The following is a 57,671-nucleotide window of genomic DNA, read 5'->3' as shown; positions in this document are numbered from 1 at the left end:
CTGGGCCGGCGCATGATGACCGCGCAGCACAGCCGGGACTGGCTGGCCACCGTGCTCGGCACGGGGTCGAGGAAGCACGACGGGGGAACGAACGTGAGCAAGCCGACCGAGTCCGGCGCGGACGCGGTGCGCTACGCCGACGGTGCCGAGGACGAGGTCCTGGCCGTGCTGCGGGCCGCAAGCGACACCCGCGCGGGCTGCGACGAGTTGGCCACGCACGCCGGGCAGAGCTGGGAACTGGCCTACCACTTCTCCCCGCAACGGCTGGGTCTGCTCGCCCCGTTGCGGCTGCACGCCGGCATGCGTATCGCTGATCTGGGCTGCGGTTCCGGGGTGATGGCGCGGGCAATGGGCGAGAGCGGCGCGTCGGTGCTGGGGGTGGAGGGCGTGCGCAGCCGCGCGGCCGCGGCCCGGGTTCGTTGCGCGGACCTGCCCAACGTGCAGATCGTCGACGGTCGCGCCGAGGAGGGCATCGCGGACGTCCGCGACCTGGATCTGGTGCTGATCTGCGGACTGCTGGAGTACACCGCCAAGGACGACCCCGCCGGTCCCGCGCGACTGCTGAGCGCGGCCACGGACGCGCTGGCGCCGGGCGGCGTGCTGGTGGTGGCCATCGAGAACCAGTTGGGATTGGGCTATCTCGTCGGCCGGCACGAGGACCACCACAACACCCCGTGGGTGGGCATGGCCGACTATCCGCTGCAGCGGCGCGGGCCGCGCACCTGGACCGCCCGCCGGCTGACCGCGATGTTCGCCGAGCAGGGCCTCACCGCCACCCGGTGGTTCGCCCCGTACCCGGACTACAAGTTGCCGCGAGTGGTGCTCGACGCCGCGGTGTACGACCGTCCGGATGCCGTGGACGTGGTGGACAAGCTCGTGCGCTACCCGCTGGACGGAGCATTCCGGGGCAGCGAGGCTGTGGTCTCCGGCCGCCGCTTCCAGCGCGTGCTGATCGAGGAGGGCATGGGACTGTCCACCGCGCCGTGCTTCCTGGTGGTGTGCGCCCGCACATCCGAGGCGATTGCTGCGCACACCGAGGATGCATTGGCCTGGATGATCAACAACTCTCGGCTGACCGAGTTCCGACGGACCCGGGCGCTTGGTCTCGACGATCAGTTCCGCACCCGCGGCGACGCGCACACCCACACCATGGACTGGTTGACCCAGCGGCTCGAGGCAACCTCGTCGCTGATCCCCGGCCGTCCGATGGACGCCCTACTGCTGGACGCGCTGCACGACGGCGATGAGGCCGAACTGCACCGGCAGCTGCATCGGTGGTACGACGCGGCCGCGGTCGGGCAGAGCGTGGTGCCGGACGACGCCGAACCACACCCGTTGCTGCCCCGGACCGGCGTGCCGATGTGGCAACCGGACCGGTTGGACGCGCACCCCGGCAATTGGATCCTCACCCCCGACGACGAGTTGGTCGCGGTGGACGACGAATGGCGGGCCCGCACCGGGGTGGACGCCGAACTCGCCGCGCTGCGTGCACTGTTCCTGTTCGCGGGTGAAGTGGTGGTCAACCGCTGCGCGCACCCATGGGGTGCCGGAACGACGATCCGTCAGATACTGGGGCGGCTGGCCGAACCGTTGGGCCTGGCCGAGGCCGCCGAGGCGCGGTGGCACGAGCTGGTCGCGGCCGAGGCGGGCCTGCAGCACGTGGTCGGCGACGCCGATACCGCGAAGCTGATCTCGATGATCGAACCCCGCGGTGACATCGCCACCGCAGCAAGATTGTGGGATACCCCCGGCGGCCTGGGTGCCCGCGAGGAACAGTTGGCCGCGGCGGTCGCCGAGACGCAGTCGTTACGTGGGCAGCTCGCCTGGGAGCGGCGCGCCGGGCGGCGCGCGCAACGGCGGCAGGCGCAGGCTGAGGCCGCACTCGCCACCTCCCGGGCCAAAACACAACGCGCCGAGAAGCGACTGGCGAGCAGCCGCGCGAAGGTCGCGCAACTGGAGGCATCCGCACCGGTGCGGCTCCGCAAGGCGCTGCGCACCCCGGCCCGCAGATTACGTGTCCTTCGTCGCCGGGCCGGCCGGCTGCGCCGCAGGGCAATCGCTTTGCGGCGTTGACGGGAGGTCAGCCCCGCCCTGACGGAGTGTTAGACAGGCCGGAACCGGTTAGCGATACTCGTTCGACCTGACCGTCGGGGTGGAGGCACGCATGATCACCGCACTGCGCACCGCGCGGGCGACGTTGCGCGCCGGCGGGGTACCCGCAGTGCTGCGTGGTGCGCGGCGCCGGCTGGCCAGGAAACTCGACCCGGCCCCGCGCCCGGTACCGAAGTCGACACGTCCCAAGAACGCGGCTGCAAAGCGCCCCGCCGGTCCGCCCGCCGTCTTGGACGCCTACGTGCACACCGCCCCCTCCGCCCAATGTGCGGTGGACATCTTTCAGGGCGAGTGGTCCTCCCGACTGCCCGCTGCGGTGGGCGCAAGCGCTGGCCGGGTCGGGCTGTTCGATGACGCCCGGATCCATTGGGCGATCGAGCAGTTCGGCGGTGTGGACGGGTACCGGGTGCTGGAACTGGGCCCGTTGGAGGGCGGTCACAGTCACCTGCTGTCCACCGCCGGCGCCGATGTGCTCGCCGTGGAGGGCAACACCCGGGCCTACCTGAAATGCCTGGTGGCCAAGGAACTCACCGGCTCCCGCGCCCGGTTCCTGCTCGGCGACTTCATGGCCTACCTGCGCGAACCCGATGGGCACTTTGATCTGTGTCTGGCCAGCGGCGTGCTCTACCACATGCGCGAGCCGATGGAGACGCTCGCGCTGACCGCTGCGATCGCCGACCGGCTATTCCTGTGGACCCATTACTGGGACGCCGAGGTGACGGCGGCCAAGCCCCCGTTGGCCGCCAAGTTCGAGGACACCACAACCGCCGAGGTGGACGGCTTCGAGTACACCCTGCACCGCTACGTCTACGGCGACGCGTTGGAGTCCTCCGCTTTCTGTGGCGGCAATGCCGCGTACAGCAACTGGTTGAGCCGGGCGGATCTGTTGGCCGGGCTGGCCCGGGTGGGTTGGTCGGTGGACGCGATCGCGTTCGATGACCCCGGCCACCTGAACGGCCCGGCGTTGGCCCTGGTGGCTACTCGACAGCGCTGAGCTCGGCTACCGCCACGGGTGCGGCATCGGGTCAAGTTGCGGCGGCGGGGCGAAGCCGGGCAGCTTGACCGCGTCGGTGTCCAGCCACCGGGTGTCACCCTCGGCTGGGATCCAGGTGTGGTCGCGACCGCGGAAGTAACAGAACCCGAGGTCGTGGATGCCGTAGATGGCACCGCCCGCGGTGCGCACCGCGGTCAACAGCACGGCATCCTCGCCCACCGGCACCGCGGCGAATCCGCCCAACGCACGCAGCGCGGCGCGTTCGAGCAGGATCGTGCCGCCGTGCACCCAAGTAGTGGCGGCTTCGGTGGGCACGTGCGTCCAGCGGATGGTGACGTCCGGGCCGGCCAGGTAGACGTAATAGCCACCACAGCCGACCAGCAGTGCGCCGCTGTGTTCGTGTGCCTGCACCAGATCGGTGATGTGCGCCGGGCCGTACCAGTCGTCGTCGTCGAACTTGGTGACCAGGTCCCCGGCGCAGTGATCGAGGCCGATATTCAGGGCCCGACCGAACACCACGTCCGCGCCGACCTCGACGATCTGCAGCGGGCGGGGAAACCCGACAGTGGCGTCGGCCACCACGGGATCGGCCGCGGTTGGCCCGTGCAGGACCAGCACCACCTGCAGATCTGCCCAGTCCTGTCGGGCTATCTGGGCCAGGGCGAAGGGCAGCAGCGCGGTGCGTCGGGTGGCCACCAGCACGCTGACCGTGGGCTTCGGGCGGGTCGGCACGCCGAGTGCCGCAGCGGTGGCGGCCCAGCGGGCGGCCGGGGCGAACCGGGCGAGCGCGAGCCGCCGGGTATCGATCGACCAGGACTCCCGGTCGATGGGGTCGGCGAGCGCGTCCGGGTCCAGGGTGCGCAGCCGAGCAGTCAGCTCCAAGCCCAGCGCCGCGTCCAGTCCGGGATCCTTGGCGCACACCGGGATGCCCGCACAGCACAGCTGCGCGACCACCCGCGGATCGAGACCGTCCGCCACCCGGACCGCGCGCACCGCACGCAGCGCCGCGATGTCGTTCTCGGTGAGGCCGGTCCACGACTCGATCCGGCGTTCGGCATCGGCCCAGCGCAGCGTGCCGTCCCTGTCGAGCAGCGCGACCTCGGGCCCGGCTGCGCAGAACCCGCGCGGTGCACACAACACGGTGTCCACCGGCGGCAGTCCGCCGCTCACCCGGGGCACCCGCGGATCCACATGCAAGGTGTTCGGGCCGACCAGCACGTCGTGAGCGGCCGGCAGGGCCGGGTCCACCGGGCCGAGAGCCGCCCCGACCGTCGGATCACCGACGGCCCAGACCAATGCCTCGGGCCCGGTCAACCCGACGCGCAGTCCCGCAGTACGCGAGAACGCCGGCAATCCGGCGTCCAGCACCGCACGGGCGATCATCGCGACCTCGGTGTGCTTGGCCAACTCGACGCCGATGTGCAGGCCGGTTTCGGCGCGGCTCAGTTCCGCGGTGGTGGGCACCCGACGGCCCACCGCGGCGGGCACCCGCAGCAACTCCGGGCGGTCGGTCGCCGCCACCCGGACCACCAGACGTCGGGTACGTCCGGCCAGGCCCAACCAGGGCAGCGCCTGGCGTAGCGCGGCCAGCGAGGGCGCGTGCACCTCGACCTCGTCCCAGCGCTGCTTTGCCTGAGCCGGCGTCAGTTCGCTGAGAGAACTCACATGCGCGCTCGACCCGGGGACCGCCCGGGCACCCGGTAGCAAGATGTCCAGCCGGCGCGGTCCCCCCGCGGGCGGTTCGTCGGCTTTGGCCGGCGATGGGGTGTCCGGCCCCGACCGGGCCTGCCACGTCCGGCCGGCCGGCCCCCGTCTGGTGGTCATGATCTCCGCAGCGTAGTCGGGTAACGCGCGGGTCGCGGAAGCCGGAAGAACGCAACGCGACAGGTCTGCACCCGTACCCTGGCGGAGGTTTTTGTGATCACGGGGAGGACACTTGAACGTCAAATTGGTGGGCGCAGCCACGGCGGCGGCGACGGCGCTGGGGGCGGTTGCCGTGATGGCTCACGGCAGCGACGGCGCGCAGGCTGCCTCGAGCAGTTACCAGCCGGCCTGGGCCGATGAGTTCAACGGCTCCTCCTTGTCCTCGCAGTGGAAGGTGTTGCCCACCGGGGCCAACGCCGGTCGCACCTGCGCGGTCGCCACGAAGAAAATGTCCACGGTGTCCGGCGGCGAGGCCAAAATCGGCGCCGCGGTGGACACGTCGAAGAAGAAGACCTCGACCTGCCCGACCCACTACTTGAACAGCCAGATCGAGACCACCAAGAGCTTCCTCTACGGCAAGTTCGAAGCCCGGATCAAGTTCCAGGGCGACCGCGGCATGCACGCGGCGTTCTGGATGCTGCCCTCCGCGGCAGCCCCTGTGGTCGGCACCTCCAGCGCGGACCTCCCCGGCTACCGGGGCGTCGAGGTCGACGCGGCGGAGTACTTCGGGGACGCCTTCGGCAACCCGAAGGCGGGCATCTACAGCTACGTCTACTCGCCACAGCCGGACGGCTCCGCGAAAAAGATCGGCGGCCGGGCGGCGAAAGCGACCTCGGTCATCGGCAGCAAAAAGCCGTCCGGCGGATACCACACCTACGCGGTGGAGTGGACGCCCACGGCGTACATCTTCTCGGTGGACGGCAAGGTGACCCAGCGGATCACCGAAGGCATCTCCCACCGCCCGGAGAGCGTGCTGCTGAGCCTGCTCACCTCCGACTGGGAGGTGCCCAAGATGAACAACAAGAAGCTGCCCGAGGCGATGAGCGTGGACTGGGTCCACGTGTCCCAGAAGTAGTGGCCACCCGACCGGCCCGGCTGCGGGTCCGCATGCTCGGCACCTTCGGCGCGCTGGCCCTGGCCGCGGTTGGGGTCAGCGCGTGCGGCGCGGCCGGCGGTAACCACGCCGCATCGGCGCCGCCCGTAGTCACCGCGGCGAGTCCGGCAGCCTCGGCCGCGCCGGCCACGAGCCCTCCCACGATGGTCAATGACCCCGCGCAACTGGTGCTGCGACCCCCGATCGGGCAGGACGCCGGCGGCCACCAGCTCATGCCCGGGGTGGCGTCGTTCCAGCCGGCAAAGCCCGGCGCCAAGGTCACCGTCGAGCGCAGCAGTGACGGCGAGAAGTGGACCCCGGCGGCCACCGGTGAGCAAGACAAGGACGGCGAGTTCGTCTTCCAGGTGTCCGCGTCCTCCGACACCAACGCGCCGAGCTACCGGGCCACCAGCGACAGCGGCAACGGCCCCATCACCACCGGCTCGGTGAGCTCCTCACCGTGGAAGCTGGTATGGGGCGACGATTTCGACGGCACGTCGTTGGGCTCGGACTGGACCGTGCTGCCCACCGGGGCGTACGCGGGGCGCACCTGCGCCAGCGCGACCGCGGACATGGGCACCGTGCACGACGGCTATGCGGTGATCGGGGTGGCGCACGACCCGTCGACCACGCCGGCGGTGAGCGGGAAAATCTGCCCGAGCGGCAAGTACTTCAACGCCCAGTTCGGCACGCAGAACTCCCACACGTTCACCTACGGGGTGCTCGCCGCGCGGCTGAAGTACGAGCACGCCGAGGGCATGCATGCCTCGTTCTGGATGTTGCCCGGCGGGACGGGCCCGGCCAACCCGGCGCCGGACAACCCGGCGCAGACCGGGGTCGAGGTGGACATCACCGAATACTTCGGCGACGACTTCGGTGCCGGCGTGGGCAACGGCGATTACCACGCCTACGTGTACTGGCCACAGCGGCAGGCCAACGGTGCCATCACCAGCGTGAAGACCGGCGGCGCCCAGGACTTCAAGAAGTACTACCCCGGCAGCATGCCGTCGGACGGATACCACGTGTACTCGGTGGAGTGGACGCCAACGCAGTACATCTTCCGACTGGACGGTGTGGAGACCTCGCGGTTGACCGTCGGCGTGTCGCAACGCCCGGAATACCTGCTGCTCAGCCTGCTCACCTCCGACTGGGAGGTACCCAAGCTGACGGCCGGGCAGGTCCCTGCGTCCATGTCGGTGGACTGGGTGCGGGCCTGGCAGCAGTAACCACCCAATAGGCTCGTCCGGTGCAGGCGTTGCGGGAGTGGGTGCGACGCATCCCGCCGGTCGCGGCGCTGCTCGCGGAGCGGGACCGGTTGCGCCGGGAGAATCGTGAGCTGCAAAGGGCCAACCGGAATCTGCGGGCCCGCAAGCCTGCGGCCGGACCGGCCGTGCACCCCGGCGCCGAGGTGCTGCAGGTCGTGCCGCCCGGGCATTTCTACTCTCCGATCCCGGACCTGACCGACGTGCGCGCCCGGGCAGCGCAGATCTTCGACCGGAACCGGGCCGACCTGCCGGGCATCGAGGTACACGCCGCGGACCAACTCGCGCTGCTTGAACCGTTCGCCGCGTTGTACGCCGAGCAACCGTTCGCGGCTCGACCGCACGACGGACTGCGCTACGGCTTCGCCAACGACTACTTCGCCCACGGCGACGGGCTCGCCCTGTACTCGATGCTGCGTCACCTTCGTCCGGGGAACGTGGTCGAGGTCGGATCGGGCTGGTCCTCGGCGTTGATGCTGGACGTCAACGAACGATTCCTCAACGGAGCGCTGCACCTCACGTTCATCGAGCCCTACCCGGATCGGCTGAACGCACTGCTGCGCCCGGAGGATCGCGCGCGGGCCACTGTGCTCGACAAACCCTTGCACGCGGTGGCCGATTCGGTGTTCGGTGACCTCGGCACTGGGGACCTGCTGTTCATCGACTCCACCCACGTCAGCCGGATCGGCAGCGATGTGAACCGGTTGCTGCTCGAGGTGGTGCCGGCGCTGCCCGCGGGCGTGCACGTGCACATACACGACATCTTCTGGCCGTTCGAGTACCCGGAGGACTGGGTCTATCGGGGGCACGCGTGGAACGAGGCGTATCTGCTGCGGGCGCTGCTGATCGGGCAGCCGCAGCTACGCATCACCTGGTTCAATCACTACCTTCAGTGCCGGCACTCGGACGCGGTGGCCGCAGCGATGCCGATGTGGGCGAACAATCCCGGCGGCAGCATCTGGTTGCGTACCACCTAAGGCTCGGGACCGTCGTCCGGGTGCGGGATCAGCTCCACCTCGGGCACCCGACCGGTAATCCCTGATGCAGCGTCAGCCACAGCCCGGTGCACGATCGCCTCGAACGTGGCCGACCAATCCGGAGCGTCGCGCGCGACCCGCCCCCGCCAGGCGTCGAGGAACGCAGTGTTCCAGTCAGCCAGCACCGCGGCCGGATCGGCATCGAAGTACCGCTGGGCGAAACGCAACCGGTTCCGCGTCATGTAGTAGATGTAGTAGACCGTCGGAAGGCCCGGACGGGACCGGTTGTGGTGCACCACCCGGGCCCGTTGATCGACCAGGCAGGTCCAACCGGCCGCGATCACCTCGCGGCAGTAGGCCGTCTCCTCGAAGTACAGGAAGTAGTCCTCGGGCAGCAGGCCCACGCTGCGCAGCACGTCGGCCCGGATCAACATCGACGCGCCGTTGACGTAATCGACCGCGATCGGTTCCGCGGCGGGCGGAGTCTCCTTGGCCCGCAGCCCGTAGTTCAGGTGGCTGGGCGCGCCGAAGCGGGCGGCATCCACGGTGCCACCATCGAACTGGATACGCCGGTTGGGGAACAGGATCCGCGGACCCAGCACGCCTGCGTCCGGTCGCGCCACCGCGGTGCGCAGCAGGCGACGCAGCGCGCTGGGCTCGGCCTCGGTGTCCGGGTTGAGGATCCAGACGAACTCCGCACCCGCGTCCAGCGCGCGTCGGATGCCGATGTTGTTGCCGGCCGCGTAGCCCAAATTCTCCCCCGACGCCAGGCAGTCCACGTCCGGGCCGAGCCGGGCGAGCAGGTCCCGGTACGCGTCATCGGCCGGGCCGTTGTCCACCACGATCAGCCGCGGCACCACACTGCCCGCGCGCACCGCCTCGACCGCGCGGAGCGTGTCCTCGGCAGCGCGATAGTTCAGCACCACCGCGGCAGTGGCCGGCAGCGACTCGGTCGGGCCGACCGGGCGGGCGGGCGCCGCGGTGGGACGACGGCGCAGTTTCGCCAGTCGGTCAGCCCACACGCTGCCACGCCTCCCATGCGCTGGCGATCATGTCGCGCAGGTCCCGTTCGGCCCGCCAACCGAGTTCGGCGGCGATGCGCTCCACCGCACCGACCACGGCGGCCGGGTCGCCGGGCCGACGGGCAACCACCTCCCGCTCCATCTGATGCCCCGTCACCTCGGCCACAGTGTCGAGGACCTCCTGCACGGTGACCCCTACTCCCCGCCCGACGTGGAAGATCCGGCCGTAGGGCTGGGAGTCGGTCAGCCGTTGCACCGCGGCCACGTGGGCCCGGGCCAGGTCCACCACGTGGATGTAATCGCGCACGCAGGTGCCGTCCCGGGTCGGCCAGTCCCCACCGAAGACCTGCGCGCGTTCCCCGGCGCTCAGCGCGGCGAACACCGCGGGGATCAGGTTGGTGACACCGCGATCGCCGAGCTCCGGCGCTCCCGCCCCGGCGACGTTGAAATACCGCAGCGCGATCCAGTGCCACGGACCCGCCGACGCGGCGTCGGCCAGCATCCACTCGCAGATCAGCTTCGAGCGCCCGTACGGATTCTCCGGCAACGTCGGGGACTCCTCATCCACCGAATCGGTACCCGGAGTGCCGAACACCGAGGCGCTGGAGGACAACACCAGGCGGCGCACGTGGGCGGCCCGCATCGCGGACAGTAGTGCGCCGAAGCCGCCGACGTTCTCCCGGTAGTAGTACAGCGGTCGGGCCACCGATTCCGGCACCGACTTCTTGGCCGCCAGGTGCACCACACCCTGCACGTCGTGGTCGGTGAGCAGGTGCTCGACCGCGTCCACGTCCGCGATATCGCCCTGCAGGAACGGCACGTCCGGGGGCAGCCGGTCGCGCCGGCCGGTGGAGAGATCGTCGAGCACCGCCACCGGCTGACCGGCGTCCCGCAACGCACGTACCACGTGCGCCCCGATGTAGCCCGCGCCGCCGGTGACCAGCCAGGTCATCACGGCACCCTAAGGTGTCGTGCGGAGGCCGGGACGGGCAGGGGGAGCAGTCACATGCCGAACCAACGCAGCGTGTCGGACACCGTCGCCGGGCTGCGCCGACAGGCCCGGAGGCTGGCCACCTCGGCGACCGCGAACCCGGTACCCGCTCCGAGCCGGCCCTCCGGTGACCGCACGGCGCATCGACTGCTGGTGCTGGTCTCGGTGGTGGAGGCCGAGGCTCGCGCGCTGGTCGAGGCCTCCGGGCCGGACTGGACGAGTACCCGGGTCGGGCAACTGCGCGGCGACGACGGGCGCAAGCAGTGGGCCGAAGTCGCGGTGGTCGCCGGTTCGCTGGCCGAACTGCGTCGCATCCTGCCCTGGTTGGTGCGCGCCGGGCAGGCACGCCGGGTCACCTTCGCCGTGCTGCACACCGATCGGCTGCAGGCCGTCGCCGTCCCGACCTCGCTACTGCGCAACGAGATCACCGAGATCGCCGTGCGCCGACCGGCCGACGGCGCCCCCGGGCCGCTGGTGCTCACCCTGGGCGTGGCCGATCCGATCGCCGTACAAGCGTTGGGCCGCGTGGTGCTGCGCGCGCCCGGCGCCGCGGGCGGCATTGTGCCCGCCGCCGGACTGCGCCTGGGGCTGACCTCGGCCGATGCCCTGATATGGGCGGCCGGGGACAGCGCCGCGCTGCTGGTGGGACCCAAGACCAAGATCCGCCACCCGGTGGAGGGCACCCTGGTCGACCTGCTCATCGGCCCGGACCTCGAGGAACCGAACGACGACATCCCCCACCTCTACCTCGACGAGGGGCTGCGGCTGCCCCCGGTGGACACCGTGGTGGTCTCCCCGTCCGGGTTCGAGCGGGAACCTTCTGCCACCATCGGCCGGCTGACCGTGGACAACGGCGCGGGCAGCTTCACCATCGGCACCGCCGGTGCACCGCTGCAGGGAGAGGTCCGCATTGGGCTGACGGAGAATCACATTGCAGCGCTGCGCGACCTGCGCGCCCTCCAGGTACCCGACGCGGCCTCCGCCGACCGTTGGGGACTGGCCCGGCTGCTCAGCCAACTGGCCTGCGCGGGGGTGCCCACCTCGGCGCCGGGCCTACCCGCAGAGGTCGCCGACGCGCTCGGCCCGACGCTTACCAGCCGGCTGAACTGCGAGGGCGCCGACTGGTCGGACGCGATCGCCCGCGAGGACTGGTCGGTGACCACCCGCCGGGCGGCGCTGTCCCGCTTCGCGCCCGCCACGTTCTGGGCCACGCAGGGTGCGCGTCTCGGTCGGCCGATCACTCCCGCGCCGGGCGTCAGCGCGCTGCTCACCACCCGCCGCGCAGCGAACCTGCCGTTCGCGCTGGCCCAGGTGGCCCGCCAGGATTGGCCGGAGTTGGAGACCGTCCTGGTGTTGCACGGCATCAGCCGGGACACCCCCGGCGTGGCCGAGGCCCTGGCCGGCTTCGAGCGACCGCTCACCGTGGTCGAGGTCGACGGCGGGGTGCTGTTCGGCATCGCCCTGGACCGGGGCCTGCGCCAGTGCACCGGGCGGTTGGTCACCAAGATCGACGACGACGACTGGTACGGACCTCATCACGTCACCGATCAGGTGCAGGCACATGCCTATTCCGGCGCCACCATGATCGGGACCTCGGGCTTCTTCGCTTACCTGCACAACAGCGACGTCACCATCCGTTGGACGAACATGCCGCCCCAGCGACGGGTGAAGTTCGTGCACGGCGGCACGATCCTGATGAGTCGGGACGACACGCTGGCCTTCGGCGGCTGGAAGGCGACCGCCCGCGGGGTCGACGCCCACATGATCAAGATGATCCAGGCCAATGGCGCGCTCATGTACTCGATGCACGACCTCGGCTTTCTGTACTACCGCGGCCAGGACCACACCTGGATGCCCGAGCAGGGCGACCAGCGCTGGCTCGCCAAGGAGCCCCAGCAATGGGCCGGCTTCCACCCACCGCCGCAACTCGACCCGCTACCGCACCCGAACCTCTAGGGGCGGCGGAATAGCTGCTTGTGGGAGAGCTGCCGGGTCAGGCCGCATACCGCTGCATAGGACCGTTCGCAGCACCCGGTGCCGCGCTCGCCGAAGACCTCGGCCGCGCGCTGCGCATGGCCGGCCTCCGGCACCCCGCCGCGATCCAGCGCGGCGTGCACCGCGGCCATCGCCGCGTTCGCGTCGGTGGTCACCGGACCCAGACCGAGATCACGGAAGGCCCAGCCGGCCGCGGAGGGCTCACCGGGCTGCAGGTGCACCACCGCGCGACCCAACCAGGCCGCGTCCAGGGTCAGCGGGGCCTCGTCGGTGAGCACCACAGTGGCCCGGGCCAACAGCGCGGCCGTATCCGAGCGGTGCAGGTCGTACATCTCGATCCCGCCCGGCACCGTGCCCCCGCTCAGCGCCCCGGCCCGCTCGACATCGGTGAGCAGCACGGTGCGCAGGTCCGCACCGCGGACGTCCTCGCGGGCCAGCAGCGCCCGCCACTCCGCCGGCCCGGACTCCCCGACCGGGACCACCAACATGGTCGGCCCGCCCGGTGGCAGCCCCCGGCCGGCCTCCAGGAGTCGATCGAAGCGCGGCGCGCCGGCGACCCGGACCTCCCGGTCGGTGAGCAGGGATGAGGATCCGTCAGAAACCAGCGCCAGCTGCTCGGCCAGGGTCGGGGTGAGCACCAGATCCAGGCTCTCCAGGGCGCGGGCAGGGACCGCGGTGGCTGGACCCGGCGCCAGGTAGGTACGCCGCGCACCGGCGGGCAACTCGACGGAGACCGGGCAGAAGGCCGCCACCTCCGGGGTGGAGGCGATCAGGTGCCGAGCATGCGACAGCGCCATGTCGTGGTCCCGGCTGCCGTACGCGATCAGCCGGAAGTCCTCGGCGGACAGCCGCTCCCAATCGCCGCTCTCCCGGCCGAGCAGGAACCAGGCGTTCACCCCGGCCTGGCGCGTGCGCAGGTAGCGGTACAGGTGTTCGGCGTCGCCCCGCGCGGCCGCCCGGCCGTCGGTGAGCAGCCAGGCATCTGCGTAGCGACGCCGCGACCAGCCGCTGCGCGCGGCCACCCGTCCCAAGGCGTTGTCGACCAGCTCTTTCGGCGCCGGACGCTCCCACTGAATGGCCTCGCGCAGCACGGCGAACGTGCCGGTGTCGCCGACCGGACCGGGCGTCTGCTCATCGGCCGGGGGCTCGCGGTCGGCCAGCCCGCGCCAGATCGCGCCGGCCCCCAACGAGTATCGACGTCCGGCGGGCGGGCCGACGATCGCCTGGCACGGTTCACCGTCCACCCACACCGACACCGTGCCGACCGCGGGCAGCCAGGCGATCCGTTCGGTGACCAACGGCCGGCCGAACCAGGACCGCTCGCGGACCTTGCCGAAAACCGGCTGCACCGCCTTGCCCCGCACCCGGAATTCCTCGCCCTTGACGTCGCGGAAGTGCCGCACCCGCACCAGCCGACGGTCGATGTCCAACTGGTCGAACCAACATTGCGACACCGGCGGGCCCGGCGCCTTCAGCCCGTGGAGCAGCGCCCGGCGCAGGTCCGCCGACACCGGGGTGATCTTGTACTCCTCGATGGTCCGGGCATCGATCAGCGTGAGCACCTCGCGGAACAACGCGAGAAACTCGTCCTTCCACTCCTGCGGGATCCGCGATGTGGGCGAACCGCGACGACGTTCCCGACGGAAGTACCGCAGCGCGTCGTAGAGCACCACGTTCTGTGTCCAGACCGGCACCCTGCCGCGTTGCTCGGCCACCCGGCGCAGCAGCTCCAGCCAGCCATAGCGCGGGACATCGCAGTACTTCCCCCGCATACTCCACCCGGACTGCACCGCGGAGCTTTCGTCGGCCCGCTTGCGATACAGGTAGACCGCGTCCTCCAATAACGCCAGCCGCGGGTGCTCATAGGCCGCCAAGTGAAGCGCCGTCAGATAAGCGTCCTCGAACGTGGGCCGGACACGTGGGTCGACGCTCAGCTCCTGCGCCTGCAGCTCGGCGCGGCGGAAGCAGGCGGTCGGCGCGGACAGGTGCACGAACCGGGGTTGGGTCGCCAAATCCACTACGCGATGGTGGGCGTCGGCGAACTTGAACCGCAGCGGATGGGTGTCGGAACGCTCCCCGGTTGCCTCGTGCCAGAACACCAGGTTGGTGGTCACCAAGTGCACGTCCGCACACTGCGGCGAGTGCAGGAACTCGCGCACCACCTGCAGGTAACTCGGCGTCAGGATGTCGTCGGGATCCGGGAAGGTGACCCACGCGCCGGTCACCTCGGCCAGGCCGGCGAGGCGGGCGGCAGCCGGTCCGCCGTTCTCCAGGGTCAATAGCTGCCCACGCACGCCCGGACGCGCGGCCAACCACGCAGCGGCGATCTGCCCGGATCCATCGGTGGAGCCGTCGTCGACGAACACCAACTCGATGTCGTGCAGGCCGCCGTCGGCGGCATCCAACGAGGCGAGGAAGTCAGCCAGGTAGCCCGCCACCCCGTACATCGGGACGACCAGCGACAACAGCACGTCAGGCACCGAGCCCTCCCCGCTTCCCCGAGATTGCGCGCACACTACTCGCCTGCAGCACAGCGTTTGGCAAGGACGCGACCGGCGGGCGAACTGCGGGTGGCAGGCTCAGCGGGCGCGGACCAACTCCGCGCCCTCGATGTGCGGCAGCGTGGGCAGTGCGATCGGGTCCGGCACCCAGACGTCGCCCTGCGCCGGCGCGGTGTCATCGGCGTCGGAGATCGTCGGCCCGGCCGACAGTCCGCCGCCCACCGACGCGTGGCGGACCGCGTGCGAGTGCGCGATGGAGCCGTCGGACAACACCGCGGAGCCGACGGTCAGCGCGGCCACCCCGGCCACCCCGGCGGCCAGCAGGTGCGCACCGGGCAGTCGGCGGCGATGCGCCGGGGTGTGTACCGGGAAGCCCTTGTCCGCGCCTGCCAACACTGACGGCCCGTCAGCGGATGGGATGGACAACAGCGAGCTCATCAGCGAGTCCGACGGGGCGGGCGCACCGTGCTCACGTAGCCCCGCCTTGGTGTGCGAATCCTTGACCGCGGCCACCCGACAGGTCGAGCACAACGACAGATGCGCGGAGACCAGTTGCCGGGTCCCGCGCGGCAACTCACCGTCCAGGTAACCGCTCAGGCGGTGACCCAGGTGGTGACGTGGCTGCTCGGTCACGCCTCTACCTCACGCTGTGCGGGCACCTCGTGGCGCCGCGCGCGGTGCTCCAGCGACGCCCGCAACCGGGTGCGGCCGCGGTGCACCCGGCTGCGCACGGTGCCGAGCTTGATGTCCAGGGTGGCCGCGATCTCCTCGTAGGACAGGCCCTCGATGTCGCACAGCACGACCGCAACGCGGAACTCCAGCGGCAGGTCGTCCAGGGCACGCTGAACGTCGGCGTCCAGATGACGATCGTCGAAGACCTGCGCCGGGCTGGGCTCGCGACCGGGCAGGCGCTCGTGCGCGTCGTCCGCCAAGCCCTCGAAACGGATTCGGCGCTTGCGGCGGACCTGGTCGAGGAACAGGTTCGTGGTGATCCGGTGCAACCAGCCCTCGAACGTGCCGGGCGTATAGCTGGACAGCGACCGGAACACACGGACGAAGACCTCCTGGGTGAGGTCCTCGGCGTCGTGCTGATCGCCCGTCAAGCGGTAGGCGAGTCGGTAGACCCGGGCGGAGTGGGTGCGGACAATTTCCTCCCACGAGGGGGGCGTCCATTCAGCGGCGGCCGGCAGCGGGACCTGGTCCACCTGCAGTGTCCTCATGTATCCCAACCTTGTGCCGCTCCCTGTGCAACGGCTATGGCCTCTGTCTCAACCTGCTGTGGGAAACGCGCGGCGGGTCGGCAAAGTTCCCGGTGTCGCGCCAATAGGCTGCTGCTCGGAGGCGACAGATGACCGTGTCCGAGATCCTTGTGCAGATGCAGACCACCGACAGCGACGGCTTCGTCCCCGAGGACGAGGTGCTGCGCGCTGCCCGCGCCCGGGCCGACGCGCTGGGCGTGACCGTGCCCAGCCCCAGCACCGGGGCGGCACTGCGGTTCCTGGCCGCCCTGCTCGATGCGCACTCGGTGATCGAGATCGGCACCGGTGCCGGGGTGTCCGCGTTATGGATGTTGCGCGGCATGCGCCCGGACGGGGTGCTGACGTCGGTGGATGCCGATCCGGAGCACCAGCGAGCGGCCAAGCAGGCCTTCGCGGACGCGGGCCTGCCCGGCAACCGCACCCGGTTGATCGCCGGTCACGCCGCCGACGTGCTGCCCCGGCTGACCGATGGCGGTTACGACCTGATGTGGGTCAGCGGCGATCCGACCGAGTACGCCGAGCACCTACGCGAGGCCCCGCGCCTGCTGCGCGTGGGCGGTGTGGTGGCCTTCGCCGACGGCCAGCGCGCCGTGCTGCGGGAGTCCGACCCGCGCTCGGCCGCCGTTCGCGACCTGGGTCGGGCGCTTTTGGACAGCGAGCAGTTCGCCGCGGTGCTGCTGCCCATCGGCAACGGCATCCTGGCCGGCGCCAAGCGCCCCGCCCGCTGACTAGCGGCGGTAGGACTCCAGCCAGCGCAGCAGCAGGCGGACGCCGTAACCGGTGCCGCCCTTGGTGTTCTCGTGCTCGTCGGCGTCGATCTTGCCCGGGCCCGCCATGTCGATGTGCGCCCAGCGGCGGGCGCCGGCGAACTCGCGCAGGAACAACGCGGCGGTGATCGCGCCGCCCTGCACCTTGCGGTCGCGCGGCACGTGCGCGAGGTCGGCCACCGGCGAGTCCAGCGCCCGGCGGTAGTCCTCGGTCAACGGCAACCGCCACAGTCGATCACCGGAGGTCTCCGCAGCTGCCAACAGCGCACCGGCCAGCCGCTCGTCGTTGCTGAACAGTGCCCCGATGCGTCGGGTCAGCGCGAGCGTGGCGGCCCCGGTCAACGTGGCGAGATCCACCACCAGGTCCGGGTCCAGCTTCGCGTCCGCATAGGCCAGCGCGTCGGCCAGCACCAACCGCCCCTCGGCGTCGGTGTTGAGCACCTCCACGGTGCGCCCGCCGTAGTGCCGGATCACGTCGCCCGGACGATAGGCCGATCCGGACGGCATGTTCTCCGCGGCGGCCACCAGGCCGGTCACCCGGACCGGGATGTCCAGCGCGCGCAGCGCGCTCATCGCCCCGATCACCGCGGCCCCACCGGCCATGTCGGCCTTCATCGCCACCATGCCGTCATTGGGCTTGAGCGACAGGCCGCCGGAGTCAAACGTGATGCCCTTGCCGACCAACACGATGTGCGGCGTCTTCGCGGCGCCGTCCGGAACATAAGTCAGCTGGACAAACCGCGGCCCCCGGCGAGCCGCGGCCCCGGCGCCCACCGCCAGCAATCCACCGAAGCCCTGTTTCGCCAGCTGCTCGGGCTGGAAGATCTGCACGCCCAGCCCGGCCTTCTTGGCCATCGTGGCGGCCTGCTCGGCCAGCCAGGCCGGGGTCTTCTTTGCCGAGGGGGTGTTCGCCAGGTCCCTGGCCAGGCACACCGCGGTTGCGGTCACCTGTCCGCGGTCCAGCGCCTCGCCGGCCGCGGTGACCGCCTTGTCGTTGCCCTTGACGTGCAGGGTGACCGCACCGACCGCCTCTTGCTTGGCCGGCCCGCTGCGCAGCCCGTAGCTGTACGACCCCAGCGCGAGGCCCTCCACCAGCGCTCGCAAACCGTCCGGGGTCACCGACATGCCCAGCGTGGTGGACAGCTTCTTGCGGGTGCGGACGCGCCGGGCCACGGCGGCGCCCGCCCGACGCAGCTCGGTGACCCCGCCCGCGCCCACGCCGACCAGCAGCAGCTGTTCTGGGCCGGACCCGGCCGGGATCGGTATTGACACGACGTCACCGACCGCGCCGGTGGCCTTTTCGCGGGCCGCCAACGCGGTCAGGTCCAGCCCCAGCGCCTTGCCCACCTCGGCGACACCCGGACCGGCCTGCGGGCCGTCGGCACCGAGGGCGATGGGCAGGGCGAATACCTCGGCACCGTCACCGAGCAGGGGCCGGCCGGTGGCCAGCGTCATCGAGGTCACGATCCCAGCCTCACGATGTTTCTGGCCGCCGCTGGTCAGGCGACCACGCCCTGGAGGGCCTCCCCGAGAGCACCTGCCTCGTCGGCGGAGAGCTCGACCACCAGTCGGCCGCCACCCTCCAACGGAACCCGCATGACGATGCCGCGACCTTCCTTGGTGACCTCGAGCGGTCCGTCACCGGTCCGCGGCTTCATGGCCGCCATGCTCAGCTCCTCTCCTGTGCCTGTGCGCGCGGAACCATTATCGGGGATCGCCCCGTCGACCGCGCGCGGCGGACCCCCCTTCGGCGCGCCCGAGGCTGCCGATTCATGAACGCCGGCCGGCCGCAACCTGAGAATCAATCCCCCGAATGGAGTCATCCGGGCGTGGTTGCTGTGCGCTTCACGTCCAGCTAATTACGCTGAGCACACATTGTGCCACTTGGTGTAACTACCGCTCGGGGGGGCAGTAGTGCGCAACACACGTCGGTTGACGGGCATGGCGCTGGCCGCGGCGGTTCTCGCCGCGTTGAGCATCGTGGTCCGTCCGCCGGTTTCTGCCGCCGCTGCGCAGACCGACCCGCAGCCGCCCGCGTCCGTGCCGCGCACGGGGGCGCCGCTCACCGTGCCCGCGCTGGCAGTGCCGTTCGCCGCCCCGCCGCCCACCCGCGCCCAGTGGACGCCGCTGCCCTGCGCGACCCAGACCGTGACGCAGAACGGCCCGTTCTATCCGGGCCCGTCCGCGTCCTACGTCTACGACCAGACGTTCAGCAAGTCCTACCCGATCCCCTACCTGCCCGACCTCACCCCGCAGGGCATGACGCTGTGGCCGAAGTGGTTCAGCGACGGCACGCCCCTGCTGGTGATCGGCATGTACTCCGACGGCGACTCCTACCTGGTCGGGGTCGACCCAACCACCGGCGGGGTGTTCGGCACCGTGCGCACCGAGGCGGCCCACTTCGGTGGCATCGCCATCGTCGGTAACTGGCTGATCGCCCAGCACGAGGCCCAGGACGGCGGGGAGCAGGTCCGCAAGTACCGCCTGCAGGACCTGGCGGCGGCCTTCGAGCAGTCCCGGGCCGACGGCAGCAAGCCGTTCGTACAGCGCTTCGGCGCACTGCAGCGGGTCTACTTCGCCAGCTTCATGGCCTCCTACGACGGCCACCTCTGGGCCGGGCACCACGGCGCCGGAATCGACCAAATGTACGAGTACTCGGTCGCCGAGGACGGCACCCTGACCCAACTCGGTGACCCCTGGGAGGTGCCGCCGAAGATCGACGGTCTGGTGGTCACCGCGGACCGCTTCATCTTCAGCAGCGCCTCGGGTACCCAGCAGTCGGACATGACGGTGACCATGAAGACCCACCACCTGGCCGACGGACATGGCCGGTGCTTCCGCACGCCGAGCATGACCGAGGGCATGGTGCTCAACGGGGACCAGGTCTTCGTCACGTTCGAGAGCGGCTCGGCCCGCTACCCGGACGCGGTGAACCGGGTGGCCAACCTGCACATCGCGCCGTACGCCAAACTCGCCGCGTTGCTGAATCCGCCGCCGCGCTGATCGGGTCAAGACGTCTCAAAGGCCGCTGACCTGGGTAAATGCCGCGGTGGGAAAAATTGCTCTCAACCCGGGGCACCCATGTCACCAAGAACGACGACATTGGCCGATCGAGACTTACTCTGAGTCCCTTGCAATACACATGTGGTGACATGTGCTCAAAGGGGCGGAATGAGCGCAATGCGACGTTTGGGAATGGCGGTGGTGGCCACAGCGGCCGTCACCGGCTTTGGCATGGCCTTGCATCCGATGGGGTCCGCGCAGGCCGTGGCGCCGGTCGCGCAGATCAGCGTCCCGCTGTCCGCCGGCCCGACCGCCGGCGGCCCGAGCGGGGCTCAGGCCAACCCGTCCACCGTCGATTCCGAGCCGCAGCCGGCCGCGGCCGATCAGAATCGTCCGGCCAACCTCCCGCTGCCCACCGAGCGCATCTGTGACATCACCGGACAGGGCCTCAAGACCTTCTACCCCGGCCCCTCCGGGTCGGCGCTGTACGACTCGCTGTTCAAGGCGACCTTCGCGGTCCCCTACCTGTCGGAGGACTACACCCCGCAGGGCATGGCGGTCTGGCCGCGCTGGTTCAACGACGGCGCCAGCCTCGTGGTCATCGGCATGTACCAGAAGAACCACGACTCCTACCTGGTCGGCTTGGACCCGTCCAACGGTTCGGTCTACGGCACCATCCGGGTGCTGGAGGCCCACCTCGGCGGCATCGCGGTGGTCGGCGACTGGCTGTTCGCCCAGGACCAGGCCCAGTGGGGCGGGGAGAGCGTGCGCAAGTACCGCCTGGTCGACCTGGCTGCGGCCTTCGAGCAGTCGCACACCGACGGCAGCAAGCCATACGTGAAGCGCTGGGGTGGCACGCAGCCGGTCTACAACGCCAGCTTCATGTCCTCCTACGACGGCTACCTGTGGGCCGGGCACCACGGGGGGACCGTCGACAGGATGTACCAGTACTCGGTCTCCAGCGACGGCGTGCTCACCCAGGTCGGCGACGCGTGGCAGGTGCCGGCGTTCACCGACGGCTTGGTGGTCACCGCGGACCGGTTCATCTTCATGAGCCACAACGTGAACGGTGACGAGCCCGGTTTCGTGACCGTCACCGCCCAGAACCACTACTTGTCCGGCGCACCCGGCCTGTGCTTCGGCGCGCCCTCGCTGGGCGAGGGCGCGGTGTACGACAACGGTCAGGTCCTGGTGGTCTATGAGAGCGGGTCCTACCGGTTCCCGAAATCGGCCAACCATGTGACGCACATGCACGAGGCGCCGTACGCGACGCTGAGCACGTTGGCCAACCCGACCGGGGACAGCGGCATGTCGGAACGCACCGCGCAAAGGTGACCCGGGCGCACCGGTCGAAACCCGGCGCACCCGATCGGAGCAGCGCGTCTTGCCGGCCGCTGCCTGATCACTAACGTCCGGAGCACCACCGTGGAACGGCCGCGGTCGAGGACTGGGGGGCGGTCTGCCATGTCATCTGCTTCCGGTCGGCACCGCCGCGTCCCCCAGCACCGCCGCCGACGTTCCTCACCGCCCCGCAAGGCCGCCGCGATGGGCGCGGCGAGTGTGACCGTCGCCGTGGTGGCCGCGGCCTCCTCCTCCGGCGCCACGACCGACGAGGCGTCGGCGACCGCCGCTGCGTTCGCCGCCCACCCGATCGCGTTGAGCCGGTTGCCCGACTCCTCGGTGTGCGCGGACGCGCCGAGCACCAACAGCTCCCGGTTCTACCCGGGGCCGTCCGCCTCCTACGTCTACGACGAGACGTTCCGCCAGTCCTTCGCGATCCCCTTCCTGTCCACGCACACCCCGCAGGGCATGGTGGTCTGGCCGGACTGGGACGGCCTGCACCACAAGCTGTTGCTGATCGGCATGTACCGCCTGGGTTCACCGTCGTACCTGGTTGCGCTGGACCCGGACACCGGGCTGCCCTACGCCACGGTGACCACCGAGGAGTCGCACTTCGGCGGACTCGCCGTGGTCGGCGACTGGCTGATCGCGCAGGACCGCCCGCGGCGCGGGCCGGAACGGGTTCGCCGTTACCGACTGGCAGACCTTGCGGTGGCGTTCCAGAAGGCGCACCTGACCGGCACGCAACCGTTCGTGCCACACTCCGCGGATCTTCAGGAGATCTACGGCGCCAGCTTCCTGGCCACGCACGACGGGTACCTCTGGGCGGGGCACTACAACGCCAACGGCCCGGACCGGATGTTCCAGTACGCGGTGTCCTCCACCGGCGTGCTGACCCCGGTGGGCCAGGCCTACGAGGTACCGGCGCAGACCCAGGGCCTGCTGGTCACCGACGACCGTTTCGTGTTCGAGAGCTCGCTGGGCACCCGCTCCGGCACGATGACCGTGGTTGAGCGGTCACCGTCGATCAGCCCGCTGGGTCGGTGCTTCGCCACGCCGAGCATGGGCGAAAGCCTCGCGGTGCTGGATGACCGCGTCCTGGTGGTCTACGAGAGCGGCTCCGCGTTGTACCCGAAGGCACAGAATCGCGTCACCAACCTGCACATCGCCCCGTATGCCGCATTGAGTGCGTTGACGAATCAGGCTCCCCCGGCATCGACGTTCTCTGAACCACATAAAGATCAACCCTCGGCCGGATCTCACTTGGAGTAGTCGATGCTCGACTCCTGCCGGTAGCTGCCGACCGGCGACGTGCAGTTCGTGCACGGGCGCGAGCTTCATGACCTCCTACGACGGTCACGTCTGGGCCGGGCACTTCGACTCCGGCGACTCGACTTCGAGAGCGGTTCGCACAAATATCCCCAGGCAGTCAATCGGGTGGGCGATGTGCACGTCGCCCCGCTGGACAAGGTGCGCTCGCTGACCGATCAGCTGCTCTGATTGGGCTGTTCGGGGCCCATCGCGGAAACCGAAGGAAGATCCACGGTCATCGCACGTTAGGTTTCCGTAAATCCTGCAGCCGCGCCCCTGGCGTTTTTGTCCGGCGCGACCATACTCCGGCGTATCCCCCGGTGGAATGCGCACGGGCGCGCGTCCATCGGTGGTACCCACCCTGGCCGACCGCCCGCTGCCGGAGGAAGTCATGTCGCCGCGTCCGCGGAACGCAGCCCTCGCGCTGCTGGGCGGACTCGCGCTGGTCACCCTCGCTCCCAACGGGCCCGTTTCGCTGCCCGCGACCCTGGCCGACGCGGTGCGCCCGAATCACTCGGCATATCACGGCGCCGTCGCCAAGGCCGCCGAGGCGGCGGCGATAGGGGCGGCCATCCCGGCCGGGGCCCGCGCGTTCGTGGCACCGCTCAGTGGCGCAACCCCGGCGGTGCGGGTACTGCCACCGGCGCTACCCGGCCCGAAGTGCAACGGCAGCCAGCGCCCGGCCAAGCGCGCCCGCTACCAGGGTGGGTCGGTCTCCCGGCTCTACGACGAGGTGTTTCACCCCGGCCCGGTGATGCCCTACCTCTCCAAGTACTCCCCGCAGGGCCTGGCCACCTGGTGGAACTGGGACGGCAAGGGCCACGCCCTGATCCTGCTCGGCGAGTACCACCTCGGGCACAAGTCCTACCTCGTCGGCATCGACCCGATCACCGGCAAGCACGTCGGCACGGTGAAGATCGCACCATCACACCTGGGGGCCATGGGCGTGGTCGGCAACTGGCTGATCGCGCAAGACACGGCCGGGCACTACAAGCAGGCCAAGGTGCGCCAATACCCGTTGTCCCGCTTGCGGCGTTTGATGACGGTGGCCAAGAACGGGAAGATGCCCTACATGCGGGCCGATGGCCGCCCGCAACCCATCCAATCCACCGGCTTCATGTTCGTCGAGCCCAACGGCTCCGTATGGGCCGGGCGGCACTCGATCTTGCGGCCGACTCGGATGTACCGCTACACCGTCAACCAGGCCAACGGCCGACTGCAACAGGTCGAGGGCCCGTGGAAGGTGCCGCCGCGCACCCAGGGCCTGCTGGTGACCGAGGACCACTTCGTGTTCATCTCCTCCAACAGCCATTACCGCGGGCAGATGAACATCGTTCGGCGTACCGACCCCAAGCAGTGGAAGGCCCCGGTCGCCTGCCTGTGGACGCCGAGCCTGCCGGAGAACATGACCCTCTACCGCGGGCACATCCTGACCGCGTTCGAGAGCGGCTCGGGCCGGTTCAACAACCACCGCACCCATAACCGCATCTCGCACCTGCACACCGGCCTGCTGGACCGGTTGCTCCAGGTCGTGGACCCGGCCGCGCTGCACCCACTGATGCTGCCCGGCCGGCCCCAGGTACTGCTGCCCGAGCAGGACGACGATCCCAACCCCGGCGATCTGTTCCTCGGCGAGACCACCGACCGCACTCTGGCCGCGTTGCCGCAACTGCCGGGGCCTCTGGGCGTCGCGGCCACACCGTCGACGTCCCCGTCGCCGAGCCCGTCCGCGACGCCCAGCGCCACGCCGAGCGCGTCGGCCACGCCGAGCCAGACGCCCAGCGCGACCGCGACGCCCGACGCGACCGAAACCTCGGCGGGCTTCGCCATCCACGAGCACGACCCCGCGATGCCCTCCAGTGCACCGCCGGCCACGAACGACGCACCGCAGTCCACGTCCACCGCCCCGGAGGACCGCATCTCCGATGCGAAGCTCACCTACGAGCAGGAGACCGGGCGCACGACGTCCTGATCTTGCGTCAGGCCTTGAGCGGGGCGACGCAACCGACCAAGTGGTCGTCGACCATCCCGGTTGCCTGCATGAGCGCGTAGGCGGTCGTCGGGCCGACGAAGACGAAGCCCCGCTTCTTCAGGTTCTTGGCCATCGCGGTGGATTCCGGTGTGGTGGCGGGGACGTCGGCCAAGGTCGCGGGTCGCTTGCGTTTGCCGGTCGGGGCGAACGACCAGAGCAGCTCGTCCAGGCCGCCGGGGCCGAGTTCGGCCGCCGCCCGGGCGTTGTTCAACGCCGCGGCCACCTTCGCCCGGTTGCGCACGATGCCGGGATCGGCGAGCAGCCGGACGGTGTCGTCGTCGCTGAACGCGGCGACCGCGGGAATGGAGAAGTTGGCGAACGCCGCGCGGAACGACTCCCGCTTGCGCAGGATGGTCAGCCAGGACAGGCCGGACTGGAAGGCCTCCAGGGTGAGGCGTTCATAGAGCCGGTCATCGCCGTGCACCGACACGCCCCACTCGGTGTCGTGGTAGGCGATGTAGTCCGCGGTGCTCAGTCCCCAGGGGCAGCGCAGCCGTCCGTCGGGGCCCGCAATCGCATCACTCACGCGTAGGGGTCCGCGGCGGGGGCGGGCGGGCTGGTCAACTCGGCGATGCGCGCGTCCCGTTCGGCGAGTTCGGCTCCCAACCGGTCGAGGACCGCGTCGACGGCGTCCATCCGGTAGCCGCGCACCACCACCGGGAACGACACCGCCGCTAAAGCGCCGGCGTCGACCGGGCCGTCCCGCAACGGCGCCGCCGCAACCGGCCGATCGGGACCGAGAGTCCCGCCGTGCCCGGCGGCCACCGCGGCCACGCCGAAGACCACCACCGCGATCACCGCGACCATCAGGAAGAACACCGACGCTTCACCTCCGCGTGCACCGCCAGGATCAGGTCGGGAACTCCGGGGCGGCGAGGAACAACGCGAAGACTGCCGGCCGTTGCTGTACCAGCTCCAGGCGGGCGCCGTCGGCGCGGGCCAGGTCGCGGGCCAGGGCCAGGCCCTTGCCGGTGGAACTACCGCCGGAGATGCCGTGCTCGAAGATGCGGTGGCCGAGTTCCTCGGAGACGCCGGGGCCCTCGTCGGTGACCTCGATGACCACCGAGCCGCCGACGGTGCGGGTGCGGATGGACACCATGCCACCGCCGTGGTGCAGCGCGTTCTCCACCAGCGTGGCCAGGATCTGGGACACGGCGCCGGAGTTGGCCCGGGCGGTCAGGGCGGGCACGCCGACGAGCTGCATGGAGCGGCCCAGCTTGCGCAGCGCCATGCTCCACTCGTCGATCTGTTGGCTGACGATCTTGTCGATCTCCACCGTTTCGCCGGCCACGACCGGCGGGGTGCGGTGGCTGGTCAGCAGTTGCTCGACGACCTCGGTGAGCCGCTCCACCTGGCCCAGCGCGACGTTGGCCTCGTCGCGCATCACGTCCAGGTCGTCGGACATGGCAATCTCCTCCAACCGCATGGACAACGCGGTCAGCGGGGTGCGCAGTTGGTGGCTGGCATTGGCCGCGAAGGCGCGTTCCCCGGCCAGGATGTGCGCGATGCGTTCTGCGCGTTTCTCCAGGACGTCGGCGACCCGATCCACCTCGGGCAGGCCATAGCTGCGCCGATGTCGGCGTCGGGTGGGATCGGTCGAACCGAACCGCTCGGCGGTCTCGGCGAGCTCGATCAGGGGGCGGGTCAGGCTGCGTGCCTGCAGCGCGGCCAGGGCGCCCGCGGTGGCGATCGCGAAGAACGCCTCGATGAGGATCAGCAGCCAGGCCTTGCGCACCTGGTTGGTGACCCGGCTCCTCGGCTCGGAGACGGTCACCCGGTCACCGTTGCGGGTGTCGCCGATGGTCAGCGTGCGCAAGCTGCCCTTGGGCGTCGGGGCGCCCAGCGTCAGCGCCGGGTGGTCGTCCAGCACGACGGTGGCGGAGCGGTCCCGCGAGACCAGCCGGTCGAGGGATTCCTTGTCGATCTGCTCGTGCAGCTCCGAGCGCACCTCGATGGTGTTGAGCAGCCGCTGGGCCTCGGTGCGCAGGCTGTCATTGGCGCTGCTGGTGATGCCGTTGCGCATGGCAACGCCCAACGGGACGCCGAGCAACAGCACGACGACCACGACCACCGAAAGGGTGGAGACGACCAGGCGCCTACCCATGAATTACGTGTCCCCCGCCGCGAATGGCTCCTACTCGCGCTCGAAGCGGAACCCGACGCCACGCACGGTGGTGATGTATCGCGGGTTGGTGGCGTCGTCGCCGAGCTTCTTACGCAGCCAGGAGATGTGCATGTCCAGGGTCTTGGTGGAGGTCCACCAAGTGGTGTCCCAGACCTCGCGCATGAGCTGGTCACGGGTGACCACGCGACCGGCGTCGCGGATCAGCACGCGCAGCAGGTCGAACTCCTTGGCGGTGAGCTGGAGCTCGGTGTCGCCCATCCAGGCGCGGTGCGACTCGATGTCGATGCGCACGCCGCGGATGCCGTGGCCGACCTCCGGGGCGCCGCGGCGCAGCAGCGCGCGGACCCGGGCGAGCAGCTCGGCCAGCCGGAACGGCTTGGTCACGTAGTCGTCGGCACCGGCGTCCAGACCGACCACGGTGTCCACCTCGTCGGCACGCGCGGTGAGCACCAACACCGGGATCACCTGGCCGTCCCCGCGCAGGCGTCGGCACACCTCCAGGCCGTCCAGGCCGGGCAGCCCGATGTCCAGCACGACCAGATCGATACCGCCCTGGCGGGCCCGTTCCAGTGCCTGAACGCCATCGGCTCTCACCTCCACCGCGTAGCCCTCGCGGCGCAGTGCACGGGCCAACGGCTCGGAAATGGCGACGTCATCTTCGGCAAGCAGCAGACGGGTCATGGCCGAATGGTAAAACGCAAAGTCCCCTCGGACGCGGTAACGCGAGTTCGTGGCGTTTTGCCGTGGCAAGTCCGCCGCGCCCAAACTCTGGTCAAGACAGAGCACATCTGTCACTCGCGGCGCTCGCTCACCCTGGCCGAGCCCGTCCACACCCCGGGGATAACCCTGTGGACGTCGCTCTAGTACAGGTCGGGCAGCGCGGGGTCGGGGCCGGGCGGGGGTGCGGCGGGGGGCAGGAAGGCGATCCGGGGCGCGCTGTCCACCAGGTACGCGAGCAGTGGCTGCACCTCATTGAGCAGCGGCAGGTCGTCGATAACCAGCAGTCCGTGGCCGGGTTGGCCGGCCGGGTAGAGCTCCGCGGCGTAGCCGCCGGCGAACACGATGGACAACCGCCCGGCCCCGCACAGGCGCTGCAGCAGGCTGCGGGTGCTGCCCACCCCGGTGACCCGCCCGAGCGGCACGTCGATGCCGCGCTTGGACAGCACGCCCTCGCAGACGATCAGCCGCCGGTTGGTGAACAGCCAGCTGGTGGCGTACCAGACGAGGAACGGCCACACCGCCCAGCGCAGCCCGACCAGGGCGATGGCGCCGCTGATCAGCACCCGCAGCAGGTGGTGGCCGCCGGTGTCCGGGACCGTCCCGATCAGGAAGGCGCCGCCGCCGGCGCAGATCAGCAGCACGAGCGCCGGGCCGGCCAATGTGTAGCAGTGCCGACGCAGCCGCAGCGCGTACTGCTCACCCTCGCCGAGGTTCAGCCGACCGCGGCGCACTCAGCCGACGTCCCCGGCCGAGATAGTGCGTTCGCCGTCGACCGTGCGCAGCACCAGGGAGCCGTCCGGGTCGATGCGCAACGCGTTGCCGAGCACCGCCTCACCGCCGGGCAGGGTGACGGTGACGTCGGCACCCAACGTGACGCTGGCCGCGGCGTAGGCGTCCAGCAGACCCGCCGCCGCGGCGTCTCCCTCGGCGGCCCGCCAGGCGGCCAGCCGCGCGTCCAGGCGGGCCAGCACCGCGCTCAGGATCGCGCCGGGGTCATCCACCGTGCCCCCGGCCATGGCCAGCGACCCGGCGGTGGGCACGGGTAGCTGCTCCGGCGTGCTGCTGACGTTCAGCCCGATGCCGACCACCGCGCGCGGCCCCTCGGCCGTGTCCACCCGCTCGGACAGGATCCCGGCGACCTTGCGACCGTCGGGTGACTGCACGTCGTTGGGCCACTTCACCCGCAGCCGAACACCGGCGGCGGCGCCCGCGCCCTCGGCCATCGCCAGGCCGGCGAGCAGCGGCAACCACCCCCACAACGCCACGCCCACCGGGCTCGGGTCGACCAGCACGGAGAACGTCAGCCCGGTGCCCGGCTCGGACTCCCAGCGCCGATCCAACCGCCCGCGCCCGGCCCTTTGGTGGATCGCGATCAAAACCTGCCCTGGCCTCGCCGTGCCCGCCCTGGCGGCCTCGCGCAGGTCCACATTGGTGGAGTCGGTCTCGACGACCACCTGCAACTGCCAGCCGTCCGGCAGGGTCACGGCGTCCAGAGCCACGAGCGCCAGCGTAGGGGGCGCACGGGGCGCCCGGTGCGCGCCACGGGGCCCTCAATAAGCTCGCAACGACTCTGCACCGTCTTTCCCCGAGGTGATCCGTGGCCGAACCGGCTCTCGACGAGCTTCCCGACTCCCCGCCGGATTCGCACGACATCGACATCCACACCACCGCGGGCAAGATTGCCGAGCTGGCGGTGCGGCAGGAGGAGGCCATCCACGCCGCCTCGGCCAAGGCGGTGGAGAAGCAGCACGCCAAGGGCAAGATGACCGCCCGGGAGCGGATCGCCGTGCTGATGGACTCCGGCTCGTTCGTGGAACTGGACGAGTTCGCCCGGCACCGCTCGACGGCGTTCGGGCTGGAGCGCAACCGGCCGTACGGCGACGGCGTGGTCACCGGCTACGGCACCATCGACGGCCGCCAGGTGTGCGTGTTCTCCCAGGACTTCGGGGTTTTCGGCGGCTCGCTGGGCGAGGTGTACGGCGAGAAGATCGTCAAAATCATGGACCTGGCGATCAAGACCGGGTGCCCGATCATCGGCATCAACGAGGGCGCCGGTGCCCGGATCCAGGAGGGCGTGGCCTCCCTCGGCCTCTACGGCGAGATCTTCACGCGCAACGTGAAGGCTTCCGGCGTGGTCCCGCAGATCTCGCTGATCATGGGCACCTGCGCCGGCGGGCACGTCTACTCCCCCGCGATCACCGACTTCGTGGTGATGGTCGACCAGACCTCCCACATGTTCATCACCGGCCCGGAGGTGATCAAGACCGTGACCGGGGAGACGGTCAGCTTCGAGGACCTCGGCGGTGCGCGCGCGCACAACACCAAGAGCGGCAACGCGCACTACATGGGCGCGGACGAACAGGACGCCCTGGAGTACGTCAAGGCGATCCTGTCCTACCTGCCCAGCAACAACCTGGAGGATCCGCCGGTCTTCGACGCGGCCACCGACCTCGAGGTGAACGACGAGGACCGGGCGCTGGACACACTCATCCCGGACTCGGCGAACACCCCCTACGACATGCACTCGGTCTTCGAGAAGGTGCTCGACGACGGCGAGTTCCTCGAGGTGCAGCCGCTGTACGCGCCGAACGTCATCATCGGGTTCGGCCGGGTGGACGGGCACGCCGTCGGCGTGGTGGCCAACCAGCCCATGCAGTTCGCCGGTTGCCTGGACATCAACGCCTCGGAGAAGGCCGCGCGCTTCGTGCGCACCTGCGACGCGTTCAACGTGCCGATCCTGACCTTCGTCGACGTGCCGGGCTTCCTGCCGGGCACCTCGCAGGAGTGGGACGGCATCATCCGCCGCGGCGCGAAGCTGATCTACGCCTACGTCGAGGCCACCGTGCCCAAGGTCACGGTGATCACCCGCAAGGCCTACGGCGGCGCGTACGACGTCATGGGTTCCAAGCACCTGGGCGCGGACCTGAACTTCGCCTGGCCGACCGCGCAGATCGCGGTGATGGGAGCGCAGGGCGCGGTGAACATCCTGTACCGCAAGGACCTGGCGGAGTCCGCTGACCCGGAGTCCCGCCGCAAGGAGCTGATCACCGAGTACGAGGACCACCTCGCCAACCCCTACATCGCCGCCGAGCGTGGCTACGTGGACGCGGTGATCGAGCCGTCGCAGACCCGGGGTCAGGTCATCCGGGCGCTGCGCACGTTGCGCAACAAGCGCGAGACGTCGCTGCCGCGCAAGCACGGCAACATTCCGCTGTGAGTCCCACGGGCCCAAGTGGGCACCCTGTGCTGCGCATTGTGCGCGGCGAGCCGAGCGACGAGGAACTCGCCGCGCTGCTCGCGGTGGTAGCTGCACGTTCCGGCGCGCCGGTGAAGTCCGAACCCGAGGTGCCCTCCGCGTGGCGGAACCGCGAGCCACTGCTGCGCAGGCCGGTGCGTCCGGGCGCCGGCGCGTGGCGGGCGAGCGCCTGGCGCTGCTGATGCCTGCGGGGCTCCCCCGGTCCGGTTCGTTGGTCGGGACGGGGGTGGCGCCGTGCAGTCGCCCAGACGTTGGTCACGCCAGGCAGCCGCGTCGCGGTCAGAACAGATCGCGCCAGCGACCCGCGCTCTTGTCCTCGACCTCGAGGTCGAATTCATCGGCGGTGGTGAAGACGCGGATCACCACCGGCAGCGGCCCGGACACCGTGAGCGTTTGCGCCCGCAGGTCGTGGACCACCTTGCCGAACACCATGACGCCCACGCCGTCCTCCAGTTCGATCGCACTGGCCTCGGGAACGAGCAGACGGAACCGGTGGGCACGCGGACGCGCCAGCCGGTTCGTCGCCGGACGAGCCACCATGCCCCGCAGTTCGATGCCCCGCTCGACACCCGTGATGCCGTCGGTCATGTCGAGGTGGGCGCCAAACAGCAGCCCTGTGACCTCGCGGTCAGAACACAGGCCTCTCAACACAACTCCCTCGAAAGCCACCTGATCTTCTGACGCCCTCACCGGAGTGCGCGTTGCTGGGGGGCCTCGAAATCGGTCGATCGCCGGGATTCCCGGGCGAACGGCCCATCGAGTACCGGCCCGTTTGACCGATGCGGGCGAACGAATAGCCCGTGCAGATACCGGGCTACTGAAGCGATGTCACCTTGAACACGCCCCACTCATCCGGCGGCGGGCCGAAGACCTCCCGGGTCCCCTTCACCGTGGCCCTCGCCAGCGCCCGGTTGCCCGCACCCCCGATGCCCGCGCCGATCAGCATCGGGAGTTCCCGCCCCAACACCAGCGCGCCCTGCCGGGCACCCCAGCGGGTGAGGAACTTACGGCCGAGTGCTTGGTTCGTGGGACCGAGCACCCCGCTGGGCATGCGTTCCACGATCTGCCGGGCCCAGTGCTGCGCGGGACCACCGACCTCCCGGATGAGCAACGTCGACACATCCCCCAGCAACGACGCGAGCACCAGCGCGCGGCGCGTCTCGGGATCGTCGGGCAGCAGGCCGTGGATCTCCGCGACGATCAGCACGAAGAACACGTTGGCCTCCACGAATGCGCCGACCTCGGCGAGGTTGGCGACCAGCCCGGCGGCGGTGCCCACACCGGGTACGGCGGCCGACGCGCCGGCCGCGGCGCCGATGGTGGTGACGATGTTGAGGAAACGCCGCTCAGCCTCGGCGAGCACCTCCGCCGGCGTCGCGTTGGGCTGCTCGCGGCGGACGTACGCCTTGGCCAATGGCGCCTGCGCGCCGAGAGCCTTGTCCAGCGAGGTCGTCAGCAGTGAGCTGACCAGCTCCTTGCGCTCGCTCACAACCGGCGCCCCGCCCAGGACCACGCGTAATCCGGGTCCTCACACGCGGTTGCCGCCACACCCAACTCCAACGGACGGAAGGTGTCCACCATAACCGCGAGTTCGTCGAACCGCTCTGCCCCCAACGAGGCCTCCGCGGCACCGGGTTGCGGGCCGTGGGCATGCCCACCGGGGTGCAGCGACACCGAGCCCACCGCGATCCCGGATCCCTTGCGGGCCTCGTAATTCCCGGCCACGTAGAACATGACCTCGTCGGAATCGGTGTTCGAGTGGTAGTAGGGCACCGGCACGGCCAGCGGGTGATAGTCCACCTTGCGTGGCACGAAGTTGCACACCACGAAGTTGTCGCCCTCGAACACCTGATGCACTGGCGGCGGTTGGTGCACCCGCCCGGTGATCGGCTCGAAGTCCGCGACGTTGAACGCATACGGATACAGGCAGCCGTCCCAGCCGACGACGTCGAAGGGGTGGCCGGCCTGGGTGACCAGGCTGCCCATCAGACCCGTGCTGCCGCGGTGCTTCACGTACACCTCGACGTCGTTGCCCTCCACCTGCAGCGGCGGACCCGGCGCGCGCAGATCCCGCTCGCAGTACGGCGAGTGCTCCAGGAACTGCCCGCGGGCGGACAGGTACCGCTTGGGCGGGGTGATGTGCGAGTTGGCCTCGATCGCGTACAGCCGCAGCGGCTCCGGCCCCCTCGGCACCCACCGGTGGGTGGTCCCGCGCGGAATCACCAGGTAGTCCCCGGTCGCGGCCTCGATCGCGCCGAACACCGTCTCCACCGTCGCCGTCCCGGACTCGACGAACACGCACTCGTCGCCGATCGCGTTGCGATACAGCGGCGAGGCCACGCACGCCACGGCGTAGCAGATCCGCACGTCGCCATTGCCCAGCACCAGCTGACGGCCCGTCACTGCATCGGCCCCGTCCCCGCCCAGCAGATGCAACCGCAGGTGCCGCGGCCGCAGCGGATGGTTGGGCGCCGTGCACTGCTCGGGCAGCTCCCACGGTCGGCTCGCCACCACCGCCGAGGGCACCTCGGCGTGATAGAGCAGCGTGGAGTCCGAGGAGAAGCCCTCGGCGCCCATCAACTCCTCGTGATACAGCCTGCCGTCGGGCCGGCGAAACTGGGTGTGCCGCTTGGGCGGGATCTCACCGCCGACTCGGTAGTGGGGCATACCCCCATCCTGACAAACCCGCGGCCCGCGAGAATGCCCGCGTGAGCCCGCGCCCGCGATTCGTCCTCGCCTCGGCTTCCCCGGCCCGGCTGGCCACGTTGCGCGCGGCGGGGATGGATCCCGAGGTGATCGTCAGCGACGTCGCCGAGGACGGCATCACCGAACCGACCCCGGCGGCCACTGCGCAGCGGTTGGCCGAGCTCAAGGCCGCCGCGGTAGCCGGCCGCCTCGCCGATTCCGAGGGCGCCGTGGTGCTCGGCTGCGACTCGCTGCTCGAGCTCGACGGGCGGGCGCTGGGCAAGCCGGTAACTCCGGACGTGGCCCGGGCGCGCTGGCAGGCCATGCGCGGCCGTGCCGGCATCCTGCACACCGGCCACTGCGTCATCCAGCCCGCCACCGGCCGCCGGGTCGGCGAGGTCGCCTCCACCACCGTGTATTTCGCCGACGTCAGCAACGCCGAGATCGACGCGTACGTCGCCACCGGGGAACCGCTGTGGGTCGCGGGCGCCTTCACCGTCGACGGCCTGGGCGGGGCATTCGTTGAGCGCATCGACGGCGACCACCACAACGTCGTCGGCGTTTCCCTGCCGCTGCTGCGCCGCCTGCTCGCCGAGCTGGGCATCGCGTGGCCCTCGCTGTGGACGAAAGACTGAGGCCGTGCAGGGCATCCCGGTCATCAGCCTCGCGCCATTGCCGGCCGCTGTTCTTCGACTCCGCCCGGGATGCTGACGTGCGTCCGGTCGGGCAGGGCGCCCTCGCCGAAGACCGGGACACCCGTTGGGACAACGCGAGCGTGCACGAGTTCACCGGCAGCTACGGGCGGTACCTGCTGGGCAAGGTGGGCAACGTATTCCCAGCGCTGCGGCGGCTGGTTGCCACCGACGGCGGCGGGGACTAGGAATCCATGGCATCCGACCACGAACTCGCCCTGGAGGGCCTGCACACCCGGCCGGCCAACGTCCCGCTGTGGAGCGAGAACTTCGCCTGGGACGGGTTCGACCCGGCCGTCGGCGTGGGCGTGCTGCTGCACCTGGGCCGCTCCCCGGCCGGGCCGGAGCTGTGGCGCAGTTGGGCGGTCGCCTACCTGCCCGGCGAGACCCTGGTGGTCGCCAAGGCGGTGGGACCGGGTGCGGACGGTATCGGCAGCGGGCCGCTGAGCCTGACCTGTCGGGAGCCGATGCGCCGCTGGGACGTCCGCTTCCGCGGCGCCGGGCGCCCCACCGGTCGCGCGGAGCTGGCCGCGGACCGGATCGTCGACGGCGAGGTGGTCGGTCTGGACATCGATTTGACCTTCACCTCGGCCACCCCGATCTGGGACATGGGCGCGATGCACAGCCTGGGCGAGACCCACTACGAGCAGCACGGCCACTGGCGCGGCACCGTCACCGCGGCCGGGACGACCTATCCGATCGACACCACGGGGTATCGCGACCACAGCACCGGCAAGCGGGACCTGGCCGGGCTGGGCGGGCACGTGTGGGCGCACGCGATCTTCCCCAGCGGACGCGCGTTCAGCCTGCTGCGGGTCCATACCCCGGACGGCCGGCTGGCGACCAGTGAGGGCGCGGTCCTGCACGACGGCGTGTTGACCTCCGCGGTGCCGCAGAGCACGCCGGGCTTCGACGAGGTTATCGGCAACCCGCCCGGTGGCACCATCACCTTCGCCGAGCACCGCCCCATCGACGTCGAGGTGCTGCACGGGGTGACGCTGACCCTGGGTCAGCCCAACGACTTCTTCTTCGGCAGAGACCGCGCGCCGGGGCGCAAAGTCATGACCGACTGTCCCGTACGCGTGCAATGGGACGGCGAGGTGACGACCGGCTGGCTGGAACGCAGCCGGATCTTCACCGACGGTGGACAACCACCCTGGTTACTCAACCGGTAGCCCGAGCCCCCGCCCGATCAGCATGCGCTGCACCTCCGAGGTGCCCTCGCCGATCTCCAGCACCTTCGCGTCCCGGTAGAACCGGGCGATCGGGTACTCCTCCATGAAGCCGTAGCCGCCGAACACCTGCGTGGCGGTGCGGGTGGCGGTGACCGCGGCCTCGGTGGCATACAGCTTGGCCATCGACGCGGCCTGCTTGAACTCCTTCATCGGCGCCCCGGAGTCCTTCAGCCATGCCGCCTTGTAGACCAGCAACCGGGAGGCCTCGACGGCCACGGCGAGGTCGGAGAGTTGGAAGGCCACGCCCTGCTTGCGCCCGATCGGCACCCCGAACGAGCGGCGCGAGTTCGCGTAGGCCACCGAGTGCTCCAGGCAGGCCCGGGACAACCCGAGCGCCAACGCCGCGATGGCCACCCGGCCGTCGTCCAGCGTGGCCAGGAACTGCGCGAACCCGCGGCCCCGCGGGCCGAGCAGGTTGGCCTCGGGCACCCGGCAGTTGTCGAAGCTGAGTGGATGGGTGTCGGACAGGTGCCAGCCGAGCTTGCGGTAGGCCGGTTCCGCGGTGAACCCGGAGGTGCCGGACGGGACGATGATCGTGGAGATCTCCGCCGAGGAGTCCTCCATCGACCCGGTGCGCGCGGTGACGGTGACCAGCGAGGTCAGCTCGTGTCCGGAGTTGGTGATGAACGCCTTGGCGCCGTCAATGACCCACTCGCCGTTCTCCGCCCGCGCCTTGGTGCGGGTGGCCCCGGCGTCCGAGCCGGATTCCGGCTCGGTGAGCCCGAACCCGGCCAGCGTCCGGCCGGCCACCAGGTCCGGCAGCCAGCGTTCCTTCTGCGCCGCGGTGCCGAAGGTGGCGATCGGGTTGATGCCCAGGCCGACCCCGGCCTCCAGCGTGATGCCGATGGACTGGTCGACCCGGCCGATCTCCTCCAGCGCCACGCACAGGCTGGTGAAGTCCCCGCCGCCGCCGCCGTACTCCTCGGCCGCGGTCAGTCCGAACAGGCCCAGCTCGCCCATGCCCAGCACGGCCTGCGCGGGCAGCCCGCCGGCTTGCTCCCAGGCCTCGATATTGGGGGCGATTTCCTTCTCGGCGAAGTCGCGGACAACCTTGCGGAACGCTTCGTGCTCCGCGGAGAGGGCAAAGCTCATCGCCGCACCTCGTTCCTCGGTGCGCCGATGAGGCACGGTCGCACTGTGTTCATTGATGAGCTCGCAAGCTCGCTCATGTGACCACCACCTAGACGATCCGGGTACTCCACGGTAATGCCCCCGCGCACCGCCCGGCCGGGCCAGGTCAGCGGCTCAATAGACTCGCCGGACAACGAGGAGGTCGTGCGTGCGCAAGGTGCTCATCGCCAACCGCGGAGAAATCGCCGTCCGGGTGGCCCGGGCCTGTCGGGACGCGGGTATCGGCAGCGTGGCGGTCTACGCCGACCCGGACCGCGAGGCGCTGCACGTCCGCGTCGCCGACGAGGCGTTCGCGCTGGGCGGGTCCACGCCCGGCGAGACGTACCTGGTCATCGACAAGATCCTGGACGCCGCCGCCAAGTCCGGTGCGGACGCGGTGCACCCCGGCTACGGCTTTTTGGCCGAGAACGCCGACTTCGCGCAGGCGGTGATCGACGCGGGGCTGACCTGGATCGGTCCGCCGCCCGCGGCGATCGTCGGGCTGGGCGACAAGGTCAAGGCCCGCCACATCGCGCAGAAGGCCGGCGCCCCGCTGGTGGCCGGTACCGCGGACCCGGTCTCCGGCGCCGACGAGGTCGTCGCCTTCGCCAAGGAGCACGGCCTGCCGATCGCCATCAAGGCGGCGTTCGGCGGCGGCGGACGGGGCCTGAAGGTGGCCCGCGACCTCGACGAGATACCCGAGTTCTACGAGTCCGCGGTCCGCGAGGCGGTGGCCGCGTTCGGTCGCGGCGAGTGCTTCGTCGAGCGGTATCTGGACCGCCCGCGGCACGTCGAGACCCAGTGCCTGGCCGACTCGCACGGCAACGTGGTCGTCGTCTCCACCCGTGACTGCTCGCTGCAGCGCCGGCACCAAAAGCTTGTCGAAGAGGCCCCTGCGCCGTACCTGACGCAGGCTCAGATGGACGAGCTGTACAACTCCTCCAAAGCGATCCTGCGCGAGGCCGGCTACATCGGCGCGGGGACCTGCGAGTTTCTCGTCGGGCAGGACGGCACCATCTCCTTCCTCGAGGTCAACACCCGGCTTCAGGTCGAGCACTGTGTGTCCGAGGAGGTCACCGGCATCGACCTGGTGCGCGAGATGTTCCGCATCGCCGACGGTGAGGCGCTGGGCTACGACGACCCGGAGATCCGCGGCCACTCCATCGAGTTCCGCATCAACGCCGAGGACGGCGGCCGCGGCTTCCTGCCCGCACCCGGCACGCTGACCGCCTGGAAGCCGCCGACCGGCCCGGGCGTGCGACTGGATTCCGGCTACGAGGTCGGCGAGACCATTCCCGGCAACTTCGACTCACTTATCGCGAAGCTGATCGTCACCGGCGCCAGCAGGCAGCAGGCTCTGGAGCGTTCGCGTCGCGCGCTGGCCGAGTTCGTCGTCGACGGCATGCCGACGGTGATCCCGTTCCACGCCGCGGTGGTGTCCGACCCGGCCTTCGCGCCCGCCAAGGGTCCGTTCAAGGTGCACACCCGCTGGATCGAGACCGAGTACGACAACCAGCTCATCCCGTACGGCGGCGCCCCGGGCGAGGCCCCGGAGCCGGCCGCCCGGGAGGCAATCACCGTCGAGGTGGGCGGGCGGCGCCTCGAGGTCGTACTGCCCGCCGGCTTCGCCGCCGCGACCCCGGCCACCGCCGGACCGGCGAAGAAAGCCCGCAAGATGGGCGGCGGCAAAACCGCCGCCGCGACCGGTGATTCGCTGACCTCCCCGATGCAGGGCACCATCGTCAAGGTCGCGGTGGAAGAAGGCGCTCAGGTGGCCGCCGGCGACCTGATCGTGGTGCTCGAGGCGATGAAAATGGAGCAGCCGCTGAACGCCCACAAGGCGGGCACCATCACCGGCCTGACCGCCGAGGTCGGGGCGACGGTGACCAGCGGCTCGGTGCTCTGCGAGATCAAGGACTGACCGACCCCCCGTCCTCTCATGGCGTGTGGGGCTATCCGTACGCCGTGATGGCCCGGCGCGCCATGAGGGGATGCGGCGGTGGTCGCACCAAGGCGCTTCCGCGGAAGCGTTTCCTTGGGTTGTGATGACATCGCGAGCGAAGAATGGGAAGAGCAGCAACGCCGCAAGTGACAGCCCGGTCAGCCGTCGCCCGCACCCGGCGTTCTGTCCTCTGGCTTCGGCCAGCCGGCGGGCCACTTCAGCGGACCCTGCCCGGACCTGCCCAGCAAGCGGCGAATCTTGCGGCAATGCGCAGGTGTCAGTTGAACGGTAGGGGCGTCGTCGCCGATGTTGACCAGCACCCCGGATCCGTTCCCCACGAGGGCGTCGGAGAACACCTCCCACGCGTAGAGCACTTGCAGGTCACGTGCTTCCGCAGATGTCATGAACCGTTCGTCGGTATAAACGAGCAGCGGCGAGTCGGGTATCCGGGGGCGGACCGGGCGAATCTTCAGGCCGGGCGGAACCAGGCGGACGCCGTCGGGTCGTCGGATGGAAATCAGATGCGGCTGGGCCCAGCCCAGGTAGACCGCTCGAGCCAGGGCAAGGTGCAGTGCCTTCTCCGTCTGCGACGTGTTGTCCCGAGCTTGCGCATCGATCGCGGCGTGCAGTGCGTCATTGTTGATGGGCACGGTGTAGTCGATCATGGGGTCCGGCCCGACGGCCTTGCTGCGGGGTAGTCGCTCGGCGGTCGCTTCCTGAAGCGCCTCAGCCGCGTCGAACGCCAACGACAACGGTCCCTTCACGGCGGCGATCTTGCTCTCTGGCACCCACTCAGGCAAGAGCATTGACTGGACAGCTACGCCTGCGGCACCTGCACCGTCAACAACTGAGCGTCCCCCAGATGCAACAGCCCGCGCCCCGGCTCGATCGGGTTGCCGATCGACGTGCGCGCGATCCGCACCCCGATCAGGTCGGCGTCGGCGAGGTTCTGCGGAGACAGCAGCAGGCCGCGGCGGGCTCGGCGGGCCTCGACCTGCCAGCCGGAGAAGCCGGTGCCCAAGCCATCGGGGTCGCCGGCCGCGACCACTGCCACCGAGGGATAGGTGCGGCGCACGATCTCCGACAACTCCGCCGAGGCCGCGGCGTCGCGCAGTAGTTCGGCGTCGTCGACGAGCACGACCAGTGGGCCGCCCGCGGCGATGGCGTCGCGCAGCACCTCCGGTGCCGGGTCGGCCTCGACGGCGACCACGCCGTCCCGGCCGGCCAACCCCGCCAGGGGCGAGGGCCGCGGGGTCATCACCAGCACCCGGACCCCACTCGCCAGACAAGACGCCGCGACGGCGTGCAACGCGGTGCTGCGGCCCGACCGCGGCGGGCCGCCGATGAGAAACGCCGGGGTGCCCTCGAGCAGGTCCACGCCGATCGCGGTCAGTCGGTCACCACCCACCCCGACCAGCGCCCAACCCGGCGCGTGGCCGGCCGGGCGCAACTGCCACGCCGCCTCGAACGTGATGTGCGAGGGCAGCACGTCGACCGCGAACGGCTGCAGGTTCTCGGGGATTTCGCCATCCCGCTCCCGGGCCTCCGCGCCGATCCGGGCCAGCGCGTCGGCCTGCGCCGCACCGGCTGGATCCGCATCCAGCAAGGCGATCTGGGCCTGCGCACCGCCGGGGGCGCGGTAGCAGCGGCCGGGCGGCAGCGCGTCCGGCACCGTGCGCGCGTTGATCCCGATCAACCCGAAGTCGCCCTTGTCGGCCAGCCCCAGTACGACCTTGCGGTCCGTCAACGAACCCATCCGACCGCCGAGCAGCGTCTGGTCGCCGGAGATGATCAGGTGAATACCCAACGCGGCACCCTCGCGGGCCAGGCGCATCACCCGGTCGGTCAACGAACCGCCGTCCCGGTCACCGAGAGAGGCGACGAAGCCCTCCCATCGGTCGATCAGCAACACCAGGTGCGGCAGCCGTTCGGCCGCCGGCGCCGAGGCGCGTTGCTCGCCGATGTCGGTGACGTTCCCCTCGCCGAGCAGGCGCATCCGATCCCGCGCGGCATCGGCGAATTTGGTGAGCAGGCGTTCCACCCGCTCGGTCTCCGCGGCCCGCACCACCGCCCCGCAGTGCGGCAGTCCGGCCAACGGCAACAGCGCACCGTTGCCGCAGTCCAGGCCGAACAGATGCACGTCCGCGGCGCTGTTGCGCGCCGCGAGGGACCCGGCGATGGTGCGCAGCGTCTGGGACCGACCGGTGCGCGGCGATCCCGCCACGAACAGGTGCCCGAAGGTCGCCAGGTCAATGGTGTCGGCCTCGCGGGACTGCGTGTCGGGCAGGTCCACCAGCGCGAACGGAGCCGGGCGCAGCCCGCCATCGCGTTCGCTCGGCTTCGCCGCGGCGTCCAGGTCGGCCACGGTCACCTGCGTCGGCAGCGGGGCCAGCCACGGGCTGGGTTGGCTGGCCAGGCCCAACTGGACGGCGGCTTCGCTGATGGCGTCGACCAATTCGGCGAGATCGGTCACCGGCGTCTCGTCGACGGCCACTTCGCGCGGACGGTGTGGCGCGGCGTCACCGAACTCGGCCGGGGCCAGCGCCGTGATGAACGGCGGCGGGGCAGCGACGGCGCGGCGACCCGGCGCCCGAGCGCCGACCCGCGCGGTCTGGAACGGCACCAACGCGGCGGCCCCGAGCCGGACGTAGGCGCGGCCGGGCGCGGACTTGGGGATGCGCGCGGCGTCCGGGGTCTCGATCACGTCGCTGCTCTCCGACGCGTCGGTGACCCGCAGCGCGATGCGTAGGTTGGTGTTGGCCCGGATCTCCGGGGACACCACACCGGAGGGCCGCTGGGTCGCGAGCAACAGGTGGATACCGAGGGATCGACCCCGCTGCGCGACGTTCACCAGACCGGTGACGAAGTCCGGCAATTCCCTGACCAGGGTGGCAAATTCGTCGATGACGATGACCAGGCGGGGCATCGTTGCCAACTCGGGGTTACGCCGTCGCGCCTCGAGATAGGCCTCCAGGTCCTTCGCCTTGGCCGCGGCCAAGGTGTGCTCGCGGCGCTGCAGTTCGGCGACCAGCGAGTCCAGCGCCCGGCGCACCAGGCCCGCGTCGAGGTCGGTGACCATGCCCACCGTGTGCGGCAACCGCGCGCACTCCGCGAAGGCGCTACCGCCCTTGTAGTCGACCAGCACGAAGGTCATCGCGTCCGGCCGGTTCGCTACCGCGAGCGAGGCGACGATGGTCTGCAACAGTTCGGACTTGCCCGAACCGGTGGTGCCGGCGATCAGGCCGTGTGGACCGTCGCGGCGTAGGTCCAGGGCGAACGGGCCGTCCAGGCTGATGCCGACCACGGCGCGGGTGCTCGTCCCGCCGGTGGCCCAGCCGGAGGCGATCCGGTCCGCGGTGGGGCTGGCCAGGCCGAGCACGTCGAGCAGCCGCGCGGCGTCCGGCAGGGTCGCGTCGTCGTCATGGGACACGTCGCGCAACGCGGCCATGCCCCGGGCGACCCTCTCGCACCAGGCCGGGGTGACCAGGTCCGGACGGATGGTCGCGATGCCCTCCGCTCCGGACTGACGCATCGACAGATTGCCGTTCTGGCTGATAATCCCGACCGCCTTGCACTCCTCGGGCAGGAACCGACCCTCGCTCTCCAGACACAGCAGGTGAATGCCCACGGTCGGCCCGTGTTCGAGCAACTGCGGCACACCGGGGAGGGAACGCAAACGTCGGGAACCGTCGATCACGACCAGCACGTCGGGCACGTTCAGCCGCCCGGTCACCCCGGCCTTGCGCAGCTCTTCCTGACGCTCCGCCAGCAGGGCCCCGAGTTCGGCGACCCGTTGCGCGACGGACTGGGTGCTCGTGCCCAGCAGCGCGAGCGTGTCCTGCCCATTGCGCGGGCGGGCGTGCGGCAACCAGCGCACCCACCCCCAGGCCGGTGCCGCGGCCGGCTCGGCGAGCACGCAGATGCCCAGGTCGGTCGGGCTGTGCAGGGCCGCGCTCTGCGCGACCACCCAACAGGCCAGCGCGCGAACGTCCGCGGCCCGGCCGGCCAACCCGAGCACGCCGAACGTGCGCAACGGCACCGTGATCGGCACGTCGTGCATCGGCAGTGGCTCGCGGCGGCGGTGCTCCTCGACGTCGGGATCGGTCAGCACGACCTCGCTGGGCAGCGTCCCGGTGCCGAGCCGGACCAACCCGCAGTCCGGGTCGAAGTGGCGACGTTCCCACAGCCGCTGGCGGGGGCCGGTGGCCAGCAGCGCCACCAACGCCGGGTCCGGGCAGTCGGCGCGGTGCGCGGCCTGCTCGGTGGCCAGCGCCTCCTCGGCGTCGGCCACGATCGCGTCGCGGCGGCGCTGGTACTCCTCGACCGTGCGCGCGTAGGACTGCTTTCCGGTGCGCCGCTCGTTGAAGTGATTGGCCATCATGGAGATGGGGCTGAGCAGGGCGAGGGCCAGGAATGTGGTCTGCTTGGTGACCGCGGCCAGCGCCACCGCGCCGATCAGCGGCACCACGGCCATCACCCAGGGCAGCGGGCGGCGCTCGTTGGCCTTGGGCGCGGCGGGCAGGGCGAACTGGTTCTTACGCTCCGGCGGCGCGAGCCGCGGCGGGCGGCTGTAGTCCAGGCCCGTCCCGTCCTCGGAGACGTGCAGCGCCGCGTCCGGGAAGTCCGGCAGCGCCGCCTCCAACAACACCCGACCCACGGCCAGCAAATGCCCGCTCGGCCACGGGGTCGTCACACCCTTGAGCGGGGTTTCCTCCAGCCGCGCTTCGCCCGCCACTGTCACCGTCGCAGTGCCGCTCTCGGCGACCTCCACGGTCAGCGTCGCCGCCGGCAGGGCACTGTCGGCCAGCCGGATCCAATCCGAGGCCGCCCCGCCGATCGGGTACGTGCCGGGCCCGAGGCGGTACACCTCACCCGCACCGGGCCCGCCCACCACGCGCAGCTCGAAAACCCCCGGCCCGAGCGGGCCCGCGTCCCGGGCAGGCGTCCCGACGCCGAGCACGATGCCGTCGCGGATCGGCGAATCACCCAGCGCCGTCGCCGGATCGAGCCGCACCCCGTCGAGGAACAGCTCAGGCGACGCCGAGCCGCCCACGCTGCGGGCGATCTCCGCCGCCAGCCCGTCGATGGTCACGCCGGCGTCGGCGTCGATCAACAGATCGGTGGCGGAGCCACCTTCCTGATTCACGCTCAGGCGCAGCTGCACGTTGTCCCCAATCCGCGGCCGATGCTGCGGGCAACAATTGCGCGCCGGGACCCGGCGGGCAACAGGCGTTCGTCAGGTGACAACAAGCGGTTGTGGGCGGGCGCGCGGTGCGGCAGAGTGCAAGCGCCGTCTCGATACCAGCGCGGGGAGTCCGACATGGCCAACGTGAACGTCACCTACGAAGAGATGAAGTCCGCGGCCACCCGGCTCACCTCCGGCCAGCAGGAGATCCAGGCCAAGCTCGAAGAGCTGCAGAAGCTCGTCAACAGCCTGGTCAACGGCGGCTATGTGACGGACGCGTCGAGCAAGCAGTTCGAGCACGCCTACCAGGAGTTCACCCACGGCGCGAAGAGCACCATTGACGGCCTGGACCAGATGGGCCGGTACCTCCACAAGGCCGCGGAGACGTTCCAGCAGGCCGACCAGTCGCTGAGCCAGACGCTGAACCGAGGCTGACCGGCCCCTAGCCCTTCTTGGCCCCCGCCTTCTTTGCCTTAGCTTGCTTAGCGGCTGCGGCTTTCGCCGCCGCCAACGCCTTATCGGCCTGCTTCACACCCGCTGCGCTCGCGCACGCCTGCCTCGAGGGATACCCCACGGCTGGAGCGGTGGCCGTGGCGTAGGTGTCAGTCCGGACTTGCACGCACGAATTGAACGGAGTCCCCGCTTTCAACCGGTACGTGTACTGCCACCCTCCACGTGGCCCCTTGGGCGAGGCCGATGTCGGGAACTGCGCGGGCGCGTATCCCTGCGGCGTACTGGCCTTGGTCTGCGGGTTGATCGCGAAAACCTGCCACTGATGCACCTGGGAGGGCATCCCCGGCATCTCGTACGTGACGAACAGCCGGAAGTCGGTGCTCCCCTTCGCATTCGGACCAATCTTGAGGGCATCTATGTAGGGCGTGAGGGTTGCCTCGGCAGAAGCGACGCCCGCTGTCGGGCTCGCGCTGGGCGCTAGCGAGGCCGTGGCTGCAGCCGCCGTTGCCGACCCGTGATTGCCCCCACTGTTCGCGACCGCCACCCCACCAGCCGCGACCACGAACACCGCACCGATGGCCCCGGCCACGGCCAGCATCCGCCGGCGGCTACCCGCCGCAGCTGCGACCGACGCCACCGACGCGACCCGAATCGCGGGCCGGGGCGGCGGCGGCGCCGGCCGCGGACCCGCCGGGGGCGGGGGCAGGGCAGCCTGCGCGGCCGAGGGCACCTCGGCCCGCAGCACCTCGTCCACCTCGACGAGCGCCGGACGGTCCGCGGGGTTCGGGGCCAGCATCCGGCCCAATAACGCGTCCATCCCAACCTCGACCGGGCTGTCGCCGAGCAACGCCCGTAGCGTGGCGCCGAGGGAGTACACGTCGGCCGATTCGGCCGGTGGCTCCCACCCACGCAATTCCCGCGGCGAGAACAGCGAGTCGCGGTCGACCGCGAGCTCGGGACGGGCCCGGCGCACGGCGTCGAGCACGCCGGCGTCCGCGAGCAACCAATTCCCGTCCGCGTCGAGCATCACGTCATCGGGCCGGAGGTCCCCGTCCAGCAGGCCCAGCCGATGGGCATGCGCCAGCGCGGCGGTGAGGCGAACCCCGCCGACGGCCAACGCCTCGGCGTCCACCGGGCCCGCGGCCACCCCGGGGCAATAGGCCTGTTCGAAGCACACACCGAGCTCCGGGTCGCTCCACACCTTGGGGATAGCCACCGCACAGGGGTGTGACGCCGCCGCAGCGACCGTGCGTAGCTCCGCCTCCAGCGCCGCGGCGCGTTCCCCCGCGATGCCCGAGATCCGGACCACGATCTCTCGGTTGGCGGTGTCCCGGCACAGCACGGCACGGCCGAAGCGGCCGACCCCCAGCTCCCGGATAACGGAGTAGCCCCCCGGAACTCGCCCCTCGGCCGGATCCACGGACGACGCCATCGATCAACCTCTCGCCCGGCCGGCGCAGGTCACCGGTTCGACCCGCATCCTGCCCCCTCGAGGGCTCACGCTCAATGCATCCAGGCGAAAGCCCGCAAGCGGAGCTAAGGGCGCCAGCCGCGCCCGACTACCACCACTGCGGCGCCCGCACCGTCATGGCGATCCGACGGCGCTGCGCGACGATCGCGGCTACCCGAGCGTCGTGGTCCCCGAAGGCGGGGCCCGGCACGGTGACCTGACGCGCCAGTCGAACGGGCGACAGGCGACCGTTGAGCAGCGCGCGGCGCGACAGGCCACGACGGCGCGACCGGCCGAGCACGTCGACGGTGATCCGCGTGCTGGAGAACAGGGACATCGCGCGCTCCGGGCTGGAACCAGTGATGATGCCTCGGACGCGCCACGCCGACCCCGGAGTTGCGGTCCAAACCCCGAACCGTCCGTTCGTCGCCGAATACCGGCCGAACGGCCCAGTCCGGGCCATGCCCAACCCGGCTTTCCGCTCGATGCAACGCGGCACTGTCATACGCCAGACGTCACTTTGACGACCAAAATCGCCGCGAAAACGACGCCTGGCGTATGACAGTGCTCGCTGCGCTCATGAATGAGCGGAGCGACGGCCCCCGCCCCAGCGACGGCCCCCGCCCCAGCGACGGCGCCCGCCCCCGCCCGGCGCCCGCCCCGCCCGGCGCCCCCCGCAGCGTCAGTCCGGCGGCAGGTGCAACAACCGGGCGGCCTCGGCCACCGAACCGCTCATCGACGGGTACACGGTGAACGCGTGGGCGATCTGGTCCACCGAGAGCTGCCCGTCCACCGCCAACGAGATGGGGAAAATCAACTCACTGGCCCGCGGGGCGACCACCACGCCGCCGATCACGATCCCGGTGCCCGGCCGGCAGTAGAGCTTCACGAAACCGTCCCGCACGCCCTGCATCTTGGCCCGCGGGTTGGTGGACAGCGGCAGGGTCACCGTGCGCGCCGGGATCTCGCCCCGCTCCACCGCGTCCTGCGTCCAGCCGACGGTGGCGATCTCCGGTTCGGTGAACACGTTCGCGGCCACCGTGTGCAGGTCCAGCGGGCGCACCGCGTCACCCAGCGCGTGCTGCATGGCGATGCGGCCCTGCTGCGCGGCGACCGAGGCCAACATGAGCACCCCGGTGCAGTCCCCGGCCGCATAAACACCCCGCGCCGAGGTGCGGGACACCCGGTCGACGTCGACGAAGCCCGCCTCGGTGCAGCGCACCCCGGCCTCGGCCAACCCCAACCCGGCGGTGTTCGGCACCGAGCCGACAGCCATCAGGCAGTGGCTGCCCTCCACCACGCGCCCGTCGGTCAGCGTCACCTGCACCCCGTCGCCGACCCGGGTCACCCCCGCCGCCCGGGACCGCGACAACACCGTCATGCCCCGGCGGGTGAACGCCGCCTCCAGCACCGCGGCCGCGTCGGCGTCCTCGCCGGGCAGCACCCGGTCGCGGGAGGACACCAAGGTGACCCGGGCGCCCAACCGGTGATAGGCGTCGGCGAACTCCGCGCCGGTCACCCCGGAGCCGACCACCACCAAATGCTCGGGCAACTCGGCGAGGTCATAAACCTGAGTCCACGTCATGATTCGCTCACCGTCCGGCGGTGCCTCGGCCAGCACCCGCGGGTGAGCGCCGGTGGCAATCAGAATCGCGTCCGCGGACAGCCGCTGCGTGTCGTCCTCGACGTCGGCGAGAACCGCGCTCGGCCCGTCCAACCGGCCGTGCCCGCGGATCACCCGCACCCCGGCGGCGCGCAGGCGGGTGGCGATGTCCGTGGACTGCTGCCGGGCCAACTCCAACACCCGGGCATTGATCCGACCCAGATGCACCGTCGGATCGGACAGCGCCACGCCCAATCCGCTCGCCCCGGCGGCCCCCGCGGCGTCGGCACTGGCGATGAGCGTCTTGGACGGCACGCAGTCGGTGAGCACCGCCGAACCGCCCAATCCGTCCCGGTCGACCACGGTGACCTCGGCGCCCAGCCTGGCCGCCACCAGAGCCGCCTCGTAACCTCCGGGACCCCCGCCCACCACCACGATTCGCGTCACACCCCGCATTGTTCCCAACCGGTTGCCGGGGTTCGGCCGCGAGGCTGCGTAGGGTTGGCATTCATGGCTCTCTACGCGGCGTACGGCGCCAATCTCGACCCGGCCCTCATGGGCCTGTTGGCGCCGCATTCGCCGCAACGGGGCACCGGCTGGCTCAACGGGTGGCGGTTGACGTTCGGCGGTGAGGAGCACGGCTGGGAGGGCCCGCTCACCACGGTGGTGGAGGACTTCGGCCATCAGGTGTTCGTGGCGCTCTACGACGTGACAGCGCAGGACGAGAGCGCGCTGGACGGCTGGGAGGGCTCCGCGATCGGCATCTATCACAAGATCCGGGTGCGGGTGGCCACGCTGGAGGGCGACGAATTGGCCTGGATGTACGTGGTCGACGGTTACGAGGGTGGGCTGCCCTCGGCGCGTGTGGTGTTCCAGATAGCCGACGCGGCGGAAAAGGCCGGCGCGCCGGACGACTACGTCGCCTGGCTGCGCGACCGGCCCTGCCGGTCCGTCGGTCCCTGAGGTCGTGGCCGTCGGCCCCGCGGTGTCCGATCCCTATGGCCTCGCCGAGGCCGCAGCCCAGCAACTGCGCCGGGCGGCCGGGATCGATTCCATCGACCTCGCCGTGGTGCTGGGGTCCGGCTGGGCCGCGGCGCTGGATTCGCTCCCGGTCCACACCACGGTGGCCATGGCCGCGTTGCCCGGTTTCCCGGAGCCGACCGCGGCCGGACACCGCGCCGAGATCTGCCTCGGCCCGCTCGACGGACGCACCGTGGCGGTGCTGGCCGGGCGCGCCCACTTCTATGAGGACCGCGACGTGGCCGCGGTGGTGCACGGGGTGCGCACGCTGGCCGCAGCGGGTTGCCGCGGGCTGCTGTTGACCAACGCGGCCGGGTCGCTGCGGGCGGAGTGGCCGCCCGGCACCCCGGTGCTGATCGCCGATCACCTCAACCTGACCGGCGCCTCCCCACTACTTGGCCCCCGATTTGTCGACCTCACCGACGCCTACGCCGAGCGGCTGCGCACGGTGGCCCGCACGGTGCGGCCGGGCTTGCCGGAGGGCGTGTACGCGCAGTTCGCCGGGCCGCAGTACGAGACGCCGGCCGAGGTGCGCATGGCCGGGATCCTCGGCGCGGACCTGGTCGGCATGTCCACCGCGCTGGAGGCCATCGCCGCCCGCGACCTGGGCATGGAGGTGCTGGGTGTCTCGCTGGTCACCAACGTCGCCGCCGGGCTGTCCGACGCGGCGGTGGCGCACGCCGACGTGTTGGCGGTGGGCAGGGCCGCCGCCGGGGAACTCGGGGCGCTGCTCGACGGGGTGCTGCGGGCATGGCCGCGGTGACCGTGATCGACCGCGCCCGGGCCTGGATCGACGGCGACCCGGACGCGGATGACCGGGCACAGTTGGCCGCGCTGACCGATGCCGCCGTGCACGACCCGGTGGCGGCGGCGGAATTGGCAGACCGGGTGGACACCGATCTGGCGTTCGGCACCGCGGGCCTGCGCGGGCCGATGGCGGCGGGGCCGAACCGGATGAACCGGGCCGTGGTGATCCGCGCCACCGCCGGACTGGCCGTATACCTGACGCAGCATCAGGTGGCCGGTCCGGTCGTGATCGGCCACGACGCGCGCTGGTACTCCGACGTGTTCGCCGCCGATGTCGCGGCCGTGCTGCGCGGCGCAAACCGGCCGGTATTGCTGCTGCCGCCCCGGTTGCCCACCCCGGTGCTCGCCTTCGCGGTCCGGCACCTCGGTGCTGCCGCCGGGGTGATGGTCACCGCCTCGCACAATCCCGCCGCGGACAACGGCTACAAGGTCTACCTGGCCGACGGGGCGCAGCTGGCGCCGCCGATCGACGCGGAGATCGCGGCACTGATCGCCGCGTCGCCCGCTGCGGTGGACGTGCCGCGCGATGACGGCGCCGAGCAGCTCGGCGACGAGGTGGCCCGGGCGTATCTCGACCGCGCGGTGGGACTGCTGGACCCCGGGGCCCGGGGCATCACGGTGGTGCACACCGCGCTGCACGGCGTGGCGGGCGAGGTGTTCCACCGCGCCTGGGCCGCGGCGGGGTTCCCGGACGCAGTCGAGGTCGCCGAGCAGGCGGCGCCGGACCCGACGTTCCCGACCGTGCGCTTTCCCAACCCCGAGGAGCCGGGCGCCCTGGACCTGGCCCGCGCCCGGGCGTTAGACGTCGAGGCGGATCTGGTGCTCGCGCACGACCCCGACGGGGATCGGTGCGCGGTGATGGTCCCGGTCATGGGCCGCTCCGGCGAGATCGTCGACTACCGACGGCTGACCGGCGACGAGGTCGGCGTGCTTCTCGCCGAGCACTTGCTCTACAGCCGCCGTATCCCGATCGGCGGGGTGTTGGCCACCACGATCGTGTCCTCCGGGGCGTTGGCCCGCCTGGCCGCGGCCGCCGAGCAGCCGTGCGTGCTCACCCCCACCGGGTTCAAGTACCTCGCCCGGGTGCCGCAATTGGCCTACGCCTACGAGGAAGCGCTGGGTTACTGCGTGGACCCCACAGCCGTCGCGGACAAGGACGGCATCACCGCCGCCCTGGTCATCGCGGAGATGACCGCACAGTCCCGGGACCGCGGCGTGCGCCTGGCCGAGCGGCTGGACTCGATCGCGGCGCGCATCGGGGCGCACGTGAGCGTCGCGCGCAGCGTGCCGGTGACCTCGCCGGCCGCCGCGGCAGCCGCATTGGACGCCCTGCTTGACTCGCCACCGCGGACGCTGGCCGGTGACCCGGCGCAGGCACAGAACCTGTTGCAGTTCGCGGACCTGCCGCCGACCATGGGCGTGCTGCTCACTACCGAACGGGTACGCGCGATCGTGCGCCCCAGCGGGACCGAGCCGAAGCTCAAGATCTATCTGCACGCGGTCGCCGACCCGCCGTTCCTCGACCTGGCCGCGATCCGCGCCTCGCTGGCGGCGTTGCTGGACGGGGCCGGCGAGGAACTGCAGGAAAGGATCACCGGATGACAGGATCACCGATGAACGGGGCCGACCTCGACGCGATCATTCGCCTGGTGGACCTGACCTCGCTGGGCACCGACGACACCCCGGCGCTGATCACCGCCCTGTGCTGGGATGCCCAACAACCCGACCCGGAGGACGCCACGGTGCCGCCGGTGGCTGCGGTGTGCATCTACCCGGCGCTGCTGTCGACCGCGGAAAATGCCCTGCAGGGCACGGGAATCCGCCTTGCCGCGGTGGCCGGCGCGTTCCCCTCCGGTGTGGCCGATCCGCAGACCAAGGCGGCCCAGGCCGCCGCGGCGGTGGCGGCCGGCGCGCAGGAGATCGACCTGACCATCGACCGTCGCCCGGTGCTGGCCGGTCACCCGGAGCACGCCGGCGTCGAGGTGGGCGCGGTCCGCGCCGCGATCGGCGACGTGCCGCTGAAGGTGATTCTGGAAACCGGTGAACTCCAGCATCCCGGCCTCATCGCCACCACCGCGCACGCCGTGATGGCCGCGGGCGCGGACATGCTGAAGACCAGCACCGGCAAGGCCAGCAGAGGTAAGCACTGGCCCGGTGCGACACCGCAGGTCGCCGGCATCCTGCTGGCCGCCGCGGTCGAACACACCGACCGCCCGGTCGGGGTCAAGGTTTCCGGTGGGGTGCGTACCGTCGAGGCCGCCCTGGAGTACCTGGCACTGGCCCGCAAGGCCTACGGCACCGACAACCTGACGCCTGATCAGTTTCGCTTCGGCGCCTCCGCCCTGCTCGGTGAACTCGTCCGCGCCCGGCGCACTTCTGCGTAGGGGGTCAGGGACCGAGGCGGTCGAGGACGAGGGGGCGCGGGGCGGGGCTGAACCGGCCGATGTCGACAGCACCGGCCAGGGCCTCGCGCGCGGCGGCGAACTTCGCCGGGTCGTCGCTGTGCAGGGTGAGTATTGGATGCCCTGCCCGCACCGACTCCCCCGGCCGCGTGTGGATGACCACGCCGGCCGCGGCGGACACGGGGTTCTCCTTCCGGGTGCGGCCGGCACCCAGTCGCCAAGCCGCGACGCCCACCGCGCGGGCATCCAGTCGCATCAACACGCCCGAGGCGTCGGCGCGGATGTCATCCGTGTGCGCCGCGGTGGGCAGTGTCGCGTCGGGATCCCCACCCTGCGCGGCGATCATCGCCCGCCAGGAATCCATCGCCCGCCCATCGGCCAACACAACGGCGGGATCGACCTCCAGCCCGGCCAATGCCAGCATCTCCTCGGCCAGCCGCAGCGTCAGCTCGCGCACATCCGACGGCCCGCCGCCCCCGAGCACCTCGACGGCCTCGGCCACCTCCAGCGCGTTGCCGGCCGTCCGACCCAGCGGGACATCCATGTCGGTGAGCAGCGCGACGGTTCGCACGCCGTGCGCGGCACCCAGGTCCACCATGGTCGCGGCCAACTCCCGAGCGGAGTTCATGTCGGCCAGAAACGCGCCCGCGCCGACCTTCACGTCCAACACCAGATTCGCGGTGCCCTCGGCGATCTTCTTGCTCAGAATCGACGAGGCGATCAACGGGATCGACTCCACGGTCGCGGTGACATCGCGCAGCGCGTACAACCGGGCGTCCGCCGGCGCGAGCCCCGGCCCGGCCGCACACACCACGGCACCGACCTCGCGCAGCTGCGCACGAATCTGATCCGGGGTCAGCCGCGCCCGCCAGCCGGGGATGGCCTCGAGCTTGTCCAGGGTCCCCCCGGTGTGTCCGAGCCCGCGCCCGGACAGTTGCGGCACCGCCGCACCGCAGGCGGCCACCAACGGGGTGAGCACCAGGGTGATCTTGTCGCCGACCCCGCCGGTGGAGTGCTTGTCCACGGTGGGCCGGTCCAGCGCGCCCAGCTCGAGCCGCTCCCCCGAGTCCAGCATCGCGCCGGTCCAGCGAAAAGTTTCCGCCGGGGTCATGCCGCGCAGCAGGATGGCCATGGCCAGGGCGGCCATCTGCTCCTCGGCCACCACGCCGTGCACGTAGGCGTCGATCACCCAATCGATCTGAGCGTCCGTCAGCACCCCGCCGTCCCGCTTGGTGCGGATCACCGAGACGGCGTCCATCACAGATCCGCGGGCCCGAACGCGTCCGGCAACAGCTCCGTCAGCAACCGTGCTCCGTCAACCGCGTCGATCAGACACCCCGGAGCCGCGTGCTCCAGCAACACCTGCCGGCAACGCCCGCACGGCATCAGCGCGGTGTCGCGCACCTGCACGGTGACGGCCACCAACCGTCCCGGCCCACCCGCGGCCAACGCAGCGACCATCCCGACCTCGGCGCACACGGACAACCCGTAGGACGCGTTCTCCACGTTGCACCCGACGACCAGCCGCCCATCATCGACCAGCCCGGCGGCACCCACGTGCAAACCGGAGTACGGCGCCCGCGCGTTGCCGGCCACCAAGCGCGCGGTGGCCTGCAAGGCCTCCCAGTCGATCACCGCAGGAGTCAAGCATGCGCAGCGAGCGCTCGGTGCGCCGCCGCGACCAGCACCGCCGCCCCCACGCCGATCGCCCGCTCGTCGACGTCGAAGTCGGAGCGATGCAGGTCGAAGGTGCCCTCGGTACCCGGTCGGGCAACCCCCAGCCGGGCCAGCGCACCCGGCACCTGCTGCAGGTACCAGGCGAAGTCCTCCCCGCCGAGGCTCTGCTCGGTATCGGTGACGGCATCGGCACCGAGCACCTCGGCGGCCGCATCGGCCAGCAACGCGACACTGTCCGCGTCGTTCACGCACGGCGGCACCCCACGCGTCACCTCCACCGACGCGGTGACCCGATACGGCGCGACCAAACCCGTCACGATCTCCTCGACCAAACCCGGTGCCGCCTGCCACACCGCCGGGTCCAGGCAACGCAAGGTGCCTTCGGCCTCCCCGCCGTGCGGGATCGCGTTCGCCGCGCCACCCGCGAGCACCCGGCCGAAGACCAGGCTGAGCGCGGCCCGCGGGTCCACCCGACGGGACAGGGCGGCGGGGGTCGAGCTCAGTACCACGCCCAACGCATGCACCAGGTCTGCCGTCAGATGCGGTCGGGCGGTGTGTCCGCCGGGTCCGGACAGGCGCACCAGCACCCGGTCGGAGGCCGCGGTGATCGCACCGGGCCGCAGCGCGATCCGACCGACCGTGGTGCGCGGATCGCAGTGCAGCGCGAACATCCTCTGCACCCCGTCCAGCCCCCCCGCGGCGATCACGTCCAGCGCGCCGCCGGGCAGCACCTCCTCGGCGGGCTGGAACACCAGCCGGACCCGGCCGAGCAGCTCCCCGCGCGCGGCCTGCTCGGCCAACACCAGGCCGGCGCCCAGCACCGCCGCGGTGTGCACGTCGTGCCCGCAGGCATGGCAGACGCCGTCGTGCATCGAGCGGTAAGGCACGTCCTTGGTATCGGGCAGTGGCAGCGCATCCAAATCAGCGCGCAACCCGACGGTCGCCGGCCCCGTACCGATGTCGCAGATCAACCCCACCCCGGCGGGCAGCAGCCGGGGCGCGAGGCCCGCCGCGAACAGTCGCTCGGCGACCACCGTCGTGCTGCGCCGTTCGTTGCGCGCCGTCTCCGGGTGCCGGTGCAGGTCACGGCGCAGCGCCACCAGCTCGGGTTCCAGCGGCGCGAGGAGTTCCTTCACTGCTGACCGCGCAGCGCCCGCCAGCCCAGCGGCGCCAGCACAGCGGCGATCGCCATGTTGACCACCACCAACACCGTGTGCGCCACGTAGAAACCGGTCGGCCGGTCCCGCGGGCCGTTGAACCACAGGTTCTTGATGAAAACCGTATAGATGACCACATTCCACACCGCGACGCCGATGAGAAATCGGGCCGAGCGCGGGGTGAGTGTCATCGGTAACTCTCCAAGATCATGTTCAGCCGCACGTGTAGTTGAGAAGTGGTCAAGTTTCAGGACGAGAACCCGCTCAGACCCTACGCTGGTCTCACCATGATCGATGTCACCACCAATCCCACCCGTATCGGGCAAATCGGGGCATGCGTCGCGGTCGCGGCCCTGCTGGCCACTGCGGCGAGCACGCCGGCTGGTGCCGCCACCACCCCCGGCCCGACGCCGCTGCCCACCTCGGCCGCGATCTCCACGCCCGCCGTCCCGCCGCACCCGGTGATCGGCGGGTCGCGGATGGCCGAGCAGGGCATCATCTCCGCGCCCGGCGTGGGTGGCCTGCCCGAGGTGGCCTCCCCGGAGTGGGTGGTGGCCGACGTGACGACCGGCCAGATCCTGGCCGCCCGCAACCCGCACGGCAGGGCCCGGCCCGCGAGCACCCAAAAGACGCTGCTCGCCCTGACCATGCTGCCCCGGCTGAGTCCGGACGCCACCTACACCGCCAACCACGACGACGAGAACGTCGACGGCACCCGGGTCGGCATGGTGGCCGGCCAGACCTACAAACTCAACGATCTCTGGTACGCCCTGTTTCTGCGCTCGGGTAACGACGCGGCGAACGGCATTGCCAAGGCCGGCGCCGGCGGCGACCTGGCCAAGGCGGTGCGCATGGAGCAGGCGGAGGCGCAGCGGCTGCAGGCCAACGACACCACCGTGGTCAACCCCAGCGGTCTGGACGCGGACGGGCAGTACTCCTCGGCCTACGACCTCGCGCTGTTCGGCCGGGCCGGGCTGCAGCGCGGTGACTTCCGCAAGTACGCCTCGACGGTGCGCGCGACGTTCCCCGGCAACCACACCGCGACCGCCACCCCGCAGTCCAGCAAGTCGTTCCAGGTGTACACGGAGAACCGACTGCTGGCCGGGCCCGACGCCTATGACGGTGCGATCGGTGTGAAGCCCGGTTACACCACGCTGGCGCAGAACACTTTGATCGCCGCGGCCACCCGCAACGGCCACACGATTCTGGTCAGTGAGGTGGCCGCACCGCACGGCCGGGTCAACACCGACGCCGCCCACCTGCTCGACTGGGGTTTCGCGCACGACGGCATCGCCGCCCCGGTGGGCCAGTTGGTGGACCCGCTCACCCCGTCCCTGCTCTCGGGAGAGGACACCGCCCCCGGCGTGCTGCCGGTGGCCGACGGCCCCATGCGCGACCAGGCGATGGCCTTCCACCACAGCATTCCGCTGGCCAGCGGCGAGCCGCTGCACTGGTCCGCGGTGGCCGGTAGTGCGCTGCTCTCCGTGCTCGCGCTGCTGGGCTTCTCCCGCCTGGTTCGCAACCGGCGGCGTTACCGTCGCGCCGGCGCGTACCGCTGAGTTGTACCTGACGCAGCCTCACCACGGCGGGACTATTCGTCGGGTGCGTGCGGGAAGGCACCTGCAAAGGCGAAGTCACGCTGCGGACGCCACACGCCGTCCACTCCGTGCGCGTAGAGGCTGAATCCCCACACTCCGAACCGGGCGTCGTAGCCCGCCAATTCGTCGAAGGCACGGTCCAGGGCGGCGTCGGGCAGGTCGTGCGCCACGGTCACGTGGGGGTGATAGGCGAACTCCAGCTCGCGGCGACCCAGCGGGCCGGAACGCACCCTGGCCTCCAGCAGTTCGCAGGCGGAGATGCCCTCGGCCAGCGGAACGAACACGACCGGGGAGGAGGGGCGGAACGTGCCGGTGCCGCGCAGGTGGATGGCGAAGGGTTCACTCGCCGCGGCCGCGGCCAGCAGGTGTTCCTCGATCGCGGGCAGTTCGTCCTCGCTGACCACGGTCGGCGGCAACAGCGTCACGTGCGACGGGATCTTGCGGGCTGCGGGATCGCCGAACTGCTCGCGCCAGGATTGCAGCTGCCGCCCGTGCGGTTCGGGGATCGCGATCGCGACCCCGATCGTATGTTCAGCCCGGGCAGACATCTCAGCCCTTGGCTGCCAGGAACCCGACGCGGTCATACACCTCGGCCAGCGTGCGCCGGGCCACGGCACCCGCGCGCTGCGCGCCGTCGGCGAGCACGGCGTCCAGCGCCTCGGTGTCGTCCAGGTAGCGCTGGGTGCGCTCGCGGAATTCGGTGACGAACTCGGTGACCGCGGCGGCCACATCGGACTTCAGATCGCCGTAACCGCGGCCGGAGAAGGAGGTGACGAGCTCATCCATCGGCGTGCCGGTGAGCTCCGCGGCGATGGTCAGCAGGTTGGCCACCCCGGGCTTGTTCGCCTGGTCGAAAATGACCTCCCGCCCGGAGTCGGTGACCGCGGAACGGATCTTCTTCGCCGACACGCTCGGCGCGTCGAGCAACTCCACGATGCCGTTGGGCGAGGACGAGGACTTGCTCATCTTCGCCGTCGGGTCCTGCAGGTCCACGATCTTCGCGGTGGCCTTGAGGATGTACGGCTTGGGCACCACGAACGTCTGCCCGTAGCGGGAGTTGAACCGCTGCGCGAGGTCGCGGGTCAGTTCCAGGTGCTGGCGTTGGTCCTCGCCCACCGGCACATGGTCGGCCTGATACAGCAGAATGTCCGCGGCCTGCAGGATCGGGTAGGTGAACAATCCGACGGTGGCCCGGTCCTGACCGCCCCTGGCGGTCTTGTCCTTGAACTGCGTCATCCGGGCGGCCTCACCCATGCCGGTGAGGCAGTTCATCACCCAGGCCAGCTGCACGTGCTCGGGCACCTGGCTCTGCACGAACAGCGCGCAGCGTTCCGGGTCCAGGCCGGCCGCCAACAGCTGCGCGGCGGAGATGCGGGTGCGGGCCCGCAGTTTCCCGGGGTCCTGCTCGAGGGTGATGGCGTGCAGGTCGGCGATGAAGAAGAACACCTCATGGTCGTCCTGCAGCCGCACCCACTGCCGTACCGCGCCCAGGTAATTGCCCAGATGAAACGAGTCCGCAGTCGGCTGGATGCCGGAGAGCACCCGCGGTAGCGCGGTGCTCCCATCGGTACTGAGCACCCGGGGGCGGTCGGACATGGAGGGCATTGTTGCAGCCGAGCCGTCAGCCGGCCGCCATGTTTTTGTGCAGGTTCTCATCCACCGAGGCCAGGAACTCTTCGGTGGTCTGGTGCTGTTGGTCCGGCCCGACGAGCAGTGCCAGGTCCTTGGTCATGGCCCCGGACTCGACGGTGGAGATGCAGGTCGCCTCGAGCGTCTCGGCGAACCGGCCCACCTCGGGCGTGCCGTCCATCCGCGCCCGGGCGGACAGGGCGCGGGTCCAGGCGAAGATCGAGGCGATCGGGTTGGTCGAGGTCGGCTTGCCCTGCTGGTGCATCCGGTAGTGCCGGGTGACGGTGCCGTGCGCGGCCTCGGCCTCCACGGTCTTGCCGTCCGGGGTCATCAGCACCGAGGTCATCAGACCCAGCGAGCCGAAGCCCTGCGCCACGGTGTCGGACTGCACGTCACCGTCGTAGTTCTTGCAGGCCCAGACGTAGCCGCCCTCCCACTTCATCGCCGCCGCGACCATGTCGTCGATCAGGCGGTGCTCGTAGGTCAGCCCGTTCGCCTCGAACTCGGCCTTGAACTCCGACTCGAACACCTCCGCGAAGATGTCCTTGAACGCGCCGTCGT

At 70.8% G+C, this 57,671-nt stretch carries 53 protein-coding genes (1 of these 53 running past the window's edge); 23 read left to right on the top strand and 30 right to left on the bottom strand.

What is annotated here, in order from left to right; translation table 11 throughout:
* A protein-coding gene (locus VGJ14_13435; GenBank protein ID HEY2833423.1) for a methyltransferase domain-containing protein crosses the window boundary here: on the top strand, window positions 1–2,073 show its 3' portion. Its footprint begins 2,748 nt before the window's first position; only the last 2,073 of its 4,821 coding nucleotides appear in the window; its start codon lies beyond the left edge, outside the window; it ends in the stop codon at window positions 2,071–2,073.
* 91 nt (window positions 2,074–2,164) lie between these two features.
* Complete coding sequence (locus VGJ14_13430) at window positions 2,165–3,106, top strand: class I SAM-dependent methyltransferase (GenBank protein ID HEY2833422.1); 942 nt, start codon at window positions 2,165–2,167, stop codon at window positions 3,104–3,106.
* Between the two features lie 6 nt (window positions 3,107–3,112).
* Here the strand turns inward: VGJ14_13430 and VGJ14_13425 are convergent, their stop codons facing one another.
* A complete protein-coding gene (locus VGJ14_13425) occupies window positions 3,113–4,771 on the bottom strand; it encodes a glycosyltransferase family 2 protein (protein ID HEY2833421.1) in 1,659 nt (552 codons plus the stop codon).
* Window positions 4,772–5,042: 271 nt separating this feature from the next.
* Between VGJ14_13425 and VGJ14_13420 the strand changes: the two genes are divergently transcribed.
* Genes VGJ14_13420 through VGJ14_13410 form a run of 3 tightly spaced genes read left to right on the top strand, consistent with a single transcriptional unit; the run spans window position 5,043 to window position 8,142 of the window.
* Complete coding sequence (locus VGJ14_13420) at window positions 5,043–5,885, top strand: glycoside hydrolase family 16 protein (protein ID HEY2833420.1); 843 nt, start codon at window positions 5,043–5,045, stop codon at window positions 5,883–5,885.
* Window positions 5,885–7,129 carry a glycoside hydrolase family 16 protein gene (locus VGJ14_13415; GenBank protein ID HEY2833419.1) on the top strand — a complete coding sequence of 415 codons (1,245 nt, stop codon included), beginning with the start codon at window positions 5,885–5,887 and terminating at the stop codon, window positions 7,127–7,129. The genes VGJ14_13420 and VGJ14_13415 overlap by 1 nt, the downstream gene beginning before the upstream one ends.
* 20 nt (window positions 7,130–7,149) lie before the next feature.
* On the top strand, window positions 7,150–8,142 hold the full coding sequence (locus VGJ14_13410) for a class I SAM-dependent methyltransferase (GenBank protein ID HEY2833418.1): 993 nt from the start codon (window positions 7,150–7,152) through the stop codon (window positions 8,140–8,142).
* Here VGJ14_13410 and VGJ14_13405 read toward each other — a convergent pair.
* Together VGJ14_13405 and galE are read right to left on the bottom strand one after the other, a co-directional pair.
* Window positions 8,139–9,164: a glycosyltransferase family 2 protein gene (locus VGJ14_13405; GenBank protein ID HEY2833417.1), complete on the bottom strand. Its 1,026-nt coding sequence runs from the start codon at window positions 9,162–9,164 to the stop codon at window positions 8,139–8,141. The genes VGJ14_13410 and VGJ14_13405 overlap by 4 nt on opposite strands.
* On the bottom strand, window positions 9,154–10,116 hold the full coding sequence (galE, locus tag VGJ14_13400) for a UDP-glucose 4-epimerase GalE (protein HEY2833416.1): 963 nt from the start codon (window positions 10,114–10,116) through the stop codon (window positions 9,154–9,156). The genes VGJ14_13405 and galE overlap by 11 nt, the downstream gene beginning before the upstream one ends.
* Before the next feature lie 54 nt (window positions 10,117–10,170).
* Between galE and VGJ14_13395 the strand changes: the two genes are divergently transcribed.
* The gene (locus VGJ14_13395; protein HEY2833415.1) at window positions 10,171–12,111 is read left to right on the top strand and encodes a glycosyltransferase; all 1,941 of its coding nucleotides are present in this window, start codon (window positions 10,171–10,173) and stop codon (window positions 12,109–12,111) included.
* On the opposite strand, the gene VGJ14_13390 is transcribed toward VGJ14_13395, so the two are convergent.
* The 3 genes from VGJ14_13390 to sigE form a co-directional block, all read right to left on the bottom strand.
* Window positions 12,108–14,630: a glycosyltransferase gene (locus tag VGJ14_13390; protein HEY2833414.1), complete on the bottom strand. Its 2,523-nt coding sequence runs from the start codon at window positions 14,628–14,630 to the stop codon at window positions 12,108–12,110. The two genes, VGJ14_13395 and VGJ14_13390, sit on opposite strands and share 4 nt — an antisense overlap.
* A gap of 99 nt (window positions 14,631–14,729) precedes the next feature.
* A complete protein-coding gene (locus VGJ14_13385; GenBank protein HEY2833413.1) occupies window positions 14,730–15,284 on the bottom strand; it encodes a zf-HC2 domain-containing protein in 555 nt (184 codons plus the stop codon).
* Complete coding sequence (gene sigE, locus VGJ14_13380; protein ID HEY2833412.1) at window positions 15,281–15,871, bottom strand: RNA polymerase sigma factor SigE; 591 nt, start codon at window positions 15,869–15,871, stop codon at window positions 15,281–15,283. The genes VGJ14_13385 and sigE overlap by 4 nt, the downstream gene beginning before the upstream one ends.
* A gap of 128 nt (window positions 15,872–15,999) precedes the next feature.
* Between sigE and VGJ14_13375 the strand changes: the two genes are divergently transcribed.
* The gene (locus VGJ14_13375; protein ID HEY2833411.1) at window positions 16,000–16,638 is read left to right on the top strand and encodes a class I SAM-dependent methyltransferase; all 639 of its coding nucleotides are present in this window, start codon (window positions 16,000–16,002) and stop codon (window positions 16,636–16,638) included.
* Here the strand turns inward: VGJ14_13375 and VGJ14_13370 are convergent, their stop codons facing one another.
* Both VGJ14_13370 and VGJ14_13365 read right to left on the bottom strand, forming a co-directional pair.
* Window positions 16,639–18,132 (bottom strand): leucyl aminopeptidase, encoded by a 1,494-nt coding sequence (locus VGJ14_13370; GenBank protein HEY2833410.1) that lies wholly within the window; start codon window positions 18,130–18,132, stop codon window positions 16,639–16,641.
* A 44-nt stretch (window positions 18,133–18,176) separates the two neighbouring features.
* Window positions 18,177–18,344 (bottom strand): DUF3117 domain-containing protein, encoded by a 168-nt coding sequence (locus tag VGJ14_13365; GenBank protein ID HEY2833409.1) that lies wholly within the window; start codon window positions 18,342–18,344, stop codon window positions 18,177–18,179.
* A 247-nt stretch (window positions 18,345–18,591) separates the two neighbouring features.
* On the opposite strand from VGJ14_13365, the gene VGJ14_13360 reads away from it, so the two are divergent.
* From VGJ14_13360 to VGJ14_13345, 4 genes are all read left to right on the top strand, one after another.
* A complete protein-coding gene (locus VGJ14_13360) occupies window positions 18,592–19,680 on the top strand; it encodes a hypothetical protein (protein HEY2833408.1) in 1,089 nt (362 codons plus the stop codon).
* Between the two features lie 177 nt (window positions 19,681–19,857).
* Window positions 19,858–21,015 carry a hypothetical protein gene (locus VGJ14_13355; GenBank protein ID HEY2833407.1) on the top strand — a complete coding sequence of 386 codons (1,158 nt, stop codon included), beginning with the start codon at window positions 19,858–19,860 and terminating at the stop codon, window positions 21,013–21,015.
* A 210-nt stretch (window positions 21,016–21,225) separates the two neighbouring features.
* Window positions 21,226–22,293, top strand: coding sequence for a hypothetical protein (locus tag VGJ14_13350; protein ID HEY2833406.1), 1,068 nt, complete (start codon window positions 21,226–21,228; stop codon window positions 22,291–22,293).
* A 364-nt stretch (window positions 22,294–22,657) separates the two neighbouring features.
* Window positions 22,658–24,304, top strand: a complete 1,647-nt coding sequence (locus tag VGJ14_13345) for a hypothetical protein (protein HEY2833405.1) — start codon at window positions 22,658–22,660, stop codon at window positions 24,302–24,304.
* A 7-nt stretch (window positions 24,305–24,311) separates the two neighbouring features.
* Here the strand turns inward: VGJ14_13345 and VGJ14_13340 are convergent, their stop codons facing one another.
* The 6 genes from VGJ14_13340 to VGJ14_13315 form a co-directional block, all read right to left on the bottom strand.
* Window positions 24,312–24,890 (bottom strand): DNA-3-methyladenine glycosylase I, encoded by a 579-nt coding sequence (locus tag VGJ14_13340; GenBank protein ID HEY2833404.1) that lies wholly within the window; start codon window positions 24,888–24,890, stop codon window positions 24,312–24,314.
* Window positions 24,887–25,183, bottom strand: coding sequence for a DivIVA domain-containing protein (locus tag VGJ14_13335; protein HEY2833403.1), 297 nt, complete (start codon window positions 25,181–25,183; stop codon window positions 24,887–24,889). Before VGJ14_13335 ends, VGJ14_13340 begins: the two co-directional genes overlap by 4 nt.
* Before the next feature lie 31 nt (window positions 25,184–25,214).
* Entirely contained in the window at window positions 25,215–26,468 is a 1,254-nt protein-coding gene (locus tag VGJ14_13330; GenBank protein HEY2833402.1) for an ATP-binding protein, read from the bottom strand.
* A 30-nt stretch (window positions 26,469–26,498) separates the two neighbouring features.
* Window positions 26,499–27,170, bottom strand: a complete 672-nt coding sequence (locus VGJ14_13325) for a response regulator transcription factor (GenBank protein ID HEY2833401.1) — start codon at window positions 27,168–27,170, stop codon at window positions 26,499–26,501.
* Between the two features lie 179 nt (window positions 27,171–27,349).
* On the bottom strand, window positions 27,350–27,940 hold the full coding sequence (locus tag VGJ14_13320; GenBank protein HEY2833400.1) for a PH domain-containing protein: 591 nt from the start codon (window positions 27,938–27,940) through the stop codon (window positions 27,350–27,352).
* Window positions 27,941–28,708: a biotin--[acetyl-CoA-carboxylase] ligase gene (locus tag VGJ14_13315; GenBank protein HEY2833399.1), complete on the bottom strand. Its 768-nt coding sequence runs from the start codon at window positions 28,706–28,708 to the stop codon at window positions 27,941–27,943.
* A 98-nt stretch (window positions 28,709–28,806) separates the two neighbouring features.
* On the opposite strand from VGJ14_13315, the gene VGJ14_13310 reads away from it, so the two are divergent.
* Entirely contained in the window at window positions 28,807–30,426 is a 1,620-nt protein-coding gene (locus VGJ14_13310) for an acyl-CoA carboxylase subunit beta (GenBank protein ID HEY2833398.1), read from the top strand.
* On the top strand, window positions 30,423–30,647 hold the full coding sequence (locus tag VGJ14_13305) for an acyl-CoA carboxylase subunit epsilon (GenBank protein ID HEY2833397.1): 225 nt from the start codon (window positions 30,423–30,425) through the stop codon (window positions 30,645–30,647). The genes VGJ14_13310 and VGJ14_13305 overlap by 4 nt, the downstream gene beginning before the upstream one ends.
* A gap of 97 nt (window positions 30,648–30,744) precedes the next feature.
* Here VGJ14_13305 and VGJ14_13300 read toward each other — a convergent pair whose 3' ends face one another.
* The 3 genes from VGJ14_13300 to VGJ14_13290 all read right to left on the bottom strand — a co-directional run bounded on the left by VGJ14_13300 (window position 30,745) and on the right by VGJ14_13290 (window position 33,132).
* Window positions 30,745–31,134: a hypothetical protein gene (locus tag VGJ14_13300; protein HEY2833396.1), complete on the bottom strand. Its 390-nt coding sequence runs from the start codon at window positions 31,132–31,134 to the stop codon at window positions 30,745–30,747.
* Window positions 31,135–31,279: 145 nt separating this feature from the next.
* The gene (locus tag VGJ14_13295) at window positions 31,280–31,954 is read right to left on the bottom strand and encodes a hypothetical protein (protein ID HEY2833395.1); all 675 of its coding nucleotides are present in this window, start codon (window positions 31,952–31,954) and stop codon (window positions 31,280–31,282) included.
* On the bottom strand, window positions 31,951–33,132 hold the full coding sequence (locus VGJ14_13290; GenBank protein HEY2833394.1) for a homogentisate 1,2-dioxygenase domain-containing protein: 1,182 nt from the start codon (window positions 33,130–33,132) through the stop codon (window positions 31,951–31,953). Before VGJ14_13290 ends, VGJ14_13295 begins: the two co-directional genes overlap by 4 nt.
* A gap of 41 nt (window positions 33,133–33,173) precedes the next feature.
* On the opposite strand from VGJ14_13290, the gene VGJ14_13285 reads away from it, so the two are divergent.
* The 3 genes from VGJ14_13285 to VGJ14_13275 all read left to right on the top strand — a co-directional run bounded on the left by VGJ14_13285 (window position 33,174) and on the right by VGJ14_13275 (window position 35,017).
* Complete coding sequence (locus tag VGJ14_13285) at window positions 33,174–33,785, top strand: nucleoside triphosphate pyrophosphatase (protein HEY2833393.1); 612 nt, start codon at window positions 33,174–33,176, stop codon at window positions 33,783–33,785.
* A 77-nt stretch (window positions 33,786–33,862) separates the two neighbouring features.
* Complete coding sequence (locus VGJ14_13280; protein ID HEY2833392.1) at window positions 33,863–34,030, top strand: hypothetical protein; 168 nt, start codon at window positions 33,863–33,865, stop codon at window positions 34,028–34,030.
* Between the two features lie 6 nt (window positions 34,031–34,036).
* Window positions 34,037–35,017, top strand: coding sequence for a hypothetical protein (locus VGJ14_13275; protein ID HEY2833391.1), 981 nt, complete (start codon window positions 34,037–34,039; stop codon window positions 35,015–35,017).
* Here VGJ14_13275 and VGJ14_13270 read toward each other — a convergent pair.
* The gene (locus VGJ14_13270; GenBank protein ID HEY2833390.1) at window positions 35,003–36,169 is read right to left on the bottom strand and encodes an acyl-CoA dehydrogenase family protein; all 1,167 of its coding nucleotides are present in this window, start codon (window positions 36,167–36,169) and stop codon (window positions 35,003–35,005) included. The genes VGJ14_13275 and VGJ14_13270 overlap by 15 nt on opposite strands.
* Before the next feature lie 187 nt (window positions 36,170–36,356).
* On the opposite strand from VGJ14_13270, the gene VGJ14_13265 reads away from it, so the two are divergent.
* A complete protein-coding gene (locus tag VGJ14_13265) occupies window positions 36,357–38,108 on the top strand; it encodes a biotin carboxylase N-terminal domain-containing protein (GenBank protein HEY2833389.1) in 1,752 nt (583 codons plus the stop codon).
* A gap of 179 nt (window positions 38,109–38,287) precedes the next feature.
* Here the strand turns inward: VGJ14_13265 and VGJ14_13260 are convergent, their stop codons facing one another.
* The gene (locus VGJ14_13260; GenBank protein HEY2833388.1) at window positions 38,288–38,917 is read right to left on the bottom strand and encodes a hypothetical protein; all 630 of its coding nucleotides are present in this window, start codon (window positions 38,915–38,917) and stop codon (window positions 38,288–38,290) included.
* A 29-nt stretch (window positions 38,918–38,946) separates the two neighbouring features.
* Window positions 38,947–43,293 (bottom strand): FtsK/SpoIIIE domain-containing protein, encoded by a 4,347-nt coding sequence (locus VGJ14_13255; protein HEY2833387.1) that lies wholly within the window; start codon window positions 43,291–43,293, stop codon window positions 38,947–38,949.
* Window positions 43,294–43,449: 156 nt separating this feature from the next.
* Here VGJ14_13255 and VGJ14_13250 point away from each other — a divergent pair, with 156 nt between their 5' ends.
* Entirely contained in the window at window positions 43,450–43,749 is a 300-nt protein-coding gene (locus VGJ14_13250; GenBank protein HEY2833386.1) for a WXG100 family type VII secretion target, read from the top strand.
* Between the two features lie 7 nt (window positions 43,750–43,756).
* Here VGJ14_13250 and VGJ14_13245 read toward each other — a convergent pair whose 3' ends face one another.
* The 3 genes from VGJ14_13245 to VGJ14_13235 all read right to left on the bottom strand — a co-directional run bounded on the left by VGJ14_13245 (window position 43,757) and on the right by VGJ14_13235 (window position 47,396).
* Window positions 43,757–45,199 carry a hypothetical protein gene (locus VGJ14_13245; GenBank protein HEY2833385.1) on the bottom strand — a complete coding sequence of 481 codons (1,443 nt, stop codon included), beginning with the start codon at window positions 45,197–45,199 and terminating at the stop codon, window positions 43,757–43,759.
* Window positions 45,200–45,326: 127 nt separating this feature from the next.
* Window positions 45,327–45,554: a hypothetical protein gene (locus tag VGJ14_13240; GenBank protein HEY2833384.1), complete on the bottom strand. Its 228-nt coding sequence runs from the start codon at window positions 45,552–45,554 to the stop codon at window positions 45,327–45,329.
* 345 nt (window positions 45,555–45,899) lie between these two features.
* Complete coding sequence (locus VGJ14_13235) at window positions 45,900–47,396, bottom strand: NAD(P)H-quinone dehydrogenase (GenBank protein ID HEY2833383.1); 1,497 nt, start codon at window positions 47,394–47,396, stop codon at window positions 45,900–45,902.
* Between VGJ14_13235 and VGJ14_13230 the strand changes: the two genes are divergently transcribed.
* From VGJ14_13230 to deoC, 4 genes are read left to right on the top strand one after another with little or no spacing between them, the layout of a single operon-like run.
* Entirely contained in the window at window positions 47,331–47,783 is a 453-nt protein-coding gene (locus tag VGJ14_13230) for a gamma-glutamylcyclotransferase (GenBank protein ID HEY2833382.1), read from the top strand. The genes VGJ14_13235 and VGJ14_13230 overlap by 66 nt on opposite strands.
* A 4-nt stretch (window positions 47,784–47,787) precedes the next feature.
* Window positions 47,788–48,603, top strand: coding sequence for a purine-nucleoside phosphorylase (locus VGJ14_13225; protein HEY2833381.1), 816 nt, complete (start codon window positions 47,788–47,790; stop codon window positions 48,601–48,603).
* A complete protein-coding gene (locus VGJ14_13220; protein ID HEY2833380.1) occupies window positions 48,591–50,249 on the top strand; it encodes a phospho-sugar mutase in 1,659 nt (552 codons plus the stop codon). Before VGJ14_13225 ends, VGJ14_13220 begins: the two co-directional genes overlap by 13 nt.
* An 11-nt stretch (window positions 50,250–50,260) precedes the next feature.
* On the top strand, window positions 50,261–51,031 hold the full coding sequence (deoC, locus tag VGJ14_13215) for a deoxyribose-phosphate aldolase (GenBank protein ID HEY2833379.1): 771 nt from the start codon (window positions 50,261–50,263) through the stop codon (window positions 51,029–51,031).
* Window positions 51,032–51,035: 4 nt separating this feature from the next.
* Here the strand turns inward: deoC and VGJ14_13210 are convergent, their stop codons facing one another.
* From VGJ14_13210 to VGJ14_13195, 4 genes are read right to left on the bottom strand one after another with little or no spacing between them, the layout of a single operon-like run.
* On the bottom strand, window positions 51,036–52,307 hold the full coding sequence (locus VGJ14_13210) for a thymidine phosphorylase (protein HEY2833378.1): 1,272 nt from the start codon (window positions 52,305–52,307) through the stop codon (window positions 51,036–51,038).
* Window positions 52,307–52,684, bottom strand: a complete 378-nt coding sequence (locus VGJ14_13205; protein HEY2833377.1) for a cytidine deaminase — start codon at window positions 52,682–52,684, stop codon at window positions 52,307–52,309. Before VGJ14_13205 ends, VGJ14_13210 begins: the two co-directional genes overlap by 1 nt.
* A gap of 8 nt (window positions 52,685–52,692) precedes the next feature.
* Window positions 52,693–53,862 carry an amidohydrolase gene (locus tag VGJ14_13200; protein HEY2833376.1) on the bottom strand — a complete coding sequence of 390 codons (1,170 nt, stop codon included), beginning with the start codon at window positions 53,860–53,862 and terminating at the stop codon, window positions 52,693–52,695.
* Entirely contained in the window at window positions 53,859–54,074 is a 216-nt protein-coding gene (locus VGJ14_13195; GenBank protein HEY2833375.1) for a hypothetical protein, read from the bottom strand. Before VGJ14_13195 ends, VGJ14_13200 begins: the two co-directional genes overlap by 4 nt.
* 96 nt (window positions 54,075–54,170) lie before the next feature.
* On the opposite strand from VGJ14_13195, the gene VGJ14_13190 reads away from it, so the two are divergent.
* Entirely contained in the window at window positions 54,171–55,442 is a 1,272-nt protein-coding gene (locus tag VGJ14_13190; protein HEY2833374.1) for a D-alanyl-D-alanine carboxypeptidase, read from the top strand.
* A gap of 32 nt (window positions 55,443–55,474) precedes the next feature.
* Here VGJ14_13190 and VGJ14_13185 read toward each other — a convergent pair whose 3' ends face one another.
* The 3 genes from VGJ14_13185 to VGJ14_13175 form a co-directional block, all read right to left on the bottom strand.
* Entirely contained in the window at window positions 55,475–56,029 is a 555-nt protein-coding gene (locus tag VGJ14_13185; protein ID HEY2833373.1) for a 2'-5' RNA ligase family protein, read from the bottom strand.
* Window position 56,030: 1 nt separating this feature from the next.
* Window positions 56,031–57,077 (bottom strand): tryptophan--tRNA ligase, encoded by a 1,047-nt coding sequence (gene trpS / locus VGJ14_13180; protein HEY2833372.1) that lies wholly within the window; start codon window positions 57,075–57,077, stop codon window positions 56,031–56,033.
* A 25-nt stretch (window positions 57,078–57,102) separates the two neighbouring features.
* Window positions 57,103–57,671: isocitrate/isopropylmalate family dehydrogenase (locus tag VGJ14_13175; GenBank protein ID HEY2833371.1), on the bottom strand; the 569-nt coding region annotated here is incomplete at its 5' end.

This window comes from Sporichthyaceae bacterium (genome assembly GCA_036493475.1).
Classification (GTDB): domain Bacteria; phylum Actinomycetota; class Actinomycetes; order Sporichthyales; family Sporichthyaceae; genus DASQPJ01.
This window is presented reverse-complemented; position numbering and strand designations above follow the sequence as displayed.

What these genes read in the sequence shown, in the direction of transcription:
- VGJ14_13430 (HEY2833422.1), top strand. Translation starts at nt 2,165, where the DNA reads ATGATCACCGCACTGCGCACCGCGCGGGCGACGTTGCGCGCCGGCGGG.
- galE (HEY2833416.1), bottom strand. Translation starts at nt 10,116, where the DNA reads ATGACCTGGCTGGTCACCGGCGGCGCGGGCTACATCGGGGCGCACGTG.
- VGJ14_13395 (HEY2833415.1), top strand. Translation starts at nt 10,171, where the DNA reads ATGCCGAACCAACGCAGCGTGTCGGACACCGTCGCCGGGCTGCGCCGA.
- sigE (HEY2833412.1), bottom strand. Translation starts at nt 15,871, where the DNA reads ATGAGGACACTGCAGGTGGACCAGGTCCCGCTGCCGGCCGCCGCTGAA.
- VGJ14_13375 (HEY2833411.1), top strand. Translation starts at nt 16,000, where the DNA reads ATGACCGTGTCCGAGATCCTTGTGCAGATGCAGACCACCGACAGCGAC.
- VGJ14_13370 (HEY2833410.1), bottom strand. Translation starts at nt 18,132, where the DNA reads ATGACGCTGGCCACCGGCCGGCCCCTGCTCGGTGACGGTGCCGAGGTA.
- VGJ14_13365 (HEY2833409.1), bottom strand. Translation starts at nt 18,344, where the DNA reads ATGGCGGCCATGAAGCCGCGGACCGGTGACGGACCGCTCGAGGTCACC.
- VGJ14_13355 (HEY2833407.1), top strand. Translation starts at nt 19,858, where the DNA reads ATGCGACGTTTGGGAATGGCGGTGGTGGCCACAGCGGCCGTCACCGGC.
- VGJ14_13350 (HEY2833406.1), top strand. Translation starts at nt 21,226, where the DNA reads ATGGGCGCGGCGAGTGTGACCGTCGCCGTGGTGGCCGCGGCCTCCTCC.
- VGJ14_13345 (HEY2833405.1), top strand. Translation starts at nt 22,658, where the DNA reads ATGCGCACGGGCGCGCGTCCATCGGTGGTACCCACCCTGGCCGACCGC.
- VGJ14_13330 (HEY2833402.1), bottom strand. Translation starts at nt 26,468, where the DNA reads ATGGGTAGGCGCCTGGTCGTCTCCACCCTTTCGGTGGTCGTGGTCGTC.
- VGJ14_13325 (HEY2833401.1), bottom strand. Translation starts at nt 27,170, where the DNA reads ATGACCCGTCTGCTGCTTGCCGAAGATGACGTCGCCATTTCCGAGCCG.
- VGJ14_13290 (HEY2833394.1), bottom strand. Translation starts at nt 33,132, where the DNA reads ATGCCCCACTACCGAGTCGGCGGTGAGATCCCGCCCAAGCGGCACACC.
- VGJ14_13275 (HEY2833391.1), top strand. Translation starts at nt 34,037, where the DNA reads ATGGCATCCGACCACGAACTCGCCCTGGAGGGCCTGCACACCCGGCCG.
- VGJ14_13270 (HEY2833390.1), bottom strand. Translation starts at nt 36,169, where the DNA reads ATGAGCTTTGCCCTCTCCGCGGAGCACGAAGCGTTCCGCAAGGTTGTC.
- VGJ14_13250 (HEY2833386.1), top strand. Translation starts at nt 43,450, where the DNA reads ATGGCCAACGTGAACGTCACCTACGAAGAGATGAAGTCCGCGGCCACC.
- VGJ14_13245 (HEY2833385.1), bottom strand. Translation starts at nt 45,199, where the DNA reads ATGGCGTCGTCCGTGGATCCGGCCGAGGGGCGAGTTCCGGGGGGCTAC.
- VGJ14_13240 (HEY2833384.1), bottom strand. Translation starts at nt 45,554, where the DNA reads ATGTCCCTGTTCTCCAGCACGCGGATCACCGTCGACGTGCTCGGCCGG.
- VGJ14_13230 (HEY2833382.1), top strand. Translation starts at nt 47,331, where the DNA reads ATGGCTCTCTACGCGGCGTACGGCGCCAATCTCGACCCGGCCCTCATG.
- VGJ14_13235 (HEY2833383.1), bottom strand. Translation starts at nt 47,396, where the DNA reads ATGCGGCGCCAACAGGCCCATGAGGGCCGGGTCGAGATTGGCGCCGTA.
- VGJ14_13220 (HEY2833380.1), top strand. Translation starts at nt 48,591, where the DNA reads ATGGCCGCGGTGACCGTGATCGACCGCGCCCGGGCCTGGATCGACGGC.
- deoC (HEY2833379.1), top strand. Translation starts at nt 50,261, where the DNA reads ATGAACGGGGCCGACCTCGACGCGATCATTCGCCTGGTGGACCTGACC.
- VGJ14_13210 (HEY2833378.1), bottom strand. Translation starts at nt 52,307, where the DNA reads ATGGACGCCGTCTCGGTGATCCGCACCAAGCGGGACGGCGGGGTGCTG.
- VGJ14_13195 (HEY2833375.1), bottom strand. Translation starts at nt 54,074, where the DNA reads ATGACACTCACCCCGCGCTCGGCCCGATTTCTCATCGGCGTCGCGGTG.
- VGJ14_13190 (HEY2833374.1), top strand. Translation starts at nt 54,171, where the DNA reads ATGATCGATGTCACCACCAATCCCACCCGTATCGGGCAAATCGGGGCA.
- VGJ14_13185 (HEY2833373.1), bottom strand. Translation starts at nt 56,029, where the DNA reads ATGTCTGCCCGGGCTGAACATACGATCGGGGTCGCGATCGCGATCCCC.
- trpS (HEY2833372.1), bottom strand. Translation starts at nt 57,077, where the DNA reads ATGTCCGACCGCCCCCGGGTGCTCAGTACCGATGGGAGCACCGCGCTA.